Source organism: Marinobacter sp. W-8, from assembly GCF_044342215.1.
Classification (GTDB): Bacteria; Pseudomonadota; Gammaproteobacteria; order Pseudomonadales; family Oleiphilaceae; genus Marinobacter; species Marinobacter nauticus.
This window is the reverse complement of record NZ_CP172297.1, coordinates 57,672-114,195: the sequence shown is the minus strand read 5'-3', so window position 1 is coordinate 114,195 and position 56,524 is coordinate 57,672. Positions and strand designations below refer to the sequence as shown.

52 protein-coding genes (2 of these 52 only partly in view) are annotated in these 56,524 nt (G+C 60.2%); 20 read left to right on the top strand and 32 right to left on the bottom strand.

Annotated elements, in window-relative coordinates; translation table 11 throughout:
• Window positions 1-421, top strand: partial view of an alpha/beta fold hydrolase gene (locus ACF8YQ_RS00475; RefSeq protein ID WP_396623333.1) — the end only. Its footprint begins 434 nt before the window's first position; only the last 421 of its 855 coding nucleotides appear in the window; the start codon falls outside the window, past its left edge; its stop codon occupies window positions 419-421.
• Window positions 422-548: 127 nt separating this feature from the next.
• Window positions 549-1,592: an AraC family transcriptional regulator gene (locus ACF8YQ_RS00470; protein ID WP_396622275.1), complete on the top strand. Its 1,044-nt coding sequence runs from the start codon at window positions 549-551 to the stop codon at window positions 1,590-1,592.
• A 1-nt stretch (window position 1,593) separates the two neighbouring features.
• Here ACF8YQ_RS00470 and queE read toward each other — a convergent pair whose 3' ends face one another.
• Window positions 1,594-2,250 (bottom strand): 7-carboxy-7-deazaguanine synthase, encoded by a 657-nt coding sequence (gene queE, locus ACF8YQ_RS00465; protein ID WP_396622274.1) that lies wholly within the window; start codon window positions 2,248-2,250, stop codon window positions 1,594-1,596.
• Entirely contained in the window at window positions 2,250-2,915 is a 666-nt protein-coding gene (gene queC, locus ACF8YQ_RS00460) for a 7-cyano-7-deazaguanine synthase QueC (RefSeq protein ID WP_396622273.1), read from the bottom strand. The genes queE and queC overlap by 1 nt, the downstream gene beginning before the upstream one ends.
• A 152-nt stretch (window positions 2,916-3,067) precedes the next feature.
• On the opposite strand from queC, the gene ACF8YQ_RS00455 reads away from it, so the two are divergent.
• A complete protein-coding gene (locus tag ACF8YQ_RS00455) occupies window positions 3,068-3,580 on the top strand; it encodes a hypothetical protein (RefSeq protein ID WP_396622272.1) in 513 nt (170 codons plus the stop codon).
• On the opposite strand, the gene ACF8YQ_RS00450 is transcribed toward ACF8YQ_RS00455, so the two are convergent.
• Window positions 3,549-3,785 (bottom strand): hypothetical protein, encoded by a 237-nt coding sequence (locus ACF8YQ_RS00450; RefSeq protein WP_396622271.1) that lies wholly within the window; start codon window positions 3,783-3,785, stop codon window positions 3,549-3,551. The two genes, ACF8YQ_RS00455 and ACF8YQ_RS00450, sit on opposite strands and share 32 nt — an antisense overlap.
• 552 nt (window positions 3,786-4,337) lie before the next feature.
• Between ACF8YQ_RS00450 and ACF8YQ_RS00445 the strand changes: the two genes are divergently transcribed.
• Complete coding sequence (locus ACF8YQ_RS00445) at window positions 4,338-4,610, top strand: hypothetical protein (protein ID WP_011783683.1); 273 nt, start codon at window positions 4,338-4,340, stop codon at window positions 4,608-4,610.
• Window positions 4,611-4,644: 34 nt separating this feature from the next.
• On the opposite strand, the gene ACF8YQ_RS00440 is transcribed toward ACF8YQ_RS00445, so the two are convergent.
• From ACF8YQ_RS00440 to ACF8YQ_RS00430, 3 genes are read right to left on the bottom strand one after another with little or no spacing between them, the layout of a single operon-like run.
• A complete protein-coding gene (locus ACF8YQ_RS00440) occupies window positions 4,645-5,058 on the bottom strand; it encodes a response regulator (RefSeq protein ID WP_011783682.1) in 414 nt (137 codons plus the stop codon).
• A gap of 26 nt (window positions 5,059-5,084) precedes the next feature.
• A complete protein-coding gene (locus ACF8YQ_RS00435) occupies window positions 5,085-5,630 on the bottom strand; it encodes a hypothetical protein (protein ID WP_023008085.1) in 546 nt (181 codons plus the stop codon).
• A complete protein-coding gene (locus tag ACF8YQ_RS00430; RefSeq protein ID WP_396622270.1) occupies window positions 5,620-9,168 on the bottom strand; it encodes a 7TM diverse intracellular signaling domain-containing protein in 3,549 nt (1,182 codons plus the stop codon). The genes ACF8YQ_RS00435 and ACF8YQ_RS00430 overlap by 11 nt, the downstream gene beginning before the upstream one ends.
• A gap of 101 nt (window positions 9,169-9,269) precedes the next feature.
• Here ACF8YQ_RS00430 and ACF8YQ_RS00425 point away from each other — a divergent pair, with 101 nt between their 5' ends.
• A complete protein-coding gene (locus ACF8YQ_RS00425; RefSeq protein WP_396622269.1) occupies window positions 9,270-10,361 on the top strand; it encodes a hypothetical protein in 1,092 nt (363 codons plus the stop codon).
• Window positions 10,362-10,388: 27 nt separating this feature from the next.
• On the opposite strand, the gene ACF8YQ_RS00420 is transcribed toward ACF8YQ_RS00425, so the two are convergent.
• The 3 genes from ACF8YQ_RS00420 to ACF8YQ_RS00410 form a co-directional block, all read right to left on the bottom strand.
• Window positions 10,389-10,616, bottom strand: coding sequence for a hypothetical protein (locus ACF8YQ_RS00420; RefSeq protein ID WP_022991822.1), 228 nt, complete (start codon window positions 10,614-10,616; stop codon window positions 10,389-10,391).
• A 162-nt stretch (window positions 10,617-10,778) separates the two neighbouring features.
• Entirely contained in the window at window positions 10,779-12,065 is a 1,287-nt protein-coding gene (locus ACF8YQ_RS00415) for a serine hydrolase domain-containing protein (protein WP_396622268.1), read from the bottom strand.
• Window positions 12,066-12,135: 70 nt separating this feature from the next.
• Window positions 12,136-13,359, bottom strand: a complete 1,224-nt coding sequence (locus ACF8YQ_RS00410; protein ID WP_396622267.1) for a diguanylate cyclase — start codon at window positions 13,357-13,359, stop codon at window positions 12,136-12,138.
• Window positions 13,360-13,494: 135 nt separating this feature from the next.
• On the opposite strand from ACF8YQ_RS00410, the gene ACF8YQ_RS00405 reads away from it, so the two are divergent.
• Genes ACF8YQ_RS00405 through ybaK form a run of 4 tightly spaced genes read left to right on the top strand, consistent with a single transcriptional unit; the run spans window position 13,495 to window position 17,122 of the window.
• Complete coding sequence (locus ACF8YQ_RS00405; protein WP_396622266.1) at window positions 13,495-13,875, top strand: c-type cytochrome; 381 nt, start codon at window positions 13,495-13,497, stop codon at window positions 13,873-13,875.
• Window positions 13,875-15,284: a D-arabinono-1,4-lactone oxidase gene (locus ACF8YQ_RS00400; protein ID WP_396622265.1), complete on the top strand. Its 1,410-nt coding sequence runs from the start codon at window positions 13,875-13,877 to the stop codon at window positions 15,282-15,284. Before ACF8YQ_RS00405 ends, ACF8YQ_RS00400 begins: the two co-directional genes overlap by 1 nt.
• Window positions 15,285-15,286: 2 nt before the next feature.
• Complete coding sequence (locus ACF8YQ_RS00395; protein ID WP_396622264.1) at window positions 15,287-16,591, top strand: DSD1 family PLP-dependent enzyme; 1,305 nt, start codon at window positions 15,287-15,289, stop codon at window positions 16,589-16,591.
• Window positions 16,592-16,651: 60 nt separating this feature from the next.
• A complete protein-coding gene (gene ybaK / locus ACF8YQ_RS00390) occupies window positions 16,652-17,122 on the top strand; it encodes a Cys-tRNA(Pro) deacylase (RefSeq protein WP_396622263.1) in 471 nt (156 codons plus the stop codon).
• A 248-nt stretch (window positions 17,123-17,370) separates the two neighbouring features.
• Here the strand turns inward: ybaK and ACF8YQ_RS00385 are convergent, their stop codons facing one another.
• From ACF8YQ_RS00385 to ACF8YQ_RS00345, 9 genes are all read right to left on the bottom strand, one after another.
• Entirely contained in the window at window positions 17,371-19,614 is a 2,244-nt protein-coding gene (locus ACF8YQ_RS00385; RefSeq protein ID WP_396622262.1) for an NADP-dependent isocitrate dehydrogenase, read from the bottom strand.
• Between the two features lie 465 nt (window positions 19,615-20,079).
• A complete protein-coding gene (locus ACF8YQ_RS00380) occupies window positions 20,080-22,068 on the bottom strand; it encodes an acetoacetate--CoA ligase (protein WP_396622261.1) in 1,989 nt (662 codons plus the stop codon).
• Window positions 22,069-22,084: 16 nt separating this feature from the next.
• Window positions 22,085-22,864, bottom strand: a complete 780-nt coding sequence (locus ACF8YQ_RS00375; RefSeq protein WP_224850681.1) for a 3-hydroxybutyrate dehydrogenase — start codon at window positions 22,862-22,864, stop codon at window positions 22,085-22,087.
• 56 nt (window positions 22,865-22,920) lie between these two features.
• Window positions 22,921-24,291: a TRAP transporter large permease subunit gene (locus ACF8YQ_RS00370; RefSeq protein ID WP_396622260.1), complete on the bottom strand. Its 1,371-nt coding sequence runs from the start codon at window positions 24,289-24,291 to the stop codon at window positions 22,921-22,923.
• 17 nt (window positions 24,292-24,308) lie between these two features.
• A complete protein-coding gene (locus ACF8YQ_RS00365; RefSeq protein ID WP_014420064.1) occupies window positions 24,309-24,926 on the bottom strand; it encodes a TRAP transporter small permease subunit in 618 nt (205 codons plus the stop codon).
• Between the two features lie 78 nt (window positions 24,927-25,004).
• Complete coding sequence (locus tag ACF8YQ_RS00360) at window positions 25,005-26,090, bottom strand: TRAP transporter substrate-binding protein (RefSeq protein WP_014420063.1); 1,086 nt, start codon at window positions 26,088-26,090, stop codon at window positions 25,005-25,007.
• Window positions 26,091-26,412: 322 nt separating this feature from the next.
• Window positions 26,413-27,858: a sigma-54 interaction domain-containing protein gene (locus tag ACF8YQ_RS00355; RefSeq protein WP_396622259.1), complete on the bottom strand. Its 1,446-nt coding sequence runs from the start codon at window positions 27,856-27,858 to the stop codon at window positions 26,413-26,415.
• 103 nt (window positions 27,859-27,961) lie between these two features.
• Complete coding sequence (locus tag ACF8YQ_RS00350) at window positions 27,962-30,064, bottom strand: 3-hydroxybutyrate oligomer hydrolase family protein (RefSeq protein ID WP_396622258.1); 2,103 nt, start codon at window positions 30,062-30,064, stop codon at window positions 27,962-27,964.
• A gap of 253 nt (window positions 30,065-30,317) precedes the next feature.
• Window positions 30,318-30,680, bottom strand: coding sequence for a DUF6164 family protein (locus ACF8YQ_RS00345; protein ID WP_396622257.1), 363 nt, complete (start codon window positions 30,678-30,680; stop codon window positions 30,318-30,320).
• A gap of 87 nt (window positions 30,681-30,767) precedes the next feature.
• On the opposite strand from ACF8YQ_RS00345, the gene ACF8YQ_RS00340 reads away from it, so the two are divergent.
• The 4 genes from ACF8YQ_RS00340 to ACF8YQ_RS00325 are packed head-to-tail and all read left to right on the top strand — an operon-like array spanning window position 30,768 to window position 35,267.
• Window positions 30,768-32,180, top strand: coding sequence for a DUF2868 domain-containing protein (locus tag ACF8YQ_RS00340; protein ID WP_396622256.1), 1,413 nt, complete (start codon window positions 30,768-30,770; stop codon window positions 32,178-32,180).
• Window positions 32,177-33,607 carry a GTPase/DUF3482 domain-containing protein gene (locus ACF8YQ_RS00335; protein WP_113879430.1) on the top strand — a complete coding sequence of 477 codons (1,431 nt, stop codon included), beginning with the start codon at window positions 32,177-32,179 and terminating at the stop codon, window positions 33,605-33,607. The genes ACF8YQ_RS00340 and ACF8YQ_RS00335 overlap by 4 nt, the downstream gene beginning before the upstream one ends.
• A 50-nt stretch (window positions 33,608-33,657) precedes the next feature.
• Window positions 33,658-34,053 carry an ectoine synthase gene (locus ACF8YQ_RS00330; protein WP_224850686.1) on the top strand — a complete coding sequence of 132 codons (396 nt, stop codon included), beginning with the start codon at window positions 33,658-33,660 and terminating at the stop codon, window positions 34,051-34,053.
• An 11-nt stretch (window positions 34,054-34,064) separates the two neighbouring features.
• Window positions 34,065-35,267 (top strand): CynX/NimT family MFS transporter, encoded by a 1,203-nt coding sequence (locus ACF8YQ_RS00325; RefSeq protein ID WP_121208054.1) that lies wholly within the window; start codon window positions 34,065-34,067, stop codon window positions 35,265-35,267.
• Between the two features lie 30 nt (window positions 35,268-35,297).
• Here ACF8YQ_RS00325 and ACF8YQ_RS00320 read toward each other — a convergent pair whose 3' ends face one another.
• Both ACF8YQ_RS00320 and ACF8YQ_RS00315 read right to left on the bottom strand, forming a co-directional pair.
• Window positions 35,298-36,473 carry a type III PLP-dependent enzyme gene (locus tag ACF8YQ_RS00320; protein ID WP_023008100.1) on the bottom strand — a complete coding sequence of 392 codons (1,176 nt, stop codon included), beginning with the start codon at window positions 36,471-36,473 and terminating at the stop codon, window positions 35,298-35,300.
• 170 nt (window positions 36,474-36,643) lie between these two features.
• Window positions 36,644-37,462, bottom strand: coding sequence for a RimK family alpha-L-glutamate ligase (locus ACF8YQ_RS00315; protein WP_396622255.1), 819 nt, complete (start codon window positions 37,460-37,462; stop codon window positions 36,644-36,646).
• 153 nt (window positions 37,463-37,615) lie between these two features.
• On the opposite strand from ACF8YQ_RS00315, the gene ACF8YQ_RS00310 reads away from it, so the two are divergent.
• Complete coding sequence (locus tag ACF8YQ_RS00310) at window positions 37,616-37,981, top strand: DUF6746 family protein (RefSeq protein ID WP_121208052.1); 366 nt, start codon at window positions 37,616-37,618, stop codon at window positions 37,979-37,981.
• 63 nt (window positions 37,982-38,044) lie between these two features.
• Here the strand turns inward: ACF8YQ_RS00310 and hrpB are convergent, their stop codons facing one another.
• The 7 genes from hrpB to ACF8YQ_RS00275 all read right to left on the bottom strand — a co-directional run bounded on the left by hrpB (window position 38,045) and on the right by ACF8YQ_RS00275 (window position 45,947).
• Window positions 38,045-40,519: an ATP-dependent helicase HrpB gene (gene hrpB / locus ACF8YQ_RS00305; protein ID WP_396622254.1), complete on the bottom strand. Its 2,475-nt coding sequence runs from the start codon at window positions 40,517-40,519 to the stop codon at window positions 38,045-38,047.
• A 43-nt stretch (window positions 40,520-40,562) separates the two neighbouring features.
• A complete protein-coding gene (locus tag ACF8YQ_RS00300; protein ID WP_396622253.1) occupies window positions 40,563-41,765 on the bottom strand; it encodes a YbfB/YjiJ family MFS transporter in 1,203 nt (400 codons plus the stop codon).
• An 82-nt stretch (window positions 41,766-41,847) separates the two neighbouring features.
• Complete coding sequence (locus ACF8YQ_RS00295) at window positions 41,848-42,504, bottom strand: SCO family protein (protein WP_183579657.1); 657 nt, start codon at window positions 42,502-42,504, stop codon at window positions 41,848-41,850.
• 32 nt (window positions 42,505-42,536) lie between these two features.
• The gene (gene cyoE / locus ACF8YQ_RS00290) at window positions 42,537-43,457 is read right to left on the bottom strand and encodes a heme o synthase (protein ID WP_396622252.1); all 921 of its coding nucleotides are present in this window, start codon (window positions 43,455-43,457) and stop codon (window positions 42,537-42,539) included.
• Window positions 43,454-44,560 carry a heme A synthase gene (locus ACF8YQ_RS00285; protein ID WP_396622251.1) on the bottom strand — a complete coding sequence of 369 codons (1,107 nt, stop codon included), beginning with the start codon at window positions 44,558-44,560 and terminating at the stop codon, window positions 43,454-43,456. The genes cyoE and ACF8YQ_RS00285 overlap by 4 nt, the downstream gene beginning before the upstream one ends.
• 15 nt (window positions 44,561-44,575) lie before the next feature.
• Window positions 44,576-45,217 (bottom strand): hypothetical protein, encoded by a 642-nt coding sequence (locus tag ACF8YQ_RS00280; RefSeq protein ID WP_396622250.1) that lies wholly within the window; start codon window positions 45,215-45,217, stop codon window positions 44,576-44,578.
• The gene (locus ACF8YQ_RS00275) at window positions 45,198-45,947 is read right to left on the bottom strand and encodes an SURF1 family protein (RefSeq protein WP_396622249.1); all 750 of its coding nucleotides are present in this window, start codon (window positions 45,945-45,947) and stop codon (window positions 45,198-45,200) included. The genes ACF8YQ_RS00280 and ACF8YQ_RS00275 overlap by 20 nt, the downstream gene beginning before the upstream one ends.
• 97 nt (window positions 45,948-46,044) lie before the next feature.
• Between ACF8YQ_RS00275 and ACF8YQ_RS00270 the strand changes: the two genes are divergently transcribed.
• Complete coding sequence (locus ACF8YQ_RS00270; protein ID WP_396622248.1) at window positions 46,045-46,248, top strand: twin transmembrane helix small protein; 204 nt, start codon at window positions 46,045-46,047, stop codon at window positions 46,246-46,248.
• An 11-nt stretch (window positions 46,249-46,259) separates the two neighbouring features.
• On the opposite strand, the gene ACF8YQ_RS00265 is transcribed toward ACF8YQ_RS00270, so the two are convergent.
• The 4 genes from ACF8YQ_RS00265 to coxB are packed head-to-tail and all read right to left on the bottom strand — an operon-like array spanning window position 46,260 to window position 50,539.
• A complete protein-coding gene (locus ACF8YQ_RS00265) occupies window positions 46,260-47,147 on the bottom strand; it encodes a cytochrome c oxidase subunit 3 (RefSeq protein WP_011783645.1) in 888 nt (295 codons plus the stop codon).
• A 16-nt stretch (window positions 47,148-47,163) separates the two neighbouring features.
• Window positions 47,164-47,760 carry a cytochrome c oxidase assembly protein gene (locus ACF8YQ_RS00260; RefSeq protein WP_396622247.1) on the bottom strand — a complete coding sequence of 199 codons (597 nt, stop codon included), beginning with the start codon at window positions 47,758-47,760 and terminating at the stop codon, window positions 47,164-47,166.
• A gap of 13 nt (window positions 47,761-47,773) precedes the next feature.
• Window positions 47,774-49,357, bottom strand: a complete 1,584-nt coding sequence (gene ctaD / locus ACF8YQ_RS00255) for a cytochrome c oxidase subunit I (protein ID WP_011783643.1) — start codon at window positions 49,355-49,357, stop codon at window positions 47,774-47,776.
• Window positions 49,358-49,414: 57 nt separating this feature from the next.
• Complete coding sequence (gene coxB / locus ACF8YQ_RS00250) at window positions 49,415-50,539, bottom strand: cytochrome c oxidase subunit II (RefSeq protein WP_011783642.1); 1,125 nt, start codon at window positions 50,537-50,539, stop codon at window positions 49,415-49,417.
• Window positions 50,540-50,727: 188 nt separating this feature from the next.
• Between coxB and ACF8YQ_RS00245 the strand changes: the two genes are divergently transcribed.
• From ACF8YQ_RS00245 to ACF8YQ_RS00235, 3 genes are all read left to right on the top strand, one after another.
• Window positions 50,728-52,074: an MATE family efflux transporter gene (locus ACF8YQ_RS00245; RefSeq protein ID WP_396622246.1), complete on the top strand. Its 1,347-nt coding sequence runs from the start codon at window positions 50,728-50,730 to the stop codon at window positions 52,072-52,074.
• Window positions 52,075-52,265: 191 nt separating this feature from the next.
• Window positions 52,266-52,913 carry a hypothetical protein gene (locus ACF8YQ_RS00240; protein WP_396622245.1) on the top strand — a complete coding sequence of 216 codons (648 nt, stop codon included), beginning with the start codon at window positions 52,266-52,268 and terminating at the stop codon, window positions 52,911-52,913.
• An 80-nt stretch (window positions 52,914-52,993) separates the two neighbouring features.
• Window positions 52,994-53,380, top strand: a complete 387-nt coding sequence (locus tag ACF8YQ_RS00235; protein ID WP_023008109.1) for a DoxX family protein — start codon at window positions 52,994-52,996, stop codon at window positions 53,378-53,380.
• 2 nt (window positions 53,381-53,382) lie between these two features.
• On the opposite strand, the gene ACF8YQ_RS00230 is transcribed toward ACF8YQ_RS00235, so the two are convergent.
• The gene (locus tag ACF8YQ_RS00230) at window positions 53,383-55,179 is read right to left on the bottom strand and encodes a diguanylate cyclase (RefSeq protein WP_396622244.1); all 1,797 of its coding nucleotides are present in this window, start codon (window positions 55,177-55,179) and stop codon (window positions 53,383-53,385) included.
• A gap of 160 nt (window positions 55,180-55,339) precedes the next feature.
• Here ACF8YQ_RS00230 and ACF8YQ_RS00225 point away from each other — a divergent pair, with 160 nt between their 5' ends.
• Together ACF8YQ_RS00225 and ACF8YQ_RS00220 are read left to right on the top strand one after the other, a co-directional pair.
• Window positions 55,340-55,570, top strand: a complete 231-nt coding sequence (locus ACF8YQ_RS00225) for a DUF1653 domain-containing protein (RefSeq protein ID WP_011783637.1) — start codon at window positions 55,340-55,342, stop codon at window positions 55,568-55,570.
• A gap of 114 nt (window positions 55,571-55,684) precedes the next feature.
• On the top strand, window positions 55,685-56,524 hold the 5' portion of the coding sequence (locus ACF8YQ_RS00220) for a Na+/H+ antiporter family protein (protein WP_396622243.1). 483 nt of this gene lie beyond the right edge of the window; 840 of the gene's 1,323 nt are visible here — the first part of the coding sequence; the start codon lies at window positions 55,685-55,687; the stop codon falls past the right edge of the window.

Below are 56,524 nucleotides of genomic sequence, written 5' to 3'. Positions count from 1 at the left end.
GGATATCAACGCGCCCTTCAAGTCTGATCGCGATGCCATTCTTATTCCTGGCGACTGGGCCGGCGTTTACCGCATGTTCAACAGCGTCGGAGATGGCAAGCCCACGGTACCCGGACTGGCCATGACCGGCCTGCTGGGGCCTGACCTGCTCAAACGGCAAACGTCGCTGCGGCACATTTTCAACGATATGCTGGCCGATGCCCTGGCCCCCGCCCGATTTCTTGGCCCGGACACTCCACCACTGCAAGTGCAATGGGGTGATCGCGACGTGATCACACCAACCCGTTGCGTAGACTGGTTTCGTACCGCCACACCCAATGCTGAAGTCCATGTGTTCCCGGGTGTCGGCCATCTGCCCATGCTGGAGCGTCCGGGCCAGTCCGCCAAGGTGTTGCAGGAGTTTGTTCTGCGCCAGGCGTGATAAAGCAATTGGCCTCTCTGGCCCATTGACCCGTCAGCGAAGTCATGGGGCTCAACCGTGCAAAGCGCCATAATCGGTTCCAACGAGCTCCCTTGCATAACAACAACACACGCTGACGAGGAACATCATGCGCGCCTCTGTTTCCAATTCTCAGGATCTGGGCATGCCGGCCATCTACCTGCATACCCTGGCCGAGCTGCTTCATACCATTGGTGTTGATGAACGGGACCTGGTTCTGAGAGTCGGTTTGGACCCCACCCGGCTCAACTCCACCGAACTTCGGGTCAGCCAGGCCCAGGCCAGCGAGTTTGTGACCCGGGCCATTATTGAAAGTGGTGAACCAGGCCTTGGCATTCTGCTGGCAAGGGAACTCAAGCTGCCCCTGCATGGTGCACTGGGTACCGCGGTCATGAGCAGCCGCACGCTGGCCGAGGCTCTGGAGCTGATGACCCGTTATCTCACCTTGCGGGCACCGCATCTGAAGGTAGAGAAGCGAGTCGCAGGCAGCAATGTCTGGTACGCGGTCAAATGCGATATCGAGCTGGGCCCGTTGCAGGGATTCGTTCTGGATGCCGTGCTGTTCGGCTGCGTTTCCATGGGGGCACAACTCACTGGCAGCCCGGTGCCCGGGACACAGGTTTTGCGCCGGGGCCCGGAACCCAATCACTTTCACCGGTTCCGACGCTCCATCGGGGTGCCGGTGGACTACGGCGCCAGTGAAGATGCCCTGGTGATTCCTGCCAGCCAGCTCAATCTGCCTGTGCAGTTCAGCAACGACCAGCTGGCGGTCAGTTCACGGGAACAATGCGAGACGGCATTGAAGCAGTTAAGGGAAGATGCCGGCTTTGCCTGCCGGGTTCGACGGGTGATCGAAACCAGTCACCCGTTTCCGCCAAAACTGGCCCGGGTGGCCTCCACCCTGTATGTTTCAGAGCGCACCCTCAAACGCCGGCTGCAGGAAGAAGAAGCCAGCTTCCAGGCCCTTGTGGACCAGGTCCGCCTGGAGCGCGCGCGGGATCTGCTGGCCAGCACCACCATGAATCTGAGCCAGATTGCCGACAGCCTGGGCTATGCCGACGCCGCCAATTTTACCCGGGCGTTCAAACGCTGGACGGGGCTGAGCCCCAGCCACTTTCGCAACCGGGAACTGCAGACCGCGGAAACCGTCTGACTCAGTCGATGCCCAGAATCTTGTGCATCTGCAGGGTTAACCGCCATTGCGGATGCGCCAGGCAGTAGTCCGTGGCTTTGCGGGTATTGCTTTGCTTGATGGCATCCGGCCCACCTTCCGGCACAGACGGCGAGGCCATGGGTGACAGGAAGTAGTGCCTGGCCCGAATGTGCAGGAATCGCTCCGGTGGCGCCAGCGGTTGCGGATAGACCAGCTTCAGTTCATCACACTCGGCAATCACTACCTCGGCATCGGCTTTCGGACTGACACACAGCCAGTCGATACCTTCGGGCGCAGGCAGTGTGCCGTTGGTTTCCACCCCAACCTCAAACCCGGCCCGGTGAAAGGCCTTGATCAAAGGCTCATCCAGTTGCAGCAGAGGCTCGCCACCGGTACAGACCACGTAGGGCCGGCCAGGGGCATCCGGCCAAAGAGAACGGATATGGGCCGCCAGGGCGTCCGGGGTGTCGAAACGGCCGCCATTCTGGCCATCAGTACCGACAAAATCCGTGTCGCAGAAATTGCACACCGCATTCGCCCGGTCTTTCTCACGCCCCGTCCAGAGATTGCATTTGCTGAACCGGCAGAACACCGCCGCGCGTCCAGCCTGGGCGCCCTCACCCTGGAGAGTGTAAAAGGCTTCCTTGACGCGGTACATCAGGCAAGACGCTCGTAGGTCAGTGGATCGGTGACGCCGTTGGCGGCAAAGGCCTCCAGCCGTTCCACGCAGGACCCGCAACGCCCGCAGGCCTTGTCGCGGCCGTTGTAACAGGTCCAGGTCTGACTGTAATCCAGGCCCAGTTTGAGCCCTTCCGCCAGGATCTGGCCCTTGTCCATGGCCATGAACGGCGCTTCGATGCCCACGGGTTCATAGTTAGCCACCCGACACACGGCATCCATTTTCTCGACAAACTCCGGCCGGCAATCCGGGTAAATGGCGTGGTCCCCGCCATGGGCGCCATACCAGACCGCGCCCGCCCCGGCGGTCACCGCATACCCGGTGGCCAACGACAACAGGATCATGTTGCGGTTGGGCACCACGGTGGCTTTCATGGTGTCTTCCTCGTAGTGGCCTTCAGGCACCTCGATATCCGACGTCAGGGACGAGCCGGACATCACCTCACTCATGGCGCGGATATCAATCACCTTGTGGGGAATACCTTCAGCCCGGCAAACCGCGGCGGCCACGTCCAGCTCCCGTACATGGCGCTGGCCATAGTTGAAGGACAGGGCATGCACCTTGAGCCCCCGGGCGCGGGCCAGGTGTAACAGCGTGAAAGAATCCATACCACCGGAATAGATAACGACAACGGAGTCAGTCATGAGGGGTCAGCACCAGTTTTTCAGAAGGGTGTGTCATCGGGCTTTTACAAAGCGTGGCTATATTGTAACAGTGACAAACCGAGTTGGGTTCGCGTCCTGGCAAGATCAGGGGTAAACTCGAAAGAAAACGACAAAGCACCAGCACCGATTCAATGAGCTCAGACTTCAGCCCGGCCTTTATTGACTTTGAGGCGTCCAGCCTCGACCTGATCGCCAGCTACCCGATTGAGGTAGGCCTCTGCATGCCCGATGGGGCACTGCACAGCTGGCTGATTCAGCCCCATGTGCTCTGGCAGGACTGGTCTGAAAGCGCGGAAACCATTCACGGCATTTCACGGCAACGGCTGTTGCAGGAAGGCATGGCGGTTAGCGAGGTGGCCCGGCAATTGAACCAGCTGTTGCCGGAGCAGGTATTCTGTGACGCCTGGACCTTCGACAGTTTCTGGCTACACCGGCTGTTTCGGGCCGCCGGCGAGGTTCCGGCGTTTCAGCTGGAGTCCATTTCCATGCTGCTCGACCCGGGCCAGGTGCGCCACTGGTCAGGCATCCGCCAGCAGGTGATTGCCGAACTCGGGCTGCCCGTGCACCGGGCAGCCAACGATGCGCTCATCCTGCACAAAACCTGGGAACGGGTTATTTGCCGGGGCGAAGCCGCAGTGCAATAACTTCCAGGCCATCACGGATGGTATGGAGCGTCCAGTAAGTCGCCAGTGCCATCAGCGCGGCGCCAGCAACCGTAAAAGACAGGTTCTCACCCACCACTTGTCCCTGCGCCATCACCAGATAAACGGCAACCGCCACAATCAGGGCAATCTCGACAATAAAATCAGAACGGAACTTGTTACGGGCAGGTCCGGGTTCTTCGGGCATTTTCTTCGGTTTCAACCTCTGGATATCAATTGGATAACTGGATGTATTCAGTGGTCGAATTATCGCCAAAGCCGCCCTAAATGGCTGTACGAAGTAGTGGCTACGAACTTTCCGAGATGGCAAAAAAAAACGCAGCCCATCGGGCTGCGTAGAAAGGAGAGATCCATCCGATACCTGCCAGGCAGGTACCGCGGATTGCACAACGTAAAAACACGTGACAGGGCGAAGTATGAGGATTTCCCGCCGGTGCGTCTGTACGGGTTTGCCGAATGAACACGGCTATTGCAAACCGTCCAATTGCCTATACACTGATGACTGAACCGAATCCACAGAGCCGATATGACCAGGATGATTTCAAAGCACACCGTATACTCAGCCGCCGGTTGCCAGATTGGGCAGGCCGTGCGTGCCATGGTGAAAGACAACTAACGGCTTTCGGTCAGTCCCGGGAGCCGTTGCGGCAACCGGGGCAGCTTCTCCGCCAGACCCCGGTTGCCTGTGAGGCTCCGGGGTTTTCTGTTTTTGCAGCCGCAAAACGACAAGGAGAACATCATGAGAAGACATCCGACATCACGTGCAGCGAACCAGCCCATGACCAATCGTCAGGCTCCGATCAAGCGCCCGGAGAAGCTGCCGCTGCTGGATGCAATCTGCAAGAAACTCAATCAGCGAGTCAATCTGGATGACGAGCAGCGGGTGCTGGGTCTGTATGAGCGGGGCTGGATTTTCAAAGGCGTACTCAGCAATCTGGACGGCGCCGAAGCCCGATATGTCCGGGCTCTTGCGACCCGCTACAACTCCTGGATTGCCCGCCAGGTAGCCTGATCAGACGTGCCGCCAAAGCCGCAGGCTGAACCGGTCAATGATGCCGGTTCAGTCCGTCCATCATCGACAGATCACCGCCATGGACCATGGCGTAGTTGTTCACCACATCGTAAATCTTTTCCTGGGAGTAGGGCTTCACCACATAGCCATTCGCGCCGGCACTGATGGCACGTTGAATACTCTCGATAGAATCGTCTGCGGTGACCAGCACAATATGCTGGTTCTCCCGAACCTGTTTGAAACGGGTCATCAGTTCGTGACCGTTACCATCCGGCAGTCCCAGATCCAGCAGAATGATCTGGAACTCACTGGCCTCGAACGCCGCCCTGGCAGAGGCAGCATCCGCACATTCAGACACGCTGGTAGCACCGGCTTTGTAAAGCATGTCGACCAGACGCTCCCGCATCACCGGCTCATCTTCGACCACCAGTACTCTGAGATCACTCATTACACTCTCCTGTTCTGTGCCCTGGCTCAGTAGGTATCGTTGCCGGTTCGGCGCGGCAAGTCCAGAGGTGCGGGCCCGGGGCGGACATCAACCGGTTCATCACCGGCGGGCCCGCCATGGTCACCGACGGACGGTGGCGCGGTCACCCGGGTGAGAATATTGGCAATGCTGACTGCCGTTGTATAGAGGGAAATGGAGACAATCAGCAGTACCGGCTGCACAAAGGCCACAAAGCCCGGAATCTCCGCGTTCCCGGTCATACTCAGGATCAGGATGATGGCCGGCCCAAGGACCACGAACAGGGTCAGGGCAATAAAAAACACAATCCGCTCTTTGTAGCGCCCCAGATCGCGATTGGTCACCAACCCCAGCACAAACTTGCCGATAGCCAGGCCGGCCAGAATCGCCGCAGCAATACTCAGGTCGGGCCGCATCAGGGACTGGTACAGGTTGCCATCCCAGAGCCGCTGCATGGCAATGACAAGAAACGGAAACAGTACGAACAGTATGTCGGCGTATGTGCCATACATCATGCTCAGGGAATAATGTTCCTGTTTTTGGTTATCGCTCATTGGCCTGTTCCTTTGTGGTTTTCGACGACCTCTGGTGCCCCTCAAGGGCCCGGTCAATCATGGCGTTCAGGATGGTCAGTTCCTGTCGAATCATCCCCCTCTCTCCGGGGCTTGAGCGTACACATCGCTCAAGTATCCCTGCCTGTTCTGTCATCAACGGATAGCCCATGGCACCGGCGGTGCCCTTGATCTGATGGCTCTCGGATTGCAATTGCTGCAACTGTCCCTGGGCCAGCGCGGCTTCCATGCGCCGCTTTCGCTCGGCCAGGCTATCGAGGAAACGGTTCACCAGCGGACCAATGTCATCGTCAACCGCCTCGCCGACCCATTGTTCCACCGGCAGATAGCGATCCAGCAGGGCCTGCAGGTGGGCATGGTCAATGGGCTTGTTCAGCACGCCATCGCAGCCGGCCTCCAGCAAGGCTTCATTTTCAGCCTGATCACCGGCGGTAAAGGCAATGATCGGCCGCCGGAAGCCCGCCTGGCGCAAGAGCTGAGTGGCCGCGACGCCATCCATGCCCGGCATGTGGCGATCCATAAGCACCAGTTTCACGGTCTCCGACAGGGCCCGGCGAACCGCTTCTTCCCCGTTGGTCACCAGCAACGGCTCGGCGCCGGTGCGGCGGAGCATCCGCTCCACCAGCCCACGGTTATCATCGTTGTCTTCGGCCACCAGCACCTTGCCGCTGTATCGGTGACCGGAACCCACCGCCGTTTCCGCCGACAACGCCAGGTAACGGGCCAGCACCTCGTAAAAGCGCTGCTTGTCGATGGGTTTAGCCAGGTGATCATTGCATCCCGCCAGACGATATTCGGCGATATCCTCGGCCATAACATTGGCCGTAAGCGCAACCACCGGGGTGTTAACACCTGCTTCCCGCAACGCCAGGGTGGCATCCCGGCCATTCATCACCGGCATCTGGATGTCCATCAGAATCAGATCGAAGTGCTCGCGGGTGGCGCGTTCCAGGGCTTCCGCGCCATTACTGACATGCACCAGCTCGGCACCGGTGCGCCCCACCAGCAACGACACCAGCCGACGGTTTACATCGTTATCCTCGGCACAGAGGATGCGGCCCGACAACCGGGGCGCCATGACCATGGCAATGGCCCGGCGCCGCTGGCTGAATTCCGAGGCATCCCGCAGGAAATGAACCTGCGCAAGTTCACCGGTGCTGATGCACACTTCAAATTCACTGCCTTCACCGTAGGTGCTGGACACCCGGATATCACCGCCCAGCAGTTCCGCCAGCCTCCGGGATATACTGAGGCCGAGCCCCGTGCCGCCATACTGGCGGGAAATTGCGGTGCTGCCCTGGGCAAAGGGGTCAAACAGACGGTCCAGCTGTTCCGGCTTCATGCCAATCCCGGTATCCACCACCCGGGCGTAAAGCTTCTCGGCGTCCCGATCACAGCGAACGATCAGGGAGATAGACCCATTTTCCGTGAACTTCAGGGCATTTCCACACAAATTGATGATAATTTGCCGGTAACGGGTTGGGTCGGTCCGGATTTTCTCGGGCAGGGGATAATCGCAGATGATACTGAAATCCAGGCCCTTTTCCCGGGCTCGGGGGGCGAAGAAACCGCGGATTTCATCCAGCAACTCCGGCAGGTTGACCGGCACCACGTCAACATCCAGCTTGTTAGCGTCGATCTTTGAGTGGTCGAGAATATCGTTCACCAGCTCCAGCAGGTGACGCCCGCTGCGAACCACCGTTTCCGCACTGCTGCGTTTTTCAGTTTCGTTCAGGTCCGGGTCCAGCAGCGTTTCGCCATAACCGATGATGGCCGCCAGCGGGGTCCGGATTTCATGGCTCATATTGGCCAGGAACTGGCTCTTGGCCTGGGCCGAATTCCGCGCCAGCTCTTTTTCCAGCCGCTCCTGCTCCCGCTCCCGCTCGATCTGCAGGCGCTGATGACTCTCGGTAGCATCAATACAGGTGCCTTCGAGGTGCATGGGCAGGCCCTCGGCATCGTACACCGTATGCAAGGAAATGGTGGCCCAGCGTTCGTCGCCCTGACGGGTCAGGTAGCGGGCTTCAATGCCCTTCACCGTGCCTCGGGCTTCCAGTTGCTCCACCACCAGGCGCCGCAACCGCTCATCGGCAATGCAGGTTTCCAGCACATCCGGGTTGCGCGCCAGCAGCTCTCGGCTGCTGCTGTAGCCCAACAATTCGGCCATGGCCGGGTTGGCGGTAACAAACCGACGTTCCGGTGACATCTGGAACACGCCTTCAATGGCGTTATCAAACAGCGACTGGTAACGCCTCAGGTTTGCCAGAGCGCGCTGGTTCCAGGCCAGGGCCTCGCCCTGAACCTGCTTGATTCGGTCAGCCAGGGCAAAGGAAAACAGAATGATCTGGGCCGTCAGGCCGAACTGTGGCGAATAGCTGGTAAAGGTATTCAGCGGCAGGTAACCCATCACCGTCAGCGCATAGATACCAAACCCGATCAGGGCCAGGGTCCAGGCAAAGAAATAGGAGCGTGCTGCCGGGTTGTAATAGCGCCAGGACAGATAACTGACCACAATCAGAATGATACTGAGCAGAATCGAGCCGACCACAATCCATTCCATGGCCACCGAATAGGGCATGAAAAACGACAAACCAAAGGTGGTGACGACAGAGGTCAGACATAACCGGAGTACATGATCCAGATCGGGCGAGCGTTGCCGGGTTTCCAGCAGCGAACGGGCCATCAACAGGCCAAAGAACCAGGTCAGGATAATCTGGAAATGGAGGTATTCCTTGTTGAGCAAGGCTGGTCGGCTATCCAGCAACTGGACGCCGTGCACCTGTTCGGTACCGATGAAGACCGCCGCACACACCAGGTAGAGCACGTAGTAGATGTTGCTGCGCTCCCGCACCGATACCGCCACAAACAGGTTGTAGGCCAGGATAGCCAGGATGGCACCCAGCAACAGCCCGCGTACGGCTTCATCAATGGAGACCTTTTCTATGTAACTGTCGGGGTGCCAGAGGGTAATCGGCAGACGGAAAGTGTTGGTGTTGGTAATGCGCAGGAAAACCGTGGTGACGGTATCGGGCGGTAATCTGAGCCGAAAGGTCGGGTTTGGCACCGCCAGGTCCCGATCGTCCCAGCTGTCCAGATACCCGGTCTGGCGTTGTTCCACCAGCTGGCCATCCCGCACCAGATACAGCCGAACGTCATCCACCAGTGGCAGCGCCAGCTCCAGTATCCAGTCCGAGTGGGAGGTTAAACGGCGGGTGCTCAGGTCAAAGCGGGTCCAGTAGGCCGAGCCGGTATAACCAAAATTAAGCACGCCCCCCTGGTGACGGGTCAGCGTGTCCTGGCCCGCGGCGCGAACCTCATCAATCGCCAGCGACTGCTGCGGATCTTCCAGGTACCAGAGGCACTCGCCCAGATCCGGGATGCTGCCGGTGTTGTGATCCAGCATGATCTGTCCATCCCGGCAGGCATTCTGGGCCTGTGCCACAGATGGCAAAACCAGAACGGCCAGAAACAGGAGCAGAACCACCGTCCGCACCGGGATATGGGCAAACCGTTGCTGCAAAATGTGATCTCCGCGCGGGTAGCTGCGTGCTTTATCGTTTATTGTCAGCACTCGTCACTTTAGCCGTTCACACGCTTTTTCGCACCCCGGGGTCACCTGAAATGAGACATTCCTGCCTTTTTGCTGCTGTTTCACTCACGTTACTGACACTCAGCGGTTGTCGGATTGAAAGTGGCGGCGATTCCTCGTCGACGTTAAATCCGGCCAGTAATGTTGATCTCACCTTCAGCACCTTTGACCTCGCGGATACAGACCGTGCCCCGAACACCCTGAGCAAAACACGGTTCGCTGACTTCTATCCCGGTATCGAGCCGAACGGCGCAAACCAGACAGCGGAGTACCAGGCAACGGCTGCCGACATCCGTCGCCATATCGACCGGTTTATCGGTGCCGAGCCCACCAGCGACGAAAAAAACTACCGCAAGGTTCGTAACCCTCTCGATCTGATGAATCAGGTGATCAGCGTAGGGCGCGTCGATAATTTTGATGAAGGGCGGGACTATATCCGCAGGCGCATTGAAGCCGGTGAGTCAGGAACCTATAACTCCCGCTCCAATCAGGCCTCCATCCGATTTACCGATCAGGCTGCGACCCTCGAAAATCGCCCTCTGAATGCCCGGGAATGGCGTTATCAGACCCTGGACTGGCGCTATCAGGCTGGCAGCGAAACCGGGCATGTTTATCGCACTATCCAGTACGTTGCCCGCAGCGTCGACGCCGAAGACAGCAATGAACAACCACAATTGCTGAGTGTTCTCGCAGGCTCAAGGTTCAGTGCGGCGTCATTCAGCGCTATTGGCTACAACCAGCCGGAATACGCGACGGCAGACTACGTGTCACGGGATTACGGAGGCATCGAACTGCGCCAGGAGTTCATCGGAACTACCCAGAAAGATACCTTGTATATCAAAAGTCCGGATCAGGCGGTCATTGATTTCAGCCGACACGGCTTCAATCTGGAGGATGACAGCCCGGACTGTCTCCGCGTTGAACTGGATTACGGAATGAGCGCGGTCCACCTGTTCGTCTCCAACGACGAACCGGCAAGAATTCCGGATCCGGATGAAGATCCCGCCGATTACGAGAACGCCGATGACATTCCAACCGTCAGCAATCCGGCAAACTGCGCTAATCAGCCAGAAACGGAATTCCTGATGTCCTGGAGTGCAGAATCCACACCTGACCGACAGTAGCAATCGTCTCTGCAGAAACCGGGCCTGTTACAGGTCCCAATTCTGCAGAAAGCCCTTTTTTCGGCAGATCATCCGTTCATACGTGGAAATCATGATGGCTGCGTGGGGGGCCTTGGTCAGGCGCAGGGTTTCAATCCGGCGCTCCAGGCGCTGCACTTCATCGCAGATCTGCTGCTGCACGTGGGAACGAACACTGTCGTGCTGATCAAGCTTGACGCTACGCTGCTCAGGCGGGGGAAATTGCGGCTTTTCCATAGTTAACCTCGTCCAATGAGTGTGGAAAACATCCTTATTGATTAATACCAAGTGTGCCGAACTGTCAGACAAAGTGCAATTACAATGAACAAGCTTTCACTTTTTTTGACAGATTCTGGCGTCAGGCCTTGAGCGCCAAGGCCTGACGCCTTAATGAAACGCTCAGGCTGCCACCAGTCTCCGCTGGTTTTCCGGCAACACCGGGAACTGTTTGCAGACAGTGTAGACGAAACGGGCCAGGGCTGGTAAGTGATGGCCCACAATCGAAAAACCGGTGTTCAACAAGCTGACGGAAATGTCCCGGGCCGGGTCCGCCCAGCACAGTTTGTTGATCAGCCCGACATGGCCAAACGCATAACGGCTTTGCTGGCCCCAAAGGCCAACAGGATTGCTGCCCAGCATCATGCCGGCACTGAATCGCATGGGCACCAGCATGGTCCTGTCCATCTGCAGTGAGCCAAATTGCTGGATGGCACGGCGAACCGTGAGTTCGCTGCAGATGCGCTTGCCATCCCAACTGCCACCATTGAGCATCATCTGAAAGAAGCGCCCCATTTCTTCGGCTGTGCCGCACAGATTTCCGGCGGGGATCACCGCCTCCTGGAAGCGGGGGTCGTTGGTGACTTTCTCCACCGTCCGAATATCACCACCCAGCGCACGGTTCACCACCCAGGACACCGGAAATCGGGGCGTCGGGCCGGTCGCATAATTGCTGGCCAGCTCATGCAGGTGTTCGGGAGCAATGCCATAGGTAAACCATTTCATACCCATGGGCCGGCGCAGGTAACGATCCAGGTAGCTTTCGATAGTGTCGCCGGTTACCTTTTCCAGAACCCGCTGCAACACAAAGCCACCGGTAATGGCATGGTAGGCCACCTTGGCGCCGTCCACTTCGACTGGCTTGGCGGCGCACAGAAGCCGCCAGATTTCGTCGCGGTCCCAAAGCACGTCGATCGGGGTTTCCCGGGGTATCGCGGGGATACCGCCCCGGTGGGAGAGAATCTGGTGCACGGTAATCGTGCGCTTGCCGTTACGGGCAAATTCCGGGCAATAGTAGGACACCGGGTCCATCAGGTTAACCAGCCCCTGCTCGGACAACATATGCATCAGTAACGCGGTGACTGCTTTGGAGGCGGAAAAGAAACAGATCGGGGTGTCGGTGGTCATGGGAATGCGCGGCAACGAGGCCGGATCGTGGGGACCATTACCCCGGGCGTGTCCGATCGACCGGTGCAATACCTGCTCACCCCGATAACGCAGGGACAATTGAATACCTGGATGCACTCCGGTTCTGTACAGGGCCTCAACACTGCGCCACACAGCCTCGGCGGCACTGCTGTCGAGCCCGACCCGATCCGGGTGTTCACCGGCGGTGTCGCGAAAAGTCACCGGGGTCAGATCCCGTGGCACATCACAGGTATGCAGGGCACGGCGGGCGAGTGAATGCATGATAAACGCCTTATCAGTCTTGTTATTGGTTGGTGCGCCAGAGGTTTTCAGCCAGGACCGGAAAACGTGACTATCTGAAACCATTATGGACTGGCTGAACCGCCTGTGCCATGGCGATACAGTTCCGACCCTGTTTTTTGGCCCGATACATCGCCTTGTCGGCGGCAGCGCAAAGCGCATCGAGCGTGTCGCCATGGTCGGGAAAGACCGCCACGCCAATACTGATGGTCAATCGAATGTTGTGGCCGGATTCCAGCGCCACCGGCTGGTTACAGACGCGCTGACGCAAGCGCTCGGCCGTTTCCTCGGCTTCGGCAACGTCCATCTCCGGCAGAATAATGACAAACTCTTCGCCTCCGAAACGGCCCAGGGTATCAACACTGCGGACACTGTCCTCAAGCAGGCTGCTGACGGAACAGAGCACAGAATCGCCAGCAGCGTGGCCCCAGGTATCGTTGATTTCCTTGAAGTGATCGAAGTCGATCCACAGTAACGCGAAGGGACGATTGTACCGACGCGCCCGCTCCAGCTCCTCTGTCAGCACCCGTGAGCACTCCCGGCGGTTGAGCACACCGGTCAGGGAGTCCCGCGTGGCCAGGGCTTCGAGCTCGTTTTCCAGCTGCTTACGGTCGGAAATATCCAGAATAATGCCTTCGAGCACCATGGTACCGTCATCGTCCAGTACGCCGCAGCCCCGCTCCCAGACCCATATCTTCCTTCCATCCTTTCGGGTAATGGCGTATTCGACGGAGAAAGACTCACCTTTGCGGACCGCCGTTTCCACTTCCTGCGCTATCTGTTCTGAGTTTTCCTCGTCCATCAGCGCGGCGAAGCTGGTGATTCGATTTTGGATCAGCTCGTCCGGCTGATAACCCGTCAGATCTACGCAGCCCGCCGATACGAACAACATGGTCCAGTCCTCGTCCGGCAGGCAGCGGTAGGCCATGCCCGGCAGGTTATCCATCAGCACCGTCAGCTGTCGTTCACGGCGGCGGAGCGCTCGGCGCTGGTTAGCCTGCAGGGACAGCAGCAAGCGATCCTTGTGGAGCTGACGCAGAATTACCGAGAACAGCACCAGGCCAGTCACCACCACAAACAGAAACCCTTTCCAGGTCTGTACCAGCGACAACTCGTGGGGATCCGGAAACCAGAGCCCGACAATTCGATCCGAGAAAGTAATCCAGATAAGGCCGGCCACCAGATACACCAGTGTTGCCCACAGTGCCCGCCTCAGCGGACTGTGGCTTTCTTTCAGTCGCGTCAGCTCCGAATAATCCGGCCGTTCTGGATCCATGAGAATTTCCTTGTTGCCTCTAGATTCCTATACAAAAAGTAGACAGTTACAGATCATGAGTCGAGAAGGATTTGCAGTTTCAGGCAGAATCGATGAGACTAAACGTGACACATAATCGCGTTACGGATAACAACAATGAAATTGCACCAGCGTCTGCCCGGGGCCGTCGCGGCCACTATCGCCATCGCCCTGACTGCCTGCAATGGCGATCACAGCCCATCGGCTGCCGTTCAGGCCCATGCCGCCAACAGCAGCCCGGCGAGTCCGGAACTGGCCGCGGTCTACCAGCGGTCCTGCCAGACCTGCCACGCCCGCGGCACCTCGGATGCCCCCTTGACCGGCCATGGCGAGGCCTGGCAGCCAAGGCTGGACAAAGGCATGAATGCCCTCGTGGATAACGTGGTCTCTGGCATGGGCGGCATGCCGCCCTACGGGCTCTGTATGGACTGCAACGCCGAGCAGTTCCGCCAGTTGATCCGCTTTATGGCCACGCCTGCCGAAGCGGAGGGCCAGTGATGGAGCGGCGCCATTTTCTGCAACTACTGATCAGCACCGCCATCGTCAGTCACCTTTACCCGGCCGCCGCTGATGAAAGCCCGTTAACGGCCCCAGGTGAGTCTTCACAAATCCCTCTGCCCTGGCGAAACTGGTCCGGCTCTCAGACGTGTCTGCCAAGCAACCGTGTTGCTCCAGCCACCATCCAAGAGCTCCGGCAATTACTGCAGAACCCCGACAACTCTGGGTTTACCATACGCCCCGTTGGTTCCGGGCACTCATTCTCAGCCCTGGTACCCACTGACGGTATTCTGGTCTCGCTGGCGCGCATGACCGGTGTTCTGAGCCACGATGATCAGCAGTGCCAGGCCCGCATCGCTGCCGGAACCCTGCTGGGGCAGGTGGGCCGGCCGCTGGAGGCCATCAACCAGGCATTGTTCAACATGCCGGACATTGATCAACAGGCCCTGGGCGGACTGTTGGCCACTGCAACCCACGGCACCGGCGCCGGGTTGATGAGCCTGTCCGGCTATGTCGAGGCTCTCACGCTGATGACCGCCGGGGGCGAGCTGCTGGAATGCAGCCGGCACCAGCACCCGGAGATTTTCCACGCCGCCCGGGTTGGCCTCGGCTGCCTGGGCATTGTGACCGACGTGACCCTGCAGAACACCCGACCTTACCGGTTGCGCAAGACCACCGAGTGGCTGCCACTGGACGACATTCTGGATGCTGCCGATGCCCGCGCCGACCAGCACCGCAACTACGAGTTCTATTACATTCCGTTCTCCGGCATGGGTTTTACCAGCCAGCATGATCTGACCGACGAACCGGTATCGGCCACCGCCCAGCTGGACCAGAATGACGGTGCCCGGGATCTGCAGCGGGCGCGGGACTACCTGGCCTGGTCACCCCGATTGCGCCGGCTGATCCTGGGCGGCTATATCCGTACCCTGGACAAAGAGGTGAAAGTGGCCGCGTCCTGGCAGAACTACACCAGCGACCGCAATGTCCGTTTCAATGAAATGGAATACCACTTGCCGCGGGAAAACTGGCAGGCGGCCTTCCGGGAGATCGTGTCTGTGGTGGAAGCACAGTTTCCCGAGGTGTTCTTTCCCTTCGAGGTTCGCTTTGTGAAGGCCGACGATGCCTGGCTCAGCCCGTTTTACCAGCGCGATTCCGTCTCCATTGCGGTACACCGGTTCTTCGAGGAAGACTATCAACCCATGTTCGCGGCGCTGGAGCCGATTTTACTGCGACACGGCGGCCGGCCCCACTGGGGCAAGCTCAACACCCTCAAGTCCGGTGATTTCCGGGCCCTGTATCCCAGGTGGCAGGATTTTCAGGAGGTGCGGCGCAGCCTGGACCCGGGCGGGCGGTTTCTCAATCCTTACCTGGCCGGCCTGTTCGAGACGACGGGGGAGAGCGCGTAACCATGGCCCACAGTAATGCCTTCGTTCGACAACGCCGCCGGCTTCTGCTCGGCGCCACCGCCCTGGGTGCCGCCGGCGCCCTGGCCTGGTTGCGACCAGAAGCTCGCCAGGACGGACATAACCCCTATTTCCGGGCTCTGGACGTCGCCCTTACTGAAGCCGGCCTGGCAACCCCCACACTGGTACTGGATCAGGCCAGACTGGAGCACAACCTGTCGGCCCTGAACAGCCATCTGAACGGCGAATACCATTACCGCATTGTGGTCAAATCACTGCCGTCTCTGCCGCTTCTGCAGAGGATCATGGCGGCTACCGGCAGTAACCGGCTGATGGTTTTCCATCAACCCTTTCTCAACGCCGTGGCCGATGCCCTGCCTCAGGCGGATGTGCTGATGGGCAAGCCGCTCCCGGTGGCCGCCGTTGACCGTTTCTACCAGCAGCTGACATCCAGCACCAACGGTTTCCGGCCAGAACAGCAACTGCAATGGCTGGTGGATTCCCGGCAGCGGCTTGAGGCCTATGAAGGTTTTGCCCGGTCAAAGCAACGCCGGCTGCGTATCAATCTCGAGATCGATATTGGCCTGCATCGGGGCGGATTCACCGATACCGGCGAACTGGCCCGGGCCCTGACCACGATTGACCGCTCGCCCTGGCTCAGTTTCAGCGGATTCATGGGCTACGAACCTCATATCATGAAGGCACCGGGGCCAGCAGCATGGCTGCGGGACCGGGCCATAGCTCGGTATCGGGACTATGTGACCACCGCCGAGCAACATCTGGGGCGTTCCCTGGCAGGCCTCACGTTCAACAGCGGCGGCTCCACCACCTATCAGCTCTATCGCGGCCTGTCCGGAGAGCTGCCCGTGAATGAGCTCTCCGCCGGGTCCGGCCTGGTAATGCCCACGGATTTCGACCTGCCAACACTGTCTGACCACCGGCCCGCGGCGTTCATTGCCACGCCCGTCCTGAAGCTGCTGGCAAGCACCCGAATTCCCGGTGCCCCCGGGCTGGGCAGGCTGCAGGCACTGTGGAACCCGAACCGGGCCCGCACGGCTTTCATCTACGGCGGCAACTGGCCGGCAACGCCGGTGTCACCGGCAGGATTAACCGATAATCCGGTCTACGGCCGATCCAGTAATCAGGAAATGCTGAATTTCGCCGATGGGCTCAATCTGGCAGAGGGCGACCGGGTGTTCCTGCGGCCACACCAGAGCGAATCGGTCTTCCTGCAGTTTGGCGATCTGGCTGTCTTCGATCCGACCCGGGGAGCGATTACCGACCGTTGGCCGGTGTTCCGGGAAGGATGAACTCGTTGGCGGCACATGCTTTAATCGGTGCTACGTTCGATCCAACCAACAGGAACCGTCATGACCCCCGCAATCAACGCCGCCAAACAGGCCCGGGTGAATTTCATCATTCACGAGTATGAGCACGATCCGGCTGCGGAAAGCTATGGCGAGGAAGCGGCGGAAAAAACCGGTGCGAACCCGGCCCAGGTGTTCAAGACCCTGGTAGTCAGCCTCGATGGTAAGAATCTGGCGGTGGGCATCGTACCTGTCACCGCCATGCTCGGTTTGAAACAGATTGCCAAGGCTGCCGGCGCCAAGAAAGCCGTCATGGCCGACAAACAGCTGGTGCAGCGCACCACCGGCTACGTCCTGGGTGGGGTCAGTCCCCTGGGCCAGAAAAAACCTCTGAAAACCTTCATTGATCAATCCGCCGAAGACTTCGAAACGATCTTTGTCAGTGCCGGCAAACGGGGCCTCGAAATCGAACTGGCACCCGCCGATCTGGCCCGACTGACCCAGGCCCGGTTCGCTCCGCTGCGACAGGAGTAAGGGGTGAATCACGTCAGTGACCTGATCCTTATCGGTAGCACCCTGCTGCTATTGCTGGGCGCCCTGGCTGGACCAAATCTGCTTGACCTGCTGCAGGATAACGCGGATCAGAGCTTCAGCTACGCAAGGCCGGTGAAACCGGACAGGGCTACCAGGAAGAGCCAGACCAATAAAAAACCCGGTGAGCTTCAAGCGCACCGGGTTTCGGGGATTCATGCCGGGCCCGTGGCCCGGCTGAAACACTGGCCTTACTTCACGGAATCCCGTGCCTCGGCCAGGATCTTGTTGAAAGTGGCGCTCGGCTGCATAACCTCGCACACCTTCTCCATGGGCGGGTGGTAGTAACCACCGATATCGGCCGGATGGCCCTGCACCACGGTCATTTCTTCCAGGATCTTGTCCTTGTTCTCCTCCAGCTGGGCAGACAGCTTGGTGAAGAATTCTTTCAGTTCCTTGTCTTCATCCTGTTTGGAGAGCTCTTCCGCCCAGTAGCGGGCCAGGTGGAAGTGAGAACCACGGTTGTCCAGCTCGCCGGTTACCCGCGACGGAGACTGGTTGTTCTCCAGCAGGCGCTCGGTGGCCTTGTCGAGGGTCTGGCCCAGCAGGCGGGCGCGCTGGTTGTTCTGCTTCTCGCCCAGCTCGTCCAGAGACACCGCCGTGGCCAGGAACTCACCCAGGGAATCCCAACGCAGGTGGTTTTCCTGGATCAGCTGCTGTACGTGCTTGGGCGCGGAACCACCGGCACCGGTCTCGTACAGGCCACCGCCGTTCAGCAGCGGCACGATGGAGAGCATCTTAGCGCTGGTGCCCAGCTCCAGGATCGGGAACAGGTCGGTCAGGTAGTCACGCAGCACGTTGCCGGTTACGGAAATGGTATCCAGGCCACGGATCAGGCGCTCCATGGTCCAGCGGATAGCGCGAACCGGAGACATGATGTGAATCTCCAGGCCTTCGGTGTCCAGCTCGGCCAGGTACTTCTCGACCTTCTTGATCAGCTGGGCATCGTGGGCACGCTCATCGTCCAGCCAGAATACGGCCGGCATGCCGCTGGAGCGGGAACGGTTAACCGCCAGCTTGACCCAGTCGCGGATCGGTAGATCCTTGGTCTGGCAGGCACGCCAGATATCGCCTTCCTCAACCTTGTGCTCGGTCAGTACGGTACCGTCTTCCGCCACCACGCGCACGACACCGTCTTCCTTCATTTCGAAGGTCTTGTCGTGAGAGCCGTACTCTTCGGCTTTCTGTGCCATCAGGCCCACGTTCGGAACGGTACCCATGGTGGTGGGATCAAACGCGCCGTGGGTCTTACAGAAGTTGATCACTTCCTGGTAGATGGTGGCGTAGGTGGACTCCGGCATTACTGCCTTGGTGTCCTTCAGCTTGCCATCACGGGCCCACATCTTGCCGGAGTTACGGATCATGGCCGGCATGGAGGCATCGACGATGACATCACTCGGTACGTGCAGGTTGGTGATGCCTTTCACGGAATCGACCATGGCGATTTCCGGGCGGTGCTCGTAGCACGCGTGCAGGTCTTCCTGAATCTGCTCCTGCTTGGATTCCGGCAGCTGCTTGATCTTCTCGATCACGGACGACAGGCCGTTGTTCGGGTTAACACCGATCTCCTGGAACAGGTCACCGTACTTGTCGAACAGCTCCTTGTAGAAAACCTTCACCGCGTGACCGAACACGATCGGGTGGGAGATTTTCATCATGGTGGCTTTCACGTGCAGGGAGAACATCACGCCAGTGTTCTCACAGTCGGCAATGGCGTCTTCGAAGAACTTTACCAGAGCCTTCTTGCTCATGAACATGCCGTCGAGCACTTCGCCTTCCTGCAGCGGCAGGTCGGATTTCAGAACGGTCTGCTCGCCCTTTTTGTTCTCGAACACGATGCGGGCGTTGGTGGCCTTGTCCAGGGTCACGGACTGCTCGCTGGAGTAAAAGTCACCACCGCGCATGTGCGCCACGTGGGTACGCGAAGCCGGGCTCCATTCGCCCATGGTGTGCGGGTACTTACGTGCGAAGGCCTTGACCGCGGCCGGCGCGCGACGATCGGAGTTACCTTCACGCAGTACCGGGTTAACGGCACTGCCCAGCACCTTGCTGTAACGGGCGTGGATTTCTTTCTCTTCGTCGGTCTCCGGGTGCTCCTTGTACTCAGGCACCTTGTAGCCTTGCTCGTTCAGTTCTTTGATCGCGGCACGCAGCTGAGGAATGGAGGCAGAGATGTTCGGCAGTTTGATGATGTTGGCGTCCGGATCCTTGGTGTACTCACCCAATTCAGCCAGGGCATCCGGAACCCGCTGGTCTTCCTCAAGGTAGTCCGGGAAGCCTGCCAGAATACGCGCCGCGAGAGAGATGTCGCTGGTTTCGAAGTCGATGCCAGCCGGCTTGGCGAAGGTTTCCAGGATGGGAAGCAGTGACCGGGTGGCGAGGGCGGGAGCCTCGTCGGTCAACGTGTAGACAATCTTGGCTTTGGATGATGTCATTTTCGTCCTCAGGCTATTGGGTGGGTTCAGGACGGTCATGGCGCGGTCGGGCGTCTTGTGAACGTCCGGTCGGGCCAGTGACTGATTCGGAACTTTTGATAGACCTACTAAGATAGCATTTTTTACAAAATTTTGGTTACGATCTTAGTATAAGAACGGACTTAAAATGCCTGATCATCCGTGACAGGACGATGAAATGGCGGGAATTTACGAAACTTTCTAACATTTATCAGGTAGGGGGTAAGCGTGGCAGGGGGAGAGCTTTCCAAAACACGCTGTGAATACCTCCCTGTACGCTCTGCTCCGCCATCCATGGCTCCGCAAGGTTTTGGAAAGCTCTCCCCCTGCCACGCCCAAACGATGTACGGGTAGTCCAATTTCATCGTCGCAGAGTTCGCAAATATGGGCTGTTTTGTCGACAAAACAGCCCATATCGGCACACTTCACATTCCCCTTTATCCAGAATCAGTCGGGCAAGAACCCTGCTTGCGCCAAACGTTCCCGAATCCGGTCCAGCGCTTCCGGGTTGCCCAGCGCATCCCGGTTGTCGGCTTTCCTGGAGCCGTTGATCAGCCGGGCCACCGCGAGTTCCACTTTTTTGCCACTACGGGTGTAGGGAATGTCCGGCACCTCGACAATGTGCTTGGGCACATGCCGGGGGCTGGCGCCTTCGCGGATTCGGGTTTTCAGGGTTTTGACCAGGTCGTCGGTGACGTTCTGGCCTTCGGCCGGAACCACGAACAGCACCACTTCCACGTCGCCTTCGATCTGGCGCCCGACAACCAGGCTGTCTTTAACCGCGTCCACGGTTTCCACCTGACGGTAGATTTCCGCGGTGCCAATGCGCACGCCGCCGGGGTTGAGGGTGGCGTCGGAGCGGCCGTAGATGATGGCGCCGCCGTGTTCGGTGAATTCGATGAAGTCGCCGTGGGCCCAGACGCCGGGGAAGGTGTTGAAGTAGGCATCTCGGTAGCGTTCACCATCCGGGTCCTGCCAGAAGCTGACGGGCATGGAGGGCAGCGGCTGGCGGCACACCAGTTCGCCCCGGCCCTCGCTCACCGGTTGTCCGTCGTCGCCGTAGGCGACCGCGTCCACGCCCAGGAAGCGGCACTGGATTTCGCCGCGGCGCACGGGCAACAGCGGGGTAGACCCCACAAAGCAGCCGCAGATGTCGGTGCCGCCGGCGATGGAACCGAGCAACGCGTTAGGCGCGCCGTCGGTGTAGATCCAGTCGTAGTCTTCCGGTAACAGCGGCGAGCCGGTGGAGAACACCACGCGCAGAGGGCTCTGGTCCAGGGTTTTCGCCGGTTGTAGTTCGGCTTTGCGGCAGCCGGCGATGAAGCGGGCGCTGGTGCCGTAGTGGGTGACTCGTTCCCTGGCCACGGTTTCCCACAGGAAATTCAGGCTCGGGTAACCCGGGGAGCCATCCACGGTGATCACGGCGGCGCCGGTCATCAGGGCGGAGGCCTGCCAGTTCCACATCATCCAGCCGCAGGTGGTGAAGTACAGGAAGCGGTCTTCCGGGCCCACGTCGCCGTGGAGCATGAGTTCCTTGGCGTGGTTGACCAGTAAACCGGCGGTGCCATGCACGATGCACTTGGGTTTGCCGGTGGTGCCGGAGGAATAGAGGATGTAGACGGGGTGGTCCGGGTCCACCGGGGTGAACGAGGGCGCGTGGCCTTCGCCGGCTTTCAGGGCATCATCCCAGGTAGTAACCAGTTCGCCGGGGATCGGTGCTTCATCGGGCAGTTGGGCAATGCTGATCACCACCTTCAGGGAGGGCAGGCCGGCGATCAGCTGTGCGAAGTCGTCCTGGCGCGCGAACACTTTGCCGCCATAACCGTAGCCGTTGACCACAATCAGAGCTGAGGGCTCGATCTGGCCGAAGCGGTCGTTGATGGCGCCGATGCCGAAGTCCGGTGATGCGGAGCTCCAGATCGCGCCCAGGCTGGTGGCCGCCAGCATACCCACCAGGGCTTCATAGCCATTGGTGACCACACCCGCCACCCGGTCGCCCTTGGTAATGCCCTTGCTGCGCAGGAAGGCTTCCAGAGCACCGGCGTCGGCTTTCAGTTCGGCGTAGGTCTTGCGCAGGACCGGGCGGGTTTCGCAGTAGGCCACCACCGCTTCTCTATCAGCATCGTCGCCGTCCGCCAGCCGCAGCAGGTTGGCGGCAAAATTCAGTTTCATGCCGGGGAACCATTCCGCACCGGGCATTTCCCGGTTGCCAAGCACCTGTTTGGCCGGTGTCTCGCAGACCAGGCCGCAGTAGTCCCAGACCTTCTGCCAGAAGGTGTCCAGTTCGGTGATCGACCACTGGTGCAGGGCGTGGTAATCATCAAAGGGGCCAAAGCCCTGTTGCTCCAGCCAGGCCTTGAACTGGCCCATGCGGGAACGGGTGAGGGTGTCCTGGTCCGGGGTCCAGACAACCGGTGATTGTTCTGTGTTGCTCATCCGTCTCTCCAGATAATTACTGCATATGCCAGCCGTGGCTGACCACGATCGACTGGCCGGTCAGGGCAGCGGACGGGAAGGCCGCCAGATGCACCGCCAGTTCCGATACGTCTTCCAGGGTGGTGAACTTCCCGTCCACGGTGTTCTTGAGCATGACCTTGCTGATTACTTCTTCTTCGGAAATGCCCAGCTCTTTGGCCTGCTCCGGTATCTGCTTGTCCACCAGCGGTGTGCGTACAAAGCCGGGGCAGATAATGTTGCTGCGTACCCCGTGCTCCGCACCTTCTTTTGCTACTGCCCTGCACAGGCCCAGCATGCCGTGCTTGGCGGCGACATAGGGCGCTTTCAGGGGCGAAGCTTCCACTGAGTGTACCGAGCCCATATAGAGCATAGTACCCCCACCTTGGGCGTACATCTGGCGCAGGGCCGCCCGGGTCACCAGGAAGGCGCCGTCCAGGTGCACGTTCATCACCTTGCTCCAGTCGGCATAGGCCAGCTTGTGCACCGGGTCGATATGCTGGATACCGGCATTGGCCAGGGCGACATCGAGCCTGCCCCAGTGTTCAACGATGGTAGCCACGCCCTGGTCAACCGCCTGTTCGTCGGTGACATCCATGGCCAGGGCCAGGGCCGTGCCGCCGGCCTGTTCAATGGCTGCCACGGTGTCGGCGGCGCTTTCGAGGGTCAGGTCTGCCACCGCCACCCGGGCCCCTTCGCGGGCGTAATGCTCAGCAATGGCGCGGCCAATGCCCCGGCCGGCGCCGGTAATCAGGGCAACTTGATTGTGAAGACGCATGGTCACAGTCTCCTTTCAGGATTGGAATTGTTATTGGAATCCGGAGAGAGGGCCGGTCAGCCCCCTCCGTATACCTCGTTGGGCAGCCAGGTGGCCAGCGGCTCGAACCAGAACACCAGGGCCAGCGCCAGCAACTGCAGGGCAATAAACGGCAGTACGCCCAGATAGATATGCCGTGTGGTGATGCCCGGCGGGCACACGCCCTTGATATAGAACAGTGAGAAACCCACCGGTGGCGTCAGGAACGAGGTCTGCAGACAGATGGCGAACATGATGGCAAACCACACCGGCTCCACGCCCATCTTGAACAGCACCGGCGCGACCAGCGGCAGGATGATCAGGGTGATTTCCACCCAGTCCAGAAAGAAACCGAGCAGGAAGGTGATGAACAGCACCGTCAGCAGGACCCCGGTGGTACCGAAAGGCAGCCCGGTAATGGCGCTTTCAATCACCTCGTCACCACCCAGGCCACGCAGCACCGAGGCAAACACCGTGGCACCGATAAAGATGCCGAAGATGAAGGCCGAGGTGCGGCTGGTCTGGTACAGGGATTCTTTCAGGGTGGCCATGTCCAGCCGCTTGCTGACAAAGGCCATCAACATGGCGCCACCGGCACCCACCGCCGAGGCTTCTGTGGTAGTGGCAATGCCGAAGAAAATCGAACCCAGTACCGCAATGATCAGGGCCATCGGTGGCAGCACCGCTCTCAGCACATCCAGCCAGGCCCGGGCGTCCAGCGGCTCCCGGTTCTTCGGCGCAGGCGCCAGGTCTTTTTTCAGGAACGACGCTATCAGAATGTACAGGATGTACATGGCCCCGAGCATGATGCCCGGAATCAGCGCCCCCATGAACAGTTTGCCAACCGAGGCATCTGAGGTACCCAGGCGATCCGCCATCAGCACCAGCATGATACTGGGTGGCACCAGGATACCCAGGGTACCCACGGAACAGGCCGTGCCCACGGCCAGGGATTTGTTGTAGTTGGCCTGCATCATCGGCCCCAGGGACAACATGCCCAGCAAGACCACGGAGGCCCCGACAATACCGGTGGAGGCGGCCAGCAGCACGCCGACAATCACCACGGTGATGGCATAACCGCCACGCAGCGGGCCAAGCACCCGCACCAGGCTGTGCATCAGTTTCTCGGCAATGCCGGAGCGGTCCAGCATGATGCCCATGAAAATGAACATCGGCAGCGCCACCATCAATTCATTGGCGACAATGCCGTAGATTCTGGCATCCAGCACCCCCATGGTGCCTTGCCAGGTAAACCAGAGCGGGGAGTCGAAATACTCCACCATCACGTGTCCGACAATGGCGAACACAAGTCCAATACCCGCCAGTGACCAGGCTACCGGGAACCCCAGCAGCAGGAGCACCATGAAGCTGGCGAACATGGCGATAACAAGAATCGCTTCTACACCCATGACGTCTGCCTCGTGATTCAGGGATTGGGATGGCCGGTAGACCGGCGATCGTCTTCAGGGGGCGTTACGGCCCGGGGGAACCCGAACAGGAACGTGGCGCAACGCAGGAACCGGGAGAACAGCGCGATCATCACGAAGATCAGTCCCAGCGGCAGCATGCTTTTGAAAATGAACCGGTACGGCAGACCACTCGGGGCCTGGGAACGCTCGCTGTAGGTCCAGGCTTTCCAGGCGTAGGGCACCAGCACTTCCACCATCAGGTAGATCACCGGCAGCGCAAGCAGGGCAATACCCAGCAATTCAATGACGGCCTGGGCCCTGGGCGGGAACTTTTCTTTCAGCACGTCGACCCGCACGTGGTCGTCCCGCACCACGGCGTAGCCCAGGGTCAGCATGGTGGCAGTGCCGAACAGGTGCCAGGACAGCTCTTCCAGTGCAATGGAACCCTGGGACAGCACGTATCGTGAAAACACGTTGATAAGCACCACCACCAGTACACCGATCCACAGCCAGGAAGCAAAACGGCCGACCGCCACCACCAGGCGATCCAGGCGCCAGGCCAGGGCGTTGGTGGGCAGAAAATCCTCGCCCGGTGCCGGGGACTGCTCACCCCCGGAGACATTGGTATCAGTCACAACAACCTCGAATAGTCCGGATGCAGAGAGGGAATGCAGGCGGCATCAACGCCGCCTGCCATGATCATCATCCGCTGATCAGTCGTACTGGTAGAAATCCCGGGGCAGGTAGCCCTTGGAGTGCCAGATGGAGTGATGTTCCATGAACTCACGCTGGCTGGTGAGAACGCGCTTGAACATTTCGTCCTTGGCGGCGATTTCATCCAGCACCTCGTTGGTGACCTTCTGCAGTTCCCGCAGGACAGGCTCCGGCAGGGTCTGGGCGGTTACGCCTTCTTTCTCATAGTCACGCAGGGCGGTTGGCTGGGCCCACTCGCTCTCGGCAAACCCCTTGAGAGTGGCCGACTCACAGCCCATTTCGATGAGGGCACGGGTTTGTGGCTCCAGCTTGTCCCAGGTGTCCTTGTTGACCAGCAGGTGCGAGGTGGTCAGGGTCTGGTGCCAGCCAGGCATGATGTAGTTCTTGATGATCTGATCCAGGCCCAGCATCTTGTCGATGGCCGGCTGGGAGAACTCGGTGGCATCAATGGTCTTGCGCTCCAGGGCCTGGTAGATCTCGCCACCCGGCACCATGGTTACCGATGCGCCCAGCTTCTCCAGAACCTTGCCGCCAATGCCGGCAAAGCGGATCTTCAGGCCGTCAAAGTCGTCCATGCCCTCGATGGGCTGCGCGAACCAGCCAGCGCCTTCCGGGCCGATGATGGAACACAGCATCGGGTGGATGTTGCGCTCCGCGTAGATTTCTTCCAGCAGCTCGCGGCCATCGCCCTCGTAGTACCAGGCCAGATACGCCGGTGGCTCCATGTTGAAGGGTGCGCCGGAATACAGCGGCAACGAAGCAATGGTGCCCTGGTCATAGCCGACCCAGGTGTAACCGGCGGGGTATTTGCCACTGCCAACGGCGTCCATGATTTCGAACGGCGGCACCAGTTCGCCCGGCTCGTAATAACGCAGCTGGATATCGCCACCAGAGATATTCTTGAGATTCTCGGTAAGGTGCTTGACCGGTGTGGTCAGACCCACCAGATGGGATGGAAACGCCAGAGGAACCTGCCAGCGAACCTTCTCTGCGGCCACGGCGTCCGCACTGGCCAGACCACCGGTGATAACCGCGGCGGCGGTAATGCCATAGGTCAGTTTTGAAAGCTTATGCTTGATCGACATGAAATGGATCCTTTTTGTTGTTGTCGTACAGCCACCGGTTCTTGCCGGCGGGCTACGTCTGAAACTGATCAGACAACGCAGGAAACCATAGCTGACTTTGGGTCGGGTCCAACGAGTTTGCGCCAGCTTTGTTTTCTTACGTTGTTCTGACGTCCTGCAAACAGGCTATAGCAGACACCGTGCCACAGCCGATAATGCCTTTTATTTCATACGGATAGATATTTGCGGCAGTTCTGGAGCCAAGGCAGATGTCCGGCAATCCGGACACTCATCGACAATAGTCTTAGGTGATTGTACGGATAACGGGACAGCCGTCCGGAAATCAGGACAATCTGGCCAACTTCTCGTAGAGCACGGAACGGGAAATTCCCAGCAGCCGGGCAGCCTTGGTCCGGTTGCCACGGCAGCTCACCAGGGCCTCTTCAATGGCCTGGGCTTCAGCCTCCGCAACTATCCTGGCCAGCGGTCGTACAGAGCGGGCGGGAACCGGAGAGACCAGACGCTGGCCAGCACGGGGCAGCACTTTAAAGATGGCGTCCGCATCCAGTAAATCGCCATCTTCACTCATGGTCAGGGCCCGCTCCAGCACGTTGCGCAATTCCCGGATGTTGCCCGGCCAGTCGTAACTGCCCAGCGCCGCGACGCCGGCATCGGTAATCTCGCCACGCATGCCCTGGCACTCGCAGATTTCACCCAGCAGGGCTTCGCACAGCACACCCAGATCGGCCAATCGGTCCCGCAGGGGTGGGATATTGATCTCCAGCACATTCAGCCGGTAGTAAAGATCCGAGCGGAAGCTGCCTTCGGCAATCATGGCCTCCAGGTTGCGACTGGTGGCCGCAATCACTCTCACATCCACAGTCGTCACCTTGTTCGAACCCAGGGCCTCGATCTCGCCCTCCTGCAATGCCCGCAACAACTTGGCCTGCAGGGGCAGCGGCATATCCCCCACCTCATCCAGAAACAGCGTGCCGCCGTTGGCAAGCTGGAACTTGCCCTCCCGGGTACGCCGGTCGGCACCGGTGTAGGCACCCGGGGCGACACCGAAGAACTCCGCCTCCAGCAGGTTTTCCGGCACCGCCGCCACGTTCACACCAACAAACGGCTTGTCCGCCCGGGGCGACACCGCATGGATAGCCTGGGCCAGCACCTCTTTGCCAGTGCCGGTCTCCCCCAGCAGCAGCACGGGCATATCCCGACCTGCCGCCAGTCGCGCCCGGCGTTTCACTTCGAGGGCCGCCGGACTGCCACCGACAAAATCACCCAGACTGTAGCGGGTGCCCCGACTTTTCTTCGCCAGTGCCTTGCGGGCCGCCGCCAGATCCCGGTGCAGGCGCCGGTATTTGGACACCAGCGGCGTCAGCGGTTGCAGATCGTCGTAAAGCACGAAAGCCACGGCACCGACAATACCGCCCTGGTCGTCGTAATACGGCAGCCGCGTCACCACCAGTTGCTGCTTATTGTGTTCCATGATGTCCAGCAGCAGGGGCTTCCCGGTTTCCACCACCTCGGGCATGCGGGTCTGCGGAATCACCTTTCGTACCGGTTTGCCAATGGCGTGGGAGGGGTCCACCAGACCCAGCAGCTGAGAATAACTGCTGTTGATCCAGGTGATATTGGCATCCCGGTCAACCGCAATGGCACCGGCGCTGGCTTCCTCAAACATCGGGAACAGGGCTTCGATCAGATCACGGGTCAGGCCGCTCTTGTTCTTGTTGGTAAACAACTCGCTCATAGTCCGCGTGCTCACGGGTGGGGATGGTTTCATGGGCAATCCTTGGGCGTCCGGATTTCCGGACGCCGTCACGGGAGTATAGGAAGCCCCCGGTGCGGGGGCAAACCTCCAAAGGTGGCATTTCAACCGTCGGTAATCAGTCCGGGATCTGCAACTGATTGTCGCTGAAAACAATCCTGTCCGCTTCCGCCGGCTCGGATTGAATGGGCGGCAGGTTCGCCAGGGTCAGGGGCGTGGTCAGGCTGCTCCGGGGCACCGTGCGCACCACCTGACTGGGCGGCAGCGGCTGCTTGTCGGTGAGATGGGACCACACCAGATCCAGCGCCTGGAAGTAGTAGTGATGCAACGGCACATAGCGGTCACCGATGCCCGGAAAGCCGTTGAGCACGTCCAGGTGATGGGCGTTGAGAATTTCGTAATAGCGCAGGTTGCTGTGGTGGCCTTCCACTGCCTGGTTCAGGCCGACATAGGGTCGGGAGGTGTGGTTAATGGGCAGGATGGCATCGGCCCGTCCGGTGACAAACACCGTCGGCTTGCGCTGCAGGTCTCCGCTGGCCCGCACCGCTGAAATGCCACGGCTGATCGCTTCGTGCAGCTCGGCCTGAGCGCCCTCGAGGGGCTCGCCGGTGACCACATCCCTGCCTTCGGCAAGACTTCTCAGGCACAACAGGGCGTCCAGACCGTAATCCACTTGGCTGGAACTGGGCGAAGCACTAACGGCGAGGTTCGTGGGCTGGCCCTCGGCGTTGTCGTAGACCAGATTGACACCGGCAGAGGGCGGGATGCCGTTACTCGCCGCAAACAGCGACGCCTCGGCAGCAGGCGCCAGTGGCACCACCGCGCCGGCACTGCCGGTCGCCGCCAGGCTCAGGCCACACACCCGGTCTTCAACACCCGCGCGACCATAGGCATTGGCGTAGGTCATGGCAATGCTCTGGCCGACCGCCAGGCCAAAATGCACCGGCGCCAGCAGGTTCTGCTCCGGCTGCACCCCGAAGTCCTCGTTCAGGATCCGTTGTGCATCAAGGGCCCAGTCATCCTGAGTAGCGCCCGACACCAGCCCCTTATTGAACAGGGAGTGGCAGATGTTCTGGCCAGTCACCGGCGGGTTGAACACGCCGTTCAGGGGGGCGAGATCGCGGATGCCGGGGGCCTGGTTGGCACAACCCTGGTACACCGCCAGCGCGGTGGTGTAATCCAGCAGGCTGCGGCTGTGTTCCGTCAGTGCAGGGCCATTGCCCTGACGAATGCTGAAACTCCGGTCCACAAGGGGATTCACATTGGGCTCAGACACCGCCACACCATCAATCAGGCCTTTCTCGTCCTGTTCCGCCGCCCGCACCGAGGCTCCGCCGCCGTTGGAAACACTGGAGGCAATCACCAGGGTGTTCCTCGGGTTGATGGTCCGGAGAATTTCACCATTACCCAGTTCCCGGCCATGGAGTGTGTTCAGCACATAGAAGCCGAACTCAATGGATTGCAACACATGCCGGCCCCAGTCTGCCTCCGGGTTCTGTTTGGAATGGGCGTGTTTCCAGGCGAAGCGATCCGGCCACTGGCTATTGAAATCATCCCGGCTCTGAGCGTCCAGATCCGCCCGGAACAAGGCTTCTTCAGGTTCCGTGGTAAGTGTTCCGTTCACGGACTGGGCGGTGTTTGTGGCGAGGTTATGGGCACCGGTACCAGTGCCTTTATCGGTATAAACCACCGCGCAGCCCTTTTTCAGGCCCCACTCCCCGGCGGTGCCAATGGCGCCGTAGATCCCGCGGGAACCCGAGGAGGGCGCGGTTACCATGCACGGAAAATCCGGATCAAAGCTGTCGGGCACCTGGGCCATTACCGTCACCGGCACAGTGGCGCCCGGCACCTGCATCAGCGCGATGAATTCCTGGCCCGGAATCCGGCCACCGGCATTACCCACGGCCGGGCCAAACAGGCTGCCATAGCCTCCGCCGGGTGCAGTATCCACCAGTGCCCGGTAATTGTTGTAGATGGCCAGCCGGCGCAACTCCGCGGGTGTCGGATTCAGGGCATCGACAAACGCCGGTGGTGTGGCACTGGCCAGCCCCTCCGGCCCCAGGCCAGCGGTAAGAAGATCATCGGTATTGCCATCGTAATCGAACTGCTGGACATCACTCACCAGGAAATCAGGCAAGGAGTTGAACACCTCGTCCTTCTTGCAGGCAGTAAGCGTTACCGTGGCAGCACCTATCAGGGTGCAGAGCATCATTCGTTTCATGGTCGGTCCTTGTTTGTTGTTGTTGAATCGGCCCCATGGGCGCCACGGCCCATGCGGATCCTGTGCCAACCGGACAAGACCATGAATATATTTAGAAAAATGAAAAATTACTGGCACTTGAGAGGGGGCTATTCCGGAATTCCGGACAGCGGTTGCGCGTGCAATGGCATGGCACGCGCGCAGCATCGCCGCTCGCCGCAAACTGTCCGGCAGACCGAACACTGTCTGAAAAACCAGACACCGGGCAGCGAAACTAGCCTATTCGGACAAAGGGCAACAAGCTGATTGCCGCAATTGCAGCGATGGCCAGGCAGGCCGCCAGAGTCCGCAGCGGATAACGTCGAAACATGGAGCCGATGCCGCCGATTTCGCCGCGGGCCAGGCCCTGTTCATAAGCCTGGCGCTGGCTCTGAAAACGCTGGCGCTGGTACTCGTCAAGCAACGCCTTGGCCCGGGCCGCTTCGTCCGCATCGTGAACCCAGAAGCCGCCCATGCTGATGCCCCATCGGCTGGGCGGGGTCTCGTAGTAGCGAACCCCATGTTCCTCAAACAACGCCCGGATCTCGTCGGCTTCGTCGTCGGGTACATGGCGCAGATTCATCAGGTGATGGGGCATGGCGCGTCCATTGACTGGTATCAGGATCGTAATTGCCTATATGCTAACAGCAAAGCACCCACGACCGAACTTGCATCAGGACACTGCATGAGCCCGAACCCCCTTCGTCTGCTGCTGGATTTTGACGACCGCGTCCAGCGGGACAGGGATCAGCCCCCCGCCTTCCTCCACCGCCGGGACCGGCGCTTTGCTCTGGACTGCGAGCAGCAGGGAATAACGCCCAGTCCTTCGCGCTGGCTGGCACACATGGATCGACTGTCCGGCCCCGGCGGCACCGTGACGGCTGGCCGTCGTGAACTGAAACTCTGGCGCCGGGCAACCAGCGGCTTCACCGGTGCCGGTTGCCTGATGGGCATCGTGACCATGCTGGGCCTGCTGTTCTATGACGGCGGCCAGCGCATCAACATCACCGTGATTCTGACCTTTGTGCTGTTCCAGTTGCTGCTGGCACTGGCCACCACGGTACAGGCCATAGTCGGCTGGCAACCCTGGCGCTGGTTGCTGAAACGTCTGCACCTGGAACACGCCAGCCCGACCCGGGCCCGGCTCCAGCCACTACTGATGGCGCGGGCGGCCCACGCCGGCGGCGTTGCTTTTGGTCTTGCCGGCCTGGCCACGCTGCTGATCATGGTGGTGGTCCAGGACCTGGCCTTTGGCTGGAGCACCACTCTGGATACCGCCGCTTCCGGCTACCACCATCTGGTCAGCGCCCTGGCGGCGCCCTGGTCCTGGTTGTGGCCTTCCGCCGTGCCATCCCTGGAGCTGGTGGAAGTAACCCGGTTCTTTCGCGCCGCTCCTGTCACAACCGGAGTCGAGCCTTCACGCTGGGGCCAGTGGTGGCCCTTCGTGGTTATGTTATGGCTGACCTGGACGGTGATACCGCGTGTGCTGTTGCTGGTTCTCAGCCAAAGCCTGCTACGCCGTCGTGCCACTCGGCTGCTGGCCGGCCATCCCGGCATGAAGGCTCTGTTATACCGGATGGAAACCGCCACCCTGGATACCGGTAGCAGCCACAACGATGCCGCCGACCTGCCAGACACCCGCACCCGGGCCCAGCCAGACCAACTGCCGGACACCCCGCTGATGATCTGCTGGGCCGGTGCTGGCGAACCGGAGTTGCCCCAACGCCTGCAGGCACCGGATTGCCGAATTTTCCGGGCCGGAGGCCGGGCCAGTCTGGCCCAGGATGAAGACGTACTGGCACAAGTAAGCGTCCATCTGGCCGGCCAGGAACATCCGGCAGTCATTGTCGTCACCCGCAGTTGGGAGCCGCCCACCGGCGAGCTGCACGATTTTCTGGAGACCGCCCGGGAGCGCTGGCCCTCGAATAGCCGGGTAACCCTGCTTCCGCTGGCAAGCGATCCGAACCAGCCACCGCAGGCCCACCTGGTTCAGCCCTGGCTTCGGTTTACAGAACGCCTGGCTCCGGGCTTTGCCTCGGTGGCCTTGCCACCTGTCGACGAGCCCAACCCCTATCTGGCCGGGAGCGCACAACCATGACCAATGCTCCGGTATTCGCCGTGGTCGGCCACCCGAACAAGGGCAAATCCAGTGTCGTCGCCACCCTGTCCCAGAACGACGCTATCGCCATTGCCCTGGAACCCGGTACCACCCGGGCCCGGCAGGATTATCCACTGAGCGTTGATGGCCAGAAACTCTATACCCTGGTGGACACCCCCGGTTTCCAGCGCCCACGGCGGGTATTACAGTGGCTGGAAGCCCACAGCATTTCCGCCTCGGATCACCCGGAAACCGTGCGGGCTTTTGTGCTCCAGCACCGGGGCGATGACCGGTTTGTCGATGAATGTGAATTGCTGGCACCGATCGTGGAAGGCGCCGGGATCATCTACGTGGTGGATGGCTCGGTGCCCTACAGTGCCGAGCACGAGGCGGAAATGACCATCCTGCGCTGGACCGGGCGTCCGAGCCTGGCGCTGATCAACAGTATCGGTGAGGACGATTACAGCGACACCTGGCAGGCCGCACTGGGCCAGTTCTTCCAGGTTGTCCGCAAGTTCGACGCTGTTCGCGCCCCGTTTGAGCAACATCTAAGCCTGTTACGAGCGTTCGGCCAGCTGGAACCGGACTGGGAGGCGCCGCTGGAACGGGCCACCCGGTTCCTGTCCGAACAGCGCCGCCAGCGTCGGCGCCAGGCGGCAGGCCTGGTTGCCCGAGCCCTGGAAGACCTGATGTCATATCAGGAACGACGCACACTGACGCTCAACCAGATCGCCGAAACCAGCGATGCCAGCCTCGCCGAGACCCTGCGGGATCGCTGGTACCGGCACCAACGCCAACGGGAACAGGCCCTCAGAATCGACATCGAGCACCTGTACCAGCATCAGCGCATCCGGCGCCAGGAAGCGGAACTGCAGTGGCACAGCCAGCACGATCTGTTTTCCGAGGACACCCGCAAGCACTGGGCGGTCAGCAAGCGCTACCTGGCCACCGCGGGCTTTGGCGCCGGAGCGGTGAGCGGTGCCGGCATTGATGCCGTGACGTTTGGCTCGTCGCTGGGCACCGGTGCCCTGCTCGGAGGGTTGATTGGCGCTGCCGGCAGTTACTTCTACGGGGATCGCCTGGTTTTGCCGGCACTGAGCATCGGGCCCATGAAGGACGGCCTGAAAACCGCCAGCTTCGGGCCTGTACAGGACAGCCAGTTCGGCTATGTTGTGTTAGGGCGGGCGGTGGATCACTGGTGGCATATCAGCCAGCGAAACCACGCCGGGCGGGATTTGCTGGAACTGGAACCGGCCGACCATCACTGGCTGGAACAGCTCGACAAAGCCAGCCGGCGGGAAATCCAGAAAGCCTTCGAACGGTGCCGGAAACAGCGAGCTCTGACCCATCAGCAGAGGGAACAATTTGCCGCCGCCATCGAGCAGGCCATGGCGGCATACGACGACTGGCGGTTGAATCGAGCCTGAGCCGCATGTTTATACTGTATGGCTATTCCATCACAAAATGAGGAATGCGAATGAAAATCGTACGAGTGCAAGACATTATCGGTACCGAGCGTGAAGTCAGCGACAAGCAGTGGACCAGCCGCCGCCTGTTGCTGAAGAAGGATGGCATGGGCTTCTCCTTCCACGAAACCATTATCAAGGCCGGCTCCGAGCACACCTTCTGGTACAAGCACCACCTGGAAGCGGTTTACTGCGTGGCGGGTAACGGCCGCATCAAGGATCTCGCCACCGGCGAAGTGCACGAAATCACCGATGGCACTCTGTACGCCCTCGACAAGCACGACCGTCACACCCTGTACGGCGGCACTGAAGACATGCGCCTGATCTGCGCCTTCAACCCGCCGGTAACCGGCCAGGAAGTGCACGACGAAGACGGTGCTTACCTGCCGGATACCAGCGAAGACTGATTCGCTCCGCCGTGGCATTTCAAACCGCCGCGACCACACCGCCACCGCCAGCCCGATTGCTGCCGGTGGCGGTGTTGCTTTGGCTGGCCGGTGTTTACCTGCGCATACCCGTGCTGGTGGCCCCGCCGTTGGCACCCTTCATTGGCGATGAGCTGGCCCTGACCCAGGCATTGACCGGCGCCCTGACCACACTGCCCATCCTGATGCTGGCCATTGGCGCCATGCCCGGTTCGCTGGCCATTTCCCGCATCGGCCCAAGGAACACCCTGGCACTGGCCATGGTAATCATGGTCATCGGCTCGGCCGGCCGTGGTCTGGTACCGGACACCTTCACCCTGATGATAGCCAGCGCCGTCATGGGCCTGGGTGTGGCGATGATGCAACCAGCGCTGCCAGCCTTGCTGCCGCGTTGGCTGGAACCCCATCACATTGCTCTGGGCTCAGCCATCTACATGAACGGCATGCTCATGGGTGAGTTCATCGGCGCCGGCATTACCCTGCCGGTTCTTATGCCGTTGCTGGACAACAGCTGGCGCGCCACCATGCTGGCCTGGTCGCTGCCGGCCCTGCTGGTAGTCGCCGCCCTGTTTCTGCCCAAACGGGACCTGGCCCGGCCCGCACGCAAAGCCGCCTGGCTGCCCGACTGGAAAAACCCACTCACCTTGCGCCTGGGCCTGCTGCTGGGGCTTTCCGGCTCCATGTTCTTCGGCCTCAACGCCTACATGGGTAACCTGCTGGAACAACAGGGGCGTATCGGCCTGCTGTCCGAGGCCCTGTTCTGGTACAACATCGCCCAGGTCTTTGCCTCGCTGGTGATGCTGAAAATGGCGCGGGCCTGGGTCGGCCGCCGTACCTTCATTGTCGTCATGGCGGTTCTCAGCATTGCCGGCACCGCCGGCACTCTGGTGCTCGAAGGCTGGTGGTTCATTGCCAGCGCCACGCTGATGAGCTTCGTGGCCGGCATTCTGCTGATCCTGCTGGTGGCTCTGCCGCCTTTGCTGGTGAACTCCGCCGAAACCGGACGGCTGTCTGCCGGCACCTTCCTGGTGGGCTATACCATGGCCTTCTCGGTACCCATGCTCGGCGGCCTGCTCGCCGACTGGACTGGCGACACCCGTCATGCCGTGATGGCCATGGTGGCCTACAGCCTGCTGGTATTACCCCTGGCGTTCACTCTGGACCTGAAACGAAAAAAGGATCAGCCCGCAAGCTGATCCTTTCTGAGATACCTCACTGACCTTCGGTCAGATATAGTAATCCTTCAACGGAGGAAAGCCGTTGAATTCAATGGCACTGTAGGTGGTGGTATAGGCCCCGGTCGACAGCCAGTACATCCGGTCTCCGATCGCCAGATTCAGCGGCAGCGGGTACTTGTGATGCTCGTACATGATATCGGCACTGTCACAGGTCGGTCCGGCGATCACACAATCCTCACCTTCACCGCTTTTCTCGGTCCAGATCGGAAACTTGATGGACTCATCCAGGGTCTCGATCAGGCCGGAAAACTTGCCGACATCGGTGAACACCCAGCGGTGCAGGGCAGTGCGGGATTTCCGTGAAATCAACACCACCTCACTCACCAACACACCGGCATTGGAAATCAGCGATCGCCCCGGCTCGATGATGATCTCGGGCAGGTCGTCACCAAAATCCTCGTGCAGGAAACGGGCAATCTCCTCCGCGTACACCCCCAGTTCATTGGTTCGGGTAATGTAGTTGGCCGGGAAACCACCGCCCATGTTGATCATCTTCAGCTCAATGCCGTCTTCTTCCTTAAGGCGCTCGAAAATCACCTTCACCTTGTTCAGGGCAGCGTCCCAGGCACCGATTTCGCGCTGCTGGGAACCTACGTGAAACGACACACCATAAGGTACCAGGCCCAGATCACGAGCCAGTATCAGCAGATCCATGGCCATATCGGTCTGGCAGCCAAACTTGCGGGACAAAGGCCAGTCGGCGGTCAGGGTGCCTTCAGTCAGAATACGCACATACACTTTTGAGCCCGGGGCAGCCTTGGCAATGTTGCGCAGGTCTGCCTCGGAATCCGTGGCATACAGGCGCACACCCTTTTCGTAAAAGGTGCGAATGTCTTTCGCCTTCTTGATGGTGTTGCCGTAACTGATGCGGTCGCCGGTCACACCCAGGGCCATCACCTTGTCCAGTTCATACACCGAAGCGATATCAAAATTCGCACCTTTGTCCCGCAGCATGGTCAGAATCTGCGGGGCCGGGTTGGCCTTCACCGCATAATAGACCTTGGCGTAAGGAAACCCTTCCACCAGCTCTTCGTACTGACGGTCAATAGTCTGGGTGTCGATCACCACAAACGGGGTTTCCTTGCCGTCGGCAAAGTCCTTGATCCGCTTGAAAGTCTCGGCACTGTAGTAGTCGGCGATATCGGCGTTAGGCGTCTGGATCATGGGTGGTGTGTCCCTCCACAGGGTAAACGGGCATAAAAAAAGGGTAGCACAGACTGGCTGTATTACCCGTGAATGGCGCGATCATCGGGCCTTTTTCCAATCACCGCAAATGCGCAGTTATACCCATAAATCCGGTGACCGAAACCGGACCTATCGCACAGTATTCTGTGTCACACCGCTACTGGCCACAGCGGCGTTGGCTCGGTGGGGCCATCCGGGTCCTGGGGCCGACTCTGGCGCTGCAGATAATCCAAGATGGCGTCTTTCAGATCACTGCCCTGACCCAGGCCCTGATTGCCGAACAGGCGGTTGAATTCCAGCACATAGGGATAGCCTTCCACCAGGGCGATATCAAAACCGGCATGGTCTACTTCCAGCTCCCGGGCCAGACGCAGGGCCAGATCGGTAGCCACCGCCGGCACATCACCAGGCACAATCTGGCCGCCTCTGGCGACGTTGTTGTAGAACCCCTGCTCCGCCTGGGTACGCCAGTAGGCGGTCACCACCCGATCACCCACCACAACCACCCGCACATCCCGGTCAATCGGAAGGTATTCCTGCACGTAGAGAACGTCTGTGCGATCACAATACTTCAGCCAGTCGGCCCGGGACTCGATCAACCACACACCTTCGCCCATGCTGGCCTTGGGGAGTTTGGCCACGAAAGGCAGGGCCATGGTGTCCCACAGCATGTCACGTTCCTGTGGACCATTGGCTTCAATCAAGGTCCAGGGTGTGTGTTCCGGCGCCACAGTCTGAAAGGCGCGGGTCATTTCCACTTTGTCGTGACCAATGCGATAACTGGCGATACTGGGGAACACCCGGCACTTCAAGCCATGCACCAGGGCGTTGATCTGCCAGTATTCCGGGAACAGCACCCAGTCCGCCTCCTGCAGCAGCTGCTTGTGGCGCAGGAAATGCTCGGGCTTCAGTACAGTGGTGTCAGGAAAGCCAAGGGTACGGAACACGTTGAATGAGACAAGGTGCATGGTGACAGCCGCACAGAGTGAAAATTGGCTGCATTTTATCCAGCTTTGGAACCCTGGCAAGGGTTATTTTATCCGTAAATTGACCGATCTCATGGCGATAGTTAATGATACTGACAATAATTCGCATTAGTTATCACTAATGAGGAACCGACCATGACAAAACACCTGATGCTGGCCGCTGCCAGCCTGCTGTTCACCCTTCCGGCCTTCGCCGATGATGAGTACGATCACTACAAAGGCGAACCCTCGAAAACCCTGGAACAGGCGGTGGCCAATTTCTCCGAGTACAACAACCGGCTTGAGCAGGTGTTGGCCGGTGATCTGACACCAGAGGCCATGAGCGAAGTCCACCAGCTTACCTACACCCTGGAAAACGCTCTGGGCAAACTGGACCATGAGCTGGAAGACATTGCCGAGCGGCTGGAGAAAGTACACAAAGCGTCCGAGCACGCAGCCCCGGATACCGTGAAAGAGCAAGGCGCGGTGTATCTGGAAAAGAGCCGGTCCATCATCCGGTAACGGCCACGGGCTGCTAAGCTCCGGTTATTAGTCGCTAATTTACCGGAGCCTGCCATTGGCGCGTTAGCCTGCGGAGCGTTTTTTCGTTCCCTGCTGAGCCTGGGCCGTGAGTGGATCCTCCGGCCAGGGGTGTTTCGGGTAGCGGCCCCGAAGTTCTTTTCGTACCTGTGGATAGGCGTTCTGCCAGAAGCTGGCGAGATCTGCCGTGACCGCCAGCGGGCGCTGGGCTGGGGACAGGAGGTGGGTTACCACGGGCACCCGGCCGGCCGCCACCGTCGGTGTTTCAGTCCAGCCAAACAGGGCCTGCAGCTTGGCAGCCAGCACCGGGCCATTGTCGGCAGTGTAATCCAGCGTCACCTTCTGGCCGGTGGGGATGGCCAGAGCTTTCGGAGCCAGTTCATCCAGTTGTTGTTGCTGTGGATAAGCGAGCAGGCTGTTCAGAGCGGATGTCAGATCTAGCCGGGCCAGATCCGACCACCGCTGCATGCCGGCCATAAACGGCGCTAACCAGCTTTCCACACCGGCCAGCAGGGCAGAATCAGTCACATCCGGCCAGTGACCGGGAAACTGTGTGGCCAGTAACAACACCCGGGCCTGCCACTGGCGGGCGGCCTCGTTCCAGGGCAGCCGATCCAGTCCTTTGCGACACACGGCATCCAGCAAACCCTGCTGGATCAGTTCCGAGGCCACCTGTTGCAACCGCTTTTCCGCCAGTATCAGGGCGCCAAACTTACGCACGTGACGCGCCACCACCATGCCCCGCTTGTCGTCCCAGAGGGCCTCTTCCCGTTCTTCTATGTGCGCAGCCAGGTCCTGCTCCAGATCCGCCAGATCCACTGGCGCCGCCAGATAAATCGTCGCCTCACGGGCCTTGCCGTCCAGGTCCGCAGCCACCAGCCAGTCCTCCCGGGCCAGCGGATCATGGTCCCTCAGGCTCGCTCCCTTGCCATTACTGAGCTGGTAGCGCGGCGCCTCGCCGGAACGGCGGCGGGCAATGCGGTCCGGATATGCCTGGGCTAAAACCCGGCCCACCTCGGTGGCACCGGGCACACTCCGAGACACCGGCTCCCGGCACAACCGTTTCGCCGCCTGCCGCACCGCCTGCAACCGGGTCGTATCCAGACCCATGGGTGGCCGTTCTCCCCGAACCATCCGGATCCGTTCGTGCAAATCCGCACCGGAGCCCGGCCCCAGCAAATCACGCTCTTCCAGCAGTGCCGCCAGTTCCGCCGCCAGCTGGCCAAACCCCAGAGCCTGCCCCCGGATAACCATATGGGCCAAACGGGGATGCAACCCCAGATCCCGGGCGGCCTTGCCGTGATCGGTAATAGCACCGTCAGTATCCAGCAAATCCAGCCACTGCAATACCTCCACTGCCTGCTGCCAGTGGGCTTTTGGCGGCGCATCAATCCACGCCAGCTGATCCGGTGAACGGGCCCCCCACTGGGCCAGCTCCAGCACCAGCGGCGCCAGATCCGCCTCCTGAATCTCCGGCGGCGTGAAGTCAGCCAGGCCGAACTGCTCCGACTCGCTCCATAACCGGTAGCACACCCCCGGTTCGACCCGTCCGGCCCGGCCTTTACGCTGTTCCGCCGAGGCTTTGGACACCCGGCCGGTGATCAGGCGGGTCATGCCACTGTTGGGATCAAACACGGCCCGACGCTGCTGGCCGGCATCAACCACCACCCGCACGCCTTCAATGGTCAGGCTGGTCTCAGCAATGGCGGTGGCCAGAACCACCTTGCGAGAACCGTCCGGGGCCGGCGCAATGGTCCGGTCCTGTTCGTCGGCCTTGAGGTTACCGTACAAGGGCGCCAGCACCACGTTATCCGGCAGTTGTCCCACCAACTGTTGCGCCACCCGTCGAATTTCACCGGCCCCGGGCAGGAACACCAGCACCGAGCCAGTCTGGTCTCCCAGGGCCTCCAGCACCACCACCGTTACGTGATCCACCATCCGGGCATTGCGGGACAGGGGCCGATACAGGACATCCACCGGAAACGCCCGGCCTTCACTGGAAATCACCGGCACATCTCCCAGCACCCTGGCAATGGGCGCGGTATCCAGGGTCGCGGACATCACCAACAGGCGCAGGTCTTCCCGCAGCGCCTGCTGGCTCTCACGCACCAGGGCCAGCCCCAGATCGGCCTGCAGGGAGCGTTCATGGAACTCGTCAAACAGAACGGCGGCATAGTCTTCCAGCATGGGGTCGTTCTGGATCAGGCGGGTGAGTATGCCCTCGGTCACGACTTCGACCCGGGTATTGCCGGAAACTCTGGTATCCAGTCGGGTGCGATAGCCCACCGTCTGCCCGGGCGCCTCGTCCAGTTGCCGGGCCATATACCGCGCTGCCGAACGGGCCGCCAGCCGGCGGGGTTCGAGCATCAGGATTTTGCGGCCATCGCGCCAGGGTTCATCCAGCAGCGCCAACGGCACCCGGGTGGTTTTGCCGGCGCCGGGCGGCGCCTGGAGCAAAGCGGTGGTGGTCTTTGCCAGTGTGCGGGTCAGTTCTGGGAGGATGGCATCAATCGGGAGCATGGTACGGGGTGCTTGCCGGAATGTGGCCGCAGTTTACCATGCCTCAGGAGCGGGCATGCCAGGCTTCAGGCCGGGGCACGAAGAACGCGAATACCAGGCCAAACGCCAGTGCTGCCACCCCGATGCCGAAAGCCGACACCAGGGTGCCTCCCGCATCCAGCCACTGCTTGGTCAGCCAGGGGCCGACCATCTGGGTAAAGCCATACAGTGCCACCATCGCCGCCGACAGGCGCGGGCCCTGATGTGGATGCAGGGCGCGCCCGATGCGCTGGGTCAGCAATACCGTGCCCAGAAAGGTGCTGCCGACCAGGGCGGCACACAACACCAATCCCAAGGCGCCAGGCCAGACCACAGTGGCCAGCACACCGGCCAGCTGAATCAGAAAATTCAGGCGAAGGGCGGGCAAGTCTCCCATCAGGGCCCCCAGTTTGTTCCACAGCCAGGGCGCCGGGATGGTAAACAGGGCGACGATCACCCAGGTGCCGTCCAGCAAGGCGTGGCCCTCAGGCAATTCCAGTTTTGCCAACAGGGGCAGGAAGGTCATGGGCAGAATGTAACCCAGGCCCGCCCCGGCATAGGACAGGAACAGCGGAATGCTGGCGCGATCCAGCAACGGGGTATTGACCACCGCCTTACCGGTGTCATCATGCTGGCGCACCGGTACCTCCAGTTGCCGTAACTGCATGGCACCCCACCAGGCCAGGGGAATCGACAACAGGGCAGCCGGCCACCAGCGCTCCGCGCCCTCCAGCAGACTGGCGGTTCCGGTAACCAGGCCGCTGGACACGAGCAGCCCTACACCAACGCCGATATAGACCAGACCGCTGAGGGAGGCCCGGTTACGCAGTACCAGCCACTCCAGAATCAGAGCTGGCGCCTGGACGAATACCACGCCGTTAGCCACACCGTTCAGCCAGCGGGTGACAGAAATCACCGTCAGCTGGTCGGTCTGGGTCACGATCAGCGTGGTGACCACATGAACCGCCAGGAAAAGAGGCAACATCAGCCGGATCTGGTCGATTCTGTGCCAGCGGATGGCCAGCATCGCCCCCATCAGATAGCCGAGGTAGTTCCAGGTAGCCACCGCAGCTCCATCCGGCGCGTTGAACTGATTATCGGCCACCAGGTAGGGTAACAACGGGGTGTAGATGAATCGGCCAAGGCCGTGGACAACCAGCAAAACCAGGCTACCGGCGAGCAGAACCGTAAACAGTTGCCTGGGGGTGGGGGTGTTTGCAGAAGTCATGGCAGAGGCCCGGTCGTCAGGTTATCAACGGAAACCGGGTAGTGTAGGTGTCTAACCAATGCTTGTCAGTGAGACCTTCGCCTCAGCCTGGCTGGCGATTGGCGTTGGCCCACTGGTAGATACGCTCAAAGGCTTCGGCCAGCTGTTCCGGCTTGTGGGGTGGCTGGATCAGCGCCTGAACGTCGCCGTCCGGATTGAGCAAGGCAAAATGCCCGCTGTGGTCCACCAGCAATTCACCATTCACCTGCCGGTGCACAAACACCGCGCTCACGCTCTTGGCGACCTGGCGCAGGGTGTCGAGATCGCCGGTCAGGCCGTGGAAATGCTCACCAAAGAAATCGGTATAGGCCTTCAGCTTCGCCGGGGTATCGTGCTCCGGGTCTGCCGAGACCAGCAGATAGTCCGGTTGAGGTAATTCCGGGGACAGCAACTGGTCGGTACGGCGCAGATTGGCCATGGCAGCGGGGCAGATGTCCGGGCAATTGGTATAGCCCACAAACACGAAGGTCCACCGGCCCCGGAGATCTTCCCGGGTGACCGTCTCTCCTTCCTCGTTAGTCAGAGAGAACTCCACCAGGGGCCGTGGCTGGTCGTAGACATAGGCGTTGTACTGGCTGAGATCCGGCGCCGGTGCCGGTTCGCCCCCCACCAGAAAGACCTGCCGACCCACTGTCAGGCCGAACACCAGCACCACCAGCAACAACAGAGCAAACAACGTGATCCGAATCGACCGCCCCATAGGGTCTCCCAACCAGGCTTGACCCCGGCCAGTCAGGCCGGGACAAAGACAAAATGATCCACCAGCAACACCACAAACAACGCCATCAGATAGGTGATGGAATATTTGAAGGTGTTCAGCGCTACCCGCCGGTCGTCGCCGCGCAGCAGGCGAACAGCATATTGCAGGAACCTCAAGCCTAGCGCCAGGGCGCCCACCAGGTAAATACCGCCGGACATGCCTGTGACAAACGGTAGCAGGCTGACGGCCAGCAGCATCAGGGTATAGAGCAGAATATGCAGTTCGGTGTAACGATTGCCGTGAGTCACCGGCAGCATGGGAATACCGGCCTTGGCGTATTCCTCCTTACGGTGGATGGCCAGAGCCCAGAAATGCGGTGGTGTCCAGGCGAAGATGATCAGCACCAGCAACAGCGCGTGGCCTTCCACCTGGCCAGTGACCGCGGTCCAGCCCAGCAGTGGCGGCATGGCACCGGCCAGCCCGCCGATGACAATGTTCTGTGGCGTCGCCCGTTTCAGGAACAGGGTGTAAACACCGGCGTAACCCACGAGGGAGGCCAGCGTCAGCCAGGCGGTCAGCTCGTTCACCTGCCACACCAGCACGACCATACCCAGGGCCGCCAGTACGGTAGCAAACAGCAGGGCGTCCAGCGTCGCAATCCGGCCAGTCGCCACCGGCCGTTTGCGAGTGCGGGCCATCACGGTATCGATCTTCTGATCCACCACGTGGTTCACCACCGCAGCCGCGCCGGCCAGCAGGGCGATACCGAGGTTGCCGAACAGCAGCACGCTCCATCCGGGAACGCCTGGGGCTGCCAGCAACATGCCGATCACCGAGGTAAGAATCATCAATGCCACTACCCGGGGCTTGGTCAGTTCCAGGTAATCGCGCCAGGAAATAGTGCTCGCATGCGTTGAATTCTGGATCGGCAGCGCCTTCACTTGCTCGCTCATGCCGTAACCTCCCGGTTTATGGTTGTTGTATGAGGTGCGGGGGATAGTGCTGGCAGGGCCAGCTGATGATGCCGCCAGATCAGGTGCACCATCGACAGTAACAGGCCGGCGCCCATGGCGTTATGGGCAACGGCGACGATCAGGGGAATGTGCAGCCAGACGTTGGTCAGCCCCAGACAGAACTGGAGCACCAGGGCACCGCCCACCAGAGCGATGGCCCTGTCGAGACCGCTCTGGGCTCGCTGGCGCCACAGCAGCCCCAGCAATATGGCCAGATAACCCAACACAAGGACCCCGCCCAGGCGATGGCTGACGTGAATAGCAACCCGGCCATCGCTGGTCAGCTGGCCGCCCAGATAGTTGGGACCAACATGTTGGGTGATATCAAATCCATGCTGAAAATCCATGCCCTCGGGCCACCACTGACCCTGACAGGTAGGCAGATCGGTACAGGCAACGGCAGCGTAGTTGGCTGCCGTCCAGGCCCCCAGGGCAATCTGGGTAATGACCAGCAGCAAACCGCCATACAGCCAGGGTCGGAGTCTTGTCAGGGATGCCGCCATCGCCGGCCGCGGCGCCTCACTTTCCCGCGCCCGCCGCCGGAGCCGCAGGGTCAGCAACAACAACAGGCTCAGGGTGGTAAATCCGCCCAGCAGATGCAGGGCTACCACCTGAGGCCAGAGCTTGAGGGTAACCGTCCACATGCCGAACGCGGCCTGCAACACGATAAAGCCGGCAATGAACAGCGGCAGTTTGACCGGAAGCCCCGCTCTGCGATTGCGCACCGAGGCAATGGCCAGCCCGAATACCAGTAGTCCCAGGGTACCGGCGGCGTAGCGATGGATCATTTCCGGCCAGCCCTTGGAGACATCCACCGGGGTCTCCGGGAAACGGGCATTGGCGATGGCGATGCGGGTTTCATCCTGGGGTACGGTCAGAAAGCCATAACAGCCAGGCCAGTCCGGGCATCCCAGGCCGGCGTGAACCAGTCGTGTCCAGGCACCGAGCATAATCACCACCACTGCCAGCAAGCAGGCCAGGGTAGCCCAGAACGCCAGTTTCTTTGCTATTGCCCGGGATTGCTCCGGAGACATCGCCGTCATACCGCAGGCCTCCCGTTAGCCAATCTGTGACAGTTTCAGCAGGTGCTTCAGATCTTTAAGCAGCTGTTTGCCGGTGTGTTCGCTGCCATAGTGCATCATCACATTGCCAAACGGGTCGATCAGCAGGATTCTCGGTTGCTGCTCCGGGTTGATCCCGGCGGGCCATGCCGGTGTCTTGCCAGCGGCCGGTTGCAGGCGCTCCATCAACTGGTACTCATCGGACCAGCGCCGCTCCAGATCCGCCGGTACCGTGCCCAGATAGGCGGCACGACCAACACGCGGCGCGTTCTTGCCAAGCGCAACGTTAACCTGGCGAGCCAGATACAGCAGTTGCTCGCAGTCTTCCGTGCAACGTTCCGAAGCCACCAGCATCAGCCATTTCGGGTCGGCGACATCAACACCAAAGCGTGCCTGCAGGGGGTTCCCCGCAGCGGTTTGCAGATTCAGCTCTGCCACCGGCACCGGCGGTTGCACCAACTGCCCCTGATTGCTCTGACCGGCCGGGTTAAGCCAGCCGGTGTAAAACATGACCGTCGCCACCAGCATGGGGCCGAAACCCACCGCAAAGAGCAACATGGCGGTGCGCCGGCCCCGCCTGACCTGAGCCGGGCTCGGGCCATCAGAATGAGAGATAGAGTCAGCCGTTGTCGTTGTCATTGTCGGCTCCTGCCTTGGGTCTTTCGCTGTCTTTTTTATAACTCGCCACCAGAGTCAATATAGTCAGTGCTACCGCCAGTGCAAACCACTGGGCGGCGTATCCGTAGTGCGTCTGCGGGCCCATCACATCCGGCGCCCGGTCCGCCCGGTATGCACCCGGTTGCTGGCTGTCGGCAAGATGAACAATCATCGGGGCCGGCGTGCTGCCCAACGCCCGGACCCGGCTCTCCGGCAACGCCTGGACCCGTCTCGGCCAGCCGGGTGTATCGGGCTCCTGCGCCCCCAGCACAGGAGGTTCCGGATAGGCCGCCAGCCGGCCCTGAAGGGTGAACCGAGACCCAGGCGTCTGCACTTCCGGCAGTTGTTCGCGGCTGGCCGGTGCCGGTACCCAGCCCCGGTTGACCACCACCAAAGGGCCTGAGAGCGGCTCAAAAAGCGTCAGCACTTCGTAACCGGCGCGGCCGTCCCGGGTCCGATTGTCCAGCAACCAGCTCTGCTCCCGGTACCAACCGGTCAGGGTGACCGGTTGGCCCTCTTGCCACCCATCTGCAACCGCCACATCCTGCCAGTCCCACGCGGCGCTTTCTGAATTCCAGGTCTCCAGCCGACTGGTTTTTTCCGCGGCGCGGTTCAGCTGCCAGACGCCCAGACTGATCAGCAGAGGCAGAAAGACACCGCTGAAGACCAGCAGGCGCCGTTCGAACTGCCAGCGGCGGGAGCTGAAACCCACTTAGAGCCGCTCTGCTATAGTGAAGTAACAAACCGGGGCGTTGTTCCCGGCACCAGAATGCTCAACAGGCTGCGGACCTGAAACAACCGGATTCCTCATGTTAAAACTTGCCATTGTCGTACTGCTGTTCGCCGTCATTATCAGCCTGTTCAGCGGGCTGTTTTTCCTGATTCGGGACGGCGGTAAAACCAACCGTGTGGTGAACTCACTGGCGGTGCGGGTCTCGCTCAGCGTGCTATTACTGGCCGTGGTGCTGATCGCGCTCTGGACCGGCGATCTCACAATGAACCCGACGCCCTGACTTCACCTGCCTCAGAGCACATACACGAACACAAACAGACCCAGCCAGACCACGTCCACAAAATGCCAGTACCAGGCTGCCGCTTCAAAGCCGAAATGATTGTCGGCGGTGAAATGGCCTTTGATGATCCGGACCAGCATGATGGCGAGCATCAACGTACCCAGCATCACGTGGGCCCCGTGGAAACCCGTTAACATAAAGAACGTGCTGCCATAGATGCCGGACTGCAGGGTCAGGTCCAGGTCCTGATAGGCGTGCATGTACTCGTAGCCCTGTACGAACATGAACACCACCGCCAGCGCAATGGTGGCTCCCAGCCACAGCTTCACCTTGGCCCGGTGACCCGCTTTCAGGGCATGGTGGGCAATGGTCACGGTGAACGACGAGGTTACCAGCAGGATGGTGTTGATCAGCGGCAGGCCCCAGGGCCCGATCACTTCCTTCGGGCCCGGGTACGCCTCCGGGTTAGGGTTGTTGACCAGAGGCCAACTGGCCTGAAAGCCTTCCCACAGCATGTTGCTACTGCCTTTATCACCCTCGCCCCCCAGCCAGGGCACCACGAACATCCGAACGTAGAAGAGCGCACCGAAGAAAGCCGCAAAAAACATGACTTCCGAGAAAATGAACCAGCTCATCCCCCAGCGGAAAGAGCGGTCCATCTGGTCGCTGTATAGTCCGGCCCGGCTCTCGCGGATAACGCTGCCGAACCAGCCGAACAGCATGTACGCCATGATCAGCGCGCCAATCCAGAACATGATCCAGGAACCGGTGGTGCTTTCACCCTGGTTGCCGTTCACCATGATGGCTGCCGCGCCATACAGGGTGACCCCCAGGCCAACGGTAGCGACAATGGGCCACTTGCTCTGTTCGGGAACGTAGTAGGTCTGGTGATCCGCCATAGCTGTCTCCGATGGCTTAGCCGTTATTGTTGGTTGTTTTTGCTGCCCCGGCGGCACCCGATACCTCGGCCTTCTGGCTCTGGTCGTAAAGGGTGTAGGACAGTGTCAGCTTGGTGATGTGTTCCGGCAGTTCCGGATCCACGATAAACACCAGAGGCATTTCTGTGCTTTCGCCGGCTTCCAGGGGCTGCTGGTTGAAACAGAAACACTCGGTCTTGTGGAAGTACAGGGTGCCCTCAGCCGGGGACAAGCTGGGAACTGCCTGTCCGACCATGGCCTGGTCGCTGCCGTTTTCGGCGTAGAAATTGACGGTCACCGGCTCACCGGGATGCACCTTGATGCTGCGGGTCACCGGCCGGAATTCCCAGGACATACCCGGGCCATTACTAGCCAGGAACTGGACCGTCACGGTACGGTTGGCATCCACGTGGTTGGTGACCTGCGCATCGTACCGACCGCCGGTCTTGCCATTGATACCGGTGATTTCGCAGAACACGTCGTACAGGGGCACCAGGGCGAAGCCGAAGGCGAACATACCGACCACGCCGGCCATGCACCAGGCAATCACCCGACCGTTGCTGCGTTTGCCGTGTTGCGGTTGTGGCTCTGCCATGGCGACCTCCCGGTTATTTCACTTCCGGCGGTGTCGAGAAAGTGTGATAGGGCGCCGGTGAGGGCACCGTCCATTCCAGCCCTTCGGCACCATCCCAGGGTTTGGCGGCGGCCTTCTCTCCCCCCCGCACACACTTCACCACGATGAACAGGAACAGCAACTGACTGACGCCGAACATAAAGGCCCCGATGCTCGACACCATGTTGAAGTCAGCAAACTGCAGCGCGTAGTCCGGAATCCGCCGGGGCATACCCGCCAGCCCCAGGAAGTGCATGGGGAAGAAAGCCAGGTTCATGCCGATGAACGATAGCCAGAAGTGGGTCTTGGCCAGGGTTTCGTCGTACATGTGGCCGGTCCACTTGGGCAGCCAGAAGTAGGCGGAAGCGAAGATGCCGAAGATGGCACCGGGTACCAGCACATAATGGAAATGCGCGACCACAAAGTAGGTATCGTGGTACTGGAAGTCCGCAGGCGCGATGGCCAGCATCAGCCCGGAGAAACCACCGATAGTGAACAGAATGATAAAGGCCACGGCGAACAGCATGGGCGCCTCGAAACTCAGGGAGCCCCGGAACATGGTGGTGACCCAGTTGAACACCTTCACCCCGGTGGGCACGGCAATCAGCATGGTGGCGTACATGAAGAACAACTGCCCGGCCAGTGGAATACCCACGGTAAACATATGGTGCGCCCAGACCACGAACGACAACAGGGCAATGGCACCCACCGCATACACCATGGAGGCATAGCCAAACAGCGGTTTGCGGGAGAAGGCCGCAACAATGTGGGAGATGGCCCCGAACGCCGGCAGGATCATGATGTACACCTCCGGATGCCCGAAGAACCAGAACACATGCTGGAACAGTACCGGATCGCCACCACCGGAGGCATCAAAGAAACTGGTACCGAAGTTGATGTCCATCAGCATCATGGTCACCACGCCGGCCAGCACCGGCATGACCGCAATCAACAGGAACGCGGTGATCAGCCAGGTCCAGACAAACAGGGGCATTTTCATCAGGGTCATGCCCGGCGCCCGCATGTTGAGAATGGTGGCAATGACATTGATGGCGCCCATGATTGAGGACACACCCATGATGTGCACCGCGAAGATGAAGAACGTGGTGCTGGGTGGCCCATAGGTGGTGGAAAGCGGCGCGTAGAAGGTCCAGCCGAAGTTGGGGGCGCCGCCCTGCATGAACAGGGTGGAGACCAGAATCAGGAAGGCGCAGGGCAGCAGCCAGAAACTCCAGTTATTCATGCGCGGCAGTGCCATGTCCGGCGCGCCGATCATCAAGGGCAGCATCCAGTTGGCTAACCCGACAAAGGCCGGCATGACCGCCCCGAACACCATGATCAGACCGTGCATGGTGGTCATCTGGTTGAAGAACTCCGGCTGCACAATCTGCAGACCGGGCTGGAACAGTTCGGCCCGGATGACCATGGCCATGCTGCCGCCGAGCAGGAACATGGCAAAACTGAACATCAGGTACATGGACCCGATGTCCTTATGGTTTGTGGTCAGCAGCCAGCGGCTGATGCCTTTGGCCGGGCCGTGGTGATGTTCCTGGCTGTGGGTATCTGCAACCGCACTCATGAAAACCCCCGTTACCGCCTTCTGATGTGGCTGGTGATTGTTGTTATCTGGCGTTGATTACTGCTGGTTCTTGTAATCAAAAATTTCCTTGGGCGTGACCATATCGCCGGTGTTGTTACCCCAGGCATTACGCTCATAGGTAATCACCGCGGCCAGGTCCACTTCGCTCAGCTGGTTGCCGAACGCCTGCATCGCCGTCCCGGACTTGCCGTTCACCACAATGTCGATGTGAGCCGTCATATCTCCGGTCGCAATCGGGCTACCCTTGAGCGCGGGGAACGCCGGGGGGGCCCCGCTGCCATCCGCCTGGTGGCAGGCCGCACAGGCTGTGGCATAAGCCTTCTCACCACGCGCCATCAATTCTTCCAGAGTCCAGTCTTTCTGGGTCAGCTGGCGTTCTTTCTCGGCTGCCTCGCGCTGCTCCGCCACCCAGGCGTTGTATTCCTCTTCCGGCACCGCCTCGACCACCACCGGCATGAAGCCGTGGTCCTTGCCACACAGCTCGGTGCACTGGCCACGGTAAATGCCCGGCTCATCCACCCGGGTCCAGGTTTCATTGATAAAACCGGGGATGGCATCTTTCTTCACGCCAAACTCCGGCACCCACCAGGAGTGGATTACGTCATTGGCGGTCAACAGAAAACGCACTTTCTTGCCGACTGGAATCACCAGCGGGTTGTCCACTTCCAGGAGGTAGTTTTCACCCTTGGCCTGGCGGTTCTCGATCTGGTCCCGGGGTGTAGACAGGCTGGAGAAGTAACCAAAATCTTCATTGATATACTCATACTGCCAGCGCCACTGATAGCCGGTAACCTTGATATCCACTTCGGATTCGGTGGTGTCGTACATCTCCACCAGCGTTGCCGTGGCGGGAATGGCCATGGCCACGAGAATGGCGAACGGAATGATGGTCCAGAGAATTTCGACCACCGTGTTCTCGTGGAAATTGGCCGGTTTCGCGCCCTGGGATTTGCGATGGGCGAAAATGGACCAGAACATGACCCCGAACACCACCACACCGATGGCGACGCAGATCCAGAGAATGGTCATGTGAAGGCTGAAAATCTGATTACTGGTGCCGGTTACACCGGGCGTCATGTTCATGGTCCAGTCGGCCACGACCACAGCCGGTGACAACAGACCAGCGGCTAGGGCTACTGCCCGCTTGGCATGCACGCGCATACTGTGTCTCCACAGAGTGTTATTCTTGTCGGATTTTGCGTCATCCCTCCGAAATTTACCGATGGCACTCGCAACCGTCGGAAATCCCCGAGTGAAAGCCTGCTTATGGATACATCAAAATTGAGTATAGACACAGATCAAAAAAAGACTAAAAAATCCTTAAATCCAAATAAGATAAGTGCAGAGTTTTGAGAAGCATAAAGAATAAGCAGCGTGCGCCCGGCATCATTGACCGACGCCTGTGGGCACTGGCCTGGCCACTGATGCTGACCAATCTCACCGTACCCCTGCTGGGCCTGGTGGATACCGCCGTGCTCGGCCATCTGCACAGTCCGGAATACCTGGGCGCGGTCGCCGTGGGCGCCAATCTGTTCAGCATCCTGTACTGGACCTTCGGCTTCATGCGCATGGGTACGACCGGTCTGGCGGCCCAGGCCTGGGGCAAACGGGATGCCTTTGCCCAGGTCGCGCTGCTATTACGCTCAATCCTGCTGGCCATCGGCATCGGGCTGTTATTGGTTCTGTTCCACCAACCGCTGATCCGGATCGGTCTGGAGCTGATGAATCCCAGCCCTGAGGTGGCCGCTCTGGCGGCAGAATACGCGGCTATCCGGATCTGGAGTGCGCCAGCGGTGCTGTGCCAGTACACCCTGGTGGGCTGGCTGATCGGTACCCAGTTCCCCCGCGGCCCCATGGTGATGCTGATCATCGCCAACGGCATCAACATTGTGCTGGACGTGTTCTTCGTTACGGTACTGGGCTGGAACAGCCGGGGCGTGGCCATGGCCACCGTGATGGCGGAATACGGTGCTGCCCTGATCGGGTTTGCCATCGTGCTTCGGAGGATGCCCGAAGGCCAGCGATTGACCCGCGCGCTGTTCGGACAGTTGGCAGACTACCTGACCATTCTGCAGGTGAACCGTTACATCATGGTTCGCACCATTGCCCTGCTGCTGGTACTGGCGTTTTTCACCGCTCAGGGTGCCCGGCAGGGCGATGTCATCCTGGCCGCCAACGCCGTGCTGATCACCTTTTTGCTGGTGATTTCCAATGCCCTGGACGGTTTCGCCAATGCTGCCGAAGCTTTGGTGGGTGAGGCCATTGGCCAGAACAGCAGGCGCCGGTTCCGCATGGTCTTCCTGAGCGCCCTGCGCTGGTCGATCTGGGGCGCGTTGTTGCTGACCGTTGCGTTCGTGCTCGGCGGCCGCTGGCTGATCAGCCTGCTGACCGGTCTGGAGGAGGTGCGAACTACCGCCTGGCAATACCTGCCCTGGCTCTGGCTGCTGCCATTTGCCTCGGTCTGGGGTTTTCTGCTTGATGGTGTGTTCATCGGCGCCACCCGCACCCGGGAAATGCAGAACACCATGCTGTTTTCAGCGCTGGCTGTGTTTCTGCCGGTCTGGTGGCTGACCACCGGGTGGGGCAACCACGGACTCTGGTTTTCGCTCATCACGCTGATGCTGGCGCGAGCCGGAAGCATGGGCTGGATGTGCTGGCGTTATACCCGCGAGGGCCGGTGGTTTGATGCACGCTGACGCCAGCTATACACACCGTAACCGTTAAATTTGCCAGTACAGGCAGCAAGGCAACAAATCTTGGCTACACTAGTCAGAAACGGCAGGCATGTTGCGGTAGCCAGCCCCTGCTTTCCTGCCTCCGGTTACTCCTTGATAGAACGGGAGGCGCCTTGCGACCTCAAATTGTTCAGACTTCGGCATCTCCTGAAATGACACCACAGGCCGTCCTTGAAATCATCGATCAGGCAAGGCGCCAGGAAGCACGATCCGGCGCCTTCTTACGCCAGATGAAAGAGAAAGCCGCCCGGCTGCCGGGTTCGGTGGTGGTGGATGGCTATCAACCGGCAACGTCCCTGTTCCAGTTCGCGGTGGAATACATCGAGATGGCGCCCAGGCTGGTGGAATGTGTTGACGCCTGTGCCCGGGAAGCCGGTATAACCAAACTGTTCCAACCCTTCATTGATGCCGCTACCCGCTACTTCACCCAGCCCTCGGTACTGCTGGTCCGCTACGATGGCCTCGACGGGCTGCTCATACGCGCTTACCTGTGCCACCGGTTGATGGAAGAAATGCACGATAACAACCGCTCTACCCGCGCCAGCGAACTGATTGACCTGGAAGCCACCCGGGCCAACCTGTTGGTGCACGAGCTCATTGGTGAACCCTTCGCCAATGAGCTGGACGATGCCATTACCGTTACCGTACTCCAGATTGCCGGCACCCCGGATTACTACGACCTGGACCTGGAACCCTTCATCGACCAGGTCAATAACCAGGCCTGGGACTGGATGCGACAGTACTGGGAAAACCTGCTGGAGCGGAACCACATCCGCTTCGCCCTCGGGCCGTCGTGCTGAGTTTAATAACAACACGTCACTGAATTGCCTCCGGAAAACCAGTATTCTTGCCCTCCCGAACAACACTGAGGAGGCCAAACGTGCTGGATAATGCCGATCTTGGAAAACTGATTGTACGGCTGACACTGGGCGGGTTACTGCTGTTCCACGGCATCGCCAAACTGCTCAATGGCATTGGCTTTATCGAAGGCCAGCTGGCCAGCCATGGCCTGCCCACGATCCTGGCCTACGGCGTCTATATCGGGGAAGTCATTGCACCGCTGATGGTGATTCTCGGATACCAGACCCGCATCGGCGCCCTGATCATTGTTTTCAACATGATCGTTGCCATCGCCCTGGTGCATGGCCACCAGCTGTTGACTTTGAGCGGCAACGGCGGCTGGGCGCTGGAACTTCAGGGCTTCTTCCTGTTCACTGCACTGGCGCTGATTTTCCTGGGGCCGGGCCGGTACAAACTCAAAAACTGAGGTCAACTGGTGGTGGGGGCGACTGCCTTGGGATGCCAGACCACCACCCGGTTGCGCCCATCGGCCTTGGCGGCGTAGAGCGCCTCATCGGCGCGGCGAATCAGTTCCTGACAATCGGATTGCCGGTTGGGGGTCAGTGTCGCCACACCAAGACTGATGGTCAGGCTGACCGGCGACATATGCTCGCCGCTGTTAACCGGCGTTCGGGCGACCGACAGCCGCATCCGTTCCGCCACTTGCTGCGCGCCGGCCACATCGGTAGCGGGCAGCAGAATGGCGAACTCCTCACCGCCGTAACGCGCCACCAGGTCCCCAGAGCGCTGGACCTCATCGGACAGAATTGCGGCCAGCGCCACCAAGCAATCGTCTCCCACCAGATGGCCGAAGCGGTCGTTCACCTGCTTGAAGTGGTCAATATCCAGCAGAATCAGGCTCAGTTCATGCTCGTGACGCAACGCCCGGTTCCACTCAGTTTCCAGTTTCTCATCAAAACGGCGCCGGTTGGCGACGTAAGTCAGGCCGTCGGTCAGGCTGATGGCCCGTAACTGCTCGTTTGCCTGCTCCAGCTCCTCGGTGCGTTCCCGAACCCGGGATTCCAGGGTCAGGTTGGCCTGGCGCTGTATGTCCAGGGCATGCTCCTGGGCCTGTTGCCGGCGCCGGCGCTCCATGTTGATCCGGTAGGCCAGGGCAAACGACAACAGAATTACCTCAACCGCCACCCCGGCCTGGGGCGCCAGCTCGGTAAATGGGCTGCGCGGAATCCAGCCCAGCTTGCTGACCGCGAGCACCAGGTGCCCCAACAGCAAGGGCGTCCAGGCAAGTACATAAAAGCCGCCCAGGATCTGGCCCCTGCGCCAGACATTGATACCAATCAGCCAGGCCACCGGGGTCGCGAACGCAGCCAGACTGCTTATCCAGATAATGCCCACCTGGTAAGAACCAACGAAACCGTAGATCAGGCCCAACAGATTGACCGCCAGTAGTGTCTGGAGGACCCGATACCCCCAGCGAGAGTAACTCTTGACCAACAGGAATTTCATGGTGAAAACGATGGCCGCAATCAGCGCGGCACTGACCACGGGCACAGTGAAGTAACGGTTGATCCACGGCACGTCTGGCCAGAACCACTGGAACAGCAGGCCATTGAAGTTGAGCTGCACGGCACCGGAACAGACAACCGTCAGCACATACCAGAGGTAGGTCTGGTGGCGGACAATCAGGAACAGAAACAGGTTATACAGGGCCAGAGCGACCACGATTCCCAGGAACATGGTCTGCCAGCCATAGGAAATCTGCTCGTTGGCAAGAAATTCGGCGGACGGGGTTACCGCGACGGGAACCTGAACCGAGCCCTGGGTCTGCACACGAATCCAGGCCGTGACCGGCTCGGTATTGGACGGCACCAGAAAGACGAAATTGCGGTGCACAATCGGCCGGCTGTCGAACGGCCGGGTGTCCCCGGTGTGATGGGATTCGATAATCCGGCCATCCAGTTCCCAATACACCGACACTTCATCGAGCAGGGGATAGCCCACTTCCAGAACCCGGTTGACGGGTTGCGCCGGTACCCGTACCTGCAACCAGAATTCGTCGTCACTGAATCCCCGGTTCAGGGTCTGGCCTGCGGGAACCGTCTGCCACTGGTCAGGGCCGATGGCGCGGATCGCCTCGACATCCCTGGCCCCCTGAGGTACCGACAACCATTGGAAGGATACCGGCTCGGCATGGGCAGCAGTGAAGGCCAAGCACAGCAGCAAGGTAAGGAATATGCCTGTTCTGCGGGAAATGCGCCCGTTCATTCTTGTCTGTAATTTCCGGCCCGGGGTGCTTGAACTACACTGTTGTGTTCTGATGGGAAACACCATAACCAACCGTGCTTCACAAACAGTGTAGACGGATATCCCGCTCAAGTCCGGCGAAATTAAGGGGTAAAGCCCCGCTACCACCAGAGAGGAAGACATGCCCGAACGCAGACACACGGTTCAGCCCGGCCGCTACCGGCATTACAAAGGCAAGGACTACGACGTGATCGGCGTGGCCCGCCACAGCGAAACCGAAGAGCCGCTGGTGGTCTATCGCTGCCTGTACGGCGACCATAGTCTATGGGTTCGCCCGCTCCCCATGTTTCTGGAAACTGTCGATGTGGCCGGCGAACAGGTTCCCCGTTTCATGCGGGTTGAGGACGAGTAACGGTTACACAACCGTTTTGACTGCGGCGGCCATTTCCTGCACATTAGCGCACTTTTCGTGCTGCCGGCGCCCAAAAGGTGCCGGTATTCCCTCGATTCCTATCCGGAGTTTGCCATGAATGCCGTAGTTGCCGCGGTACTGATCATGCTCGTACTGAGCCTGTGCCGCATTCACGTTGTTGTTGCCCTGATCATCGGCGCCATATCCGGTGGCCTGGTGGCAGGCATGTCCCTTGAAGAGACCATCAATGCCTTCAATACCGGCCTGGGCGGTGGTGCCACCGTGGCCTTGTCCTATGCCACCCTGGGCGCGTTTGCCGTCGCCATCGGCAAATCCGGTCTGGCCCATGCCCTGGCCGACAAGGCCCTGGCCATGGTGGGCCGGCAGAATGAAGGGGGCGCTGCCACCGGCATCCGGTTCATGATCATCGGCCTGCTGCTGGCCATTGCCGTATCGTCACAGAATATCCTGCCGATTCACATCGCCTTCATTCCGCTGGTCGTGCCGCCACTGCTTTACGTGATGGCGAAACTGAACATGGACCGCCGGCTGGTGGCCTGCGTGCTGACCTTCGGCCTGATCACGCCTTACATGTTCCTGCCAGTAGGCTTTGGCGGTATCTATCTGAACGAGATCCTGCTGGCCAACGTGGCCGACAACGGGGTAGACGCCAGCAACCTGAACGTCATGTCGGCCATGGCGTTGCCAGCCCTGGGCATGCTCCTGGGTCTGCTGGTTGCGGTCTTCTTCAGCTACCGGGGCGGTCGTGGCTATGACCTCAAGCGCATCCAACAGACCGAGCGTGTGGACGTTAAGTACAGCCCCAGAACACTGGTGATGGCGCTGGTCGCCATTGCTGTGGCGTTCGTGGTGCAACTCTGGCTGGGCTCCATGATCCTGGGCGCACTGGCCGGCTTCGTACTGTTCAATATTTCTGGCGTGGTAAAGTGGAAA

What these genes read in the sequence shown, in the direction of transcription:
- ACF8YQ_RS00470 (WP_396622275.1), top strand. Translation starts at nt 549, where the DNA reads ATGCGCGCCTCTGTTTCCAATTCTCAGGATCTGGGCATGCCGGCCATC.
- queE (WP_396622274.1), bottom strand. Translation starts at nt 2,250, where the DNA reads ATGTACCGCGTCAAGGAAGCCTTTTACACTCTCCAGGGTGAGGGCGCC.
- queC (WP_396622273.1), bottom strand. Translation starts at nt 2,915, where the DNA reads ATGACTGACTCCGTTGTCGTTATCTATTCCGGTGGTATGGATTCTTTC.
- ACF8YQ_RS00455 (WP_396622272.1), top strand. Translation starts at nt 3,068, where the DNA reads ATGAGCTCAGACTTCAGCCCGGCCTTTATTGACTTTGAGGCGTCCAGC.
- ACF8YQ_RS00450 (WP_396622271.1), bottom strand. Translation starts at nt 3,785, where the DNA reads ATGCCCGAAGAACCCGGACCTGCCCGTAACAAGTTCCGTTCTGATTTT.
- ACF8YQ_RS00445 (WP_011783683.1), top strand. Translation starts at nt 4,338, where the DNA reads ATGAGAAGACATCCGACATCACGTGCAGCGAACCAGCCCATGACCAAT.
- ACF8YQ_RS00440 (WP_011783682.1), bottom strand. Translation starts at nt 5,058, where the DNA reads ATGAGTGATCTCAGAGTACTGGTGGTCGAAGATGAGCCGGTGATGCGG.
- ACF8YQ_RS00435 (WP_023008085.1), bottom strand. Translation starts at nt 5,630, where the DNA reads ATGAGCGATAACCAAAAACAGGAACATTATTCCCTGAGCATGATGTAT.
- ACF8YQ_RS00425 (WP_396622269.1), top strand. Translation starts at nt 9,270, where the DNA reads ATGAGACATTCCTGCCTTTTTGCTGCTGTTTCACTCACGTTACTGACA.
- ACF8YQ_RS00420 (WP_022991822.1), bottom strand. Translation starts at nt 10,616, where the DNA reads ATGGAAAAGCCGCAATTTCCCCCGCCTGAGCAGCGTAGCGTCAAGCTT.
- ACF8YQ_RS00415 (WP_396622268.1), bottom strand. Translation starts at nt 12,065, where the DNA reads ATGCATTCACTCGCCCGCCGTGCCCTGCATACCTGTGATGTGCCACGG.
- ACF8YQ_RS00410 (WP_396622267.1), bottom strand. Translation starts at nt 13,359, where the DNA reads ATGGATCCAGAACGGCCGGATTATTCGGAGCTGACGCGACTGAAAGAA.
- ACF8YQ_RS00405 (WP_396622266.1), top strand. Translation starts at nt 13,495, where the DNA reads ATGAAATTGCACCAGCGTCTGCCCGGGGCCGTCGCGGCCACTATCGCC.
- ACF8YQ_RS00400 (WP_396622265.1), top strand. Translation starts at nt 13,875, where the DNA reads ATGGAGCGGCGCCATTTTCTGCAACTACTGATCAGCACCGCCATCGTC.
- ACF8YQ_RS00395 (WP_396622264.1), top strand. Translation starts at nt 15,287, where the DNA reads ATGGCCCACAGTAATGCCTTCGTTCGACAACGCCGCCGGCTTCTGCTC.
- ybaK (WP_396622263.1), top strand. Translation starts at nt 16,652, where the DNA reads ATGACCCCCGCAATCAACGCCGCCAAACAGGCCCGGGTGAATTTCATC.
- ACF8YQ_RS00385 (WP_396622262.1), bottom strand. Translation starts at nt 19,614, where the DNA reads ATGACATCATCCAAAGCCAAGATTGTCTACACGTTGACCGACGAGGCT.
- ACF8YQ_RS00380 (WP_396622261.1), bottom strand. Translation starts at nt 22,068, where the DNA reads ATGAGCAACACAGAACAATCACCGGTTGTCTGGACCCCGGACCAGGAC.
- ACF8YQ_RS00375 (WP_224850681.1), bottom strand. Translation starts at nt 22,864, where the DNA reads ATGCGTCTTCACAATCAAGTTGCCCTGATTACCGGCGCCGGCCGGGGC.
- ACF8YQ_RS00370 (WP_396622260.1), bottom strand. Translation starts at nt 24,291, where the DNA reads ATGGGTGTAGAAGCGATTCTTGTTATCGCCATGTTCGCCAGCTTCATG.
- ACF8YQ_RS00360 (WP_014420063.1), bottom strand. Translation starts at nt 26,090, where the DNA reads ATGTCGATCAAGCATAAGCTTTCAAAACTGACCTATGGCATTACCGCC.
- ACF8YQ_RS00355 (WP_396622259.1), bottom strand. Translation starts at nt 27,858, where the DNA reads ATGAAACCATCCCCACCCGTGAGCACGCGGACTATGAGCGAGTTGTTT.
- ACF8YQ_RS00350 (WP_396622258.1), bottom strand. Translation starts at nt 30,064, where the DNA reads ATGAAACGAATGATGCTCTGCACCCTGATAGGTGCTGCCACGGTAACG.
- ACF8YQ_RS00345 (WP_396622257.1), bottom strand. Translation starts at nt 30,680, where the DNA reads ATGCCCCATCACCTGATGAATCTGCGCCATGTACCCGACGACGAAGCC.
- ACF8YQ_RS00340 (WP_396622256.1), top strand. Translation starts at nt 30,768, where the DNA reads ATGAGCCCGAACCCCCTTCGTCTGCTGCTGGATTTTGACGACCGCGTC.
- ACF8YQ_RS00335 (WP_113879430.1), top strand. Translation starts at nt 32,177, where the DNA reads ATGACCAATGCTCCGGTATTCGCCGTGGTCGGCCACCCGAACAAGGGC.
- ACF8YQ_RS00330 (WP_224850686.1), top strand. Translation starts at nt 33,658, where the DNA reads ATGAAAATCGTACGAGTGCAAGACATTATCGGTACCGAGCGTGAAGTC.
- ACF8YQ_RS00320 (WP_023008100.1), bottom strand. Translation starts at nt 36,473, where the DNA reads ATGATCCAGACGCCTAACGCCGATATCGCCGACTACTACAGTGCCGAG.
- ACF8YQ_RS00315 (WP_396622255.1), bottom strand. Translation starts at nt 37,462, where the DNA reads ATGCACCTTGTCTCATTCAACGTGTTCCGTACCCTTGGCTTTCCTGAC.
- ACF8YQ_RS00310 (WP_121208052.1), top strand. Translation starts at nt 37,616, where the DNA reads ATGACAAAACACCTGATGCTGGCCGCTGCCAGCCTGCTGTTCACCCTT.
- hrpB (WP_396622254.1), bottom strand. Translation starts at nt 40,519, where the DNA reads ATGCTCCCGATTGATGCCATCCTCCCAGAACTGACCCGCACACTGGCA.
- ACF8YQ_RS00300 (WP_396622253.1), bottom strand. Translation starts at nt 41,765, where the DNA reads ATGACTTCTGCAAACACCCCCACCCCCAGGCAACTGTTTACGGTTCTG.
- ACF8YQ_RS00295 (WP_183579657.1), bottom strand. Translation starts at nt 42,504, where the DNA reads ATGGGGCGGTCGATTCGGATCACGTTGTTTGCTCTGTTGTTGCTGGTG.
- cyoE (WP_396622252.1), bottom strand. Translation starts at nt 43,457, where the DNA reads ATGAGCGAGCAAGTGAAGGCGCTGCCGATCCAGAATTCAACGCATGCG.
- ACF8YQ_RS00285 (WP_396622251.1), bottom strand. Translation starts at nt 44,560, where the DNA reads ATGACGGCGATGTCTCCGGAGCAATCCCGGGCAATAGCAAAGAAACTG.
- ACF8YQ_RS00280 (WP_396622250.1), bottom strand. Translation starts at nt 45,217, where the DNA reads ATGACAACGACAACGGCTGACTCTATCTCTCATTCTGATGGCCCGAGC.
- ACF8YQ_RS00270 (WP_396622248.1), top strand. Translation starts at nt 46,045, where the DNA reads ATGTTAAAACTTGCCATTGTCGTACTGCTGTTCGCCGTCATTATCAGC.
- ACF8YQ_RS00265 (WP_011783645.1), bottom strand. Translation starts at nt 47,147, where the DNA reads ATGGCGGATCACCAGACCTACTACGTTCCCGAACAGAGCAAGTGGCCC.
- ACF8YQ_RS00260 (WP_396622247.1), bottom strand. Translation starts at nt 47,760, where the DNA reads ATGGCAGAGCCACAACCGCAACACGGCAAACGCAGCAACGGTCGGGTG.
- ctaD (WP_011783643.1), bottom strand. Translation starts at nt 49,357, where the DNA reads ATGAGTGCGGTTGCAGATACCCACAGCCAGGAACATCACCACGGCCCG.
- coxB (WP_011783642.1), bottom strand. Translation starts at nt 50,539, where the DNA reads ATGCGCGTGCATGCCAAGCGGGCAGTAGCCCTAGCCGCTGGTCTGTTG.
- ACF8YQ_RS00240 (WP_396622245.1), top strand. Translation starts at nt 52,266, where the DNA reads ATGACACCACAGGCCGTCCTTGAAATCATCGATCAGGCAAGGCGCCAG.
- ACF8YQ_RS00230 (WP_396622244.1), bottom strand. Translation starts at nt 55,179, where the DNA reads ATGAACGGGCGCATTTCCCGCAGAACAGGCATATTCCTTACCTTGCTG.
- ACF8YQ_RS00225 (WP_011783637.1), top strand. Translation starts at nt 55,340, where the DNA reads ATGCCCGAACGCAGACACACGGTTCAGCCCGGCCGCTACCGGCATTAC.